This is a genomic window from Streptomyces sp. NPDC000229, assembly GCF_040300825.1.
Lineage (GTDB): Bacteria > Actinomycetota > Actinomycetes > Streptomycetales > Streptomycetaceae > Streptomyces.
In genome coordinates, this window is the sequence record NZ_JBEPEL010000041.1 from 1 (window position 1) to 57,671 (window position 57,671).

The window sequence follows — 57,671 nt, forward strand, 5'->3', positions numbered from 1 at the left end:
CTTTCGTTTGGATCAGGCTGGATCAGGGAGTGGCGTCTGGTGCCGTGCATCGCAAGGCGGAGGAGGGAGCCACTGCGGAGCATTGGCGACCGACGACAACGCCGCGAGGTGCGGTGTCCAGGCGTCACGAGCCCAGCAAGATCCGAACGAGAGGCCCTAGCGGCGGATACGGCTCATCTCCGGGTCGAACAGGGGCTCGTCGGCGACCGTCGCCGCCACCTTCCGGTCGAAGTACCCGACGTGCACGGCGGTGCCCGTGGCCAGCGGCGGCAGCCACGCGTACGCGACGCAGCGGCCCAGCGTGCAGCCGTACGCGGCGCTCGTCACGTAGCCGGCGGGCGCCCGGTCCACGTACACCGGCTCCTTGCCGAGCACGACGGCGGCGGGGTCGTCCAGCAGCAGGGCGGTGAGCCTGCGTTCCGGTTCGCCCGCCTCCCGCAGAGCCTCGCGGCCGACGAAGTCCCCCTTGTCCATCCGGACGGCGAAGCCGACACCCGCCTCGTACGGGGTGTGCTCGTCGGTCATGTCCTGGCCCCACGACCGGTAGCCCTTCTCCAGTCGCAGGCTGTTGAAGGCGGACCGCCCGGCGGCGATGACACCGTGTTCCCGGCCGGCCTCCCACAGCGTGTCCCAGAGCCGCAGCCCCAGGTCGGCGCTGGTGTACAGCTCCCAGCCGAGCTCACCGACGTAACTCAGCCGCATCGCCGTCACCGGGACGTGCCCGAGGTACGTCTGCCTGGCCCGGAAGTAGCCGAAGCCCTTGTGCGAGAAGTCGTCACCGGTCAGCGGCTGGACCAGGGCGCGGGCGAGCGGCCCCCACACGCCGATGCAGCACGTCCCGGAGGTGATGTCGCGGATCTGGACGCCGTCCGGGGCGTGCCGCAGCAGCCAGTCCTCGTCGGCGCGGCTGTTGGCGCCGATCTGGAACCGGTCCTCCGCGAGCCGCGCCACCGTGAGGTCGGAGCGGATGCCGCCGCGCTCGTCCAGGAGCAGGGTGTAGGTGACGGCCCCCGGCTTCCTGGCGAGGTTGTTGGTCGTCATGCGCTGGAGGAAGGCGAGGGCGCCGGGGCCGTTGACCTCCAGCCGGCGCAGTGGGGTCATGTCGTACAGCGCGACCTTCTCGCGGGTCGCCCGGGCCTCGGCGGCGGCGATCGGCGACCAGTGGCGGGCCGACCAGGCGTCCCGCTCCGGCAGGTCCAGGCCCTCGGTGAGCGGGGCGTTCGCCTCGTACCAGTGCGGCCGCTCCCACCCGCCACCCTCCAGGAAGTACGCGCCCAGTTCGCATTGCCGGGCGTAGAAGGGGCTGACCCGCAACGGGCGCGGTTGCTCCATGGGCTGGAGGGGGTGCATGACGTCGTACACCTCGACGAATTGCTGTGAGCCGCGTTCACGGACGTACGCGGGCGAGCGCTGGGCGTCCTCGAAGCGGGTGAGGTCGCACTCGTGCAGGTCGATCGACGCGCGGCCGTCGACCATCCACTCGGCGACCGCCTTCGCGACACCCGCCGAATGCGTCACCCAGACCGCCTCGGCGAGCCAGAAGCCGCGCAGCGTGCGGGACTCGCCGAGGACGGGCATCCCGTCGGGCGTGAACGAGAAGACCCCGTTGAAGCCCTCCTCCACCTCCGCCTTCCCCAGTGCGGGCAGCAGCCAGGCGCAGTCCTTCCAGCTCGGCGCGAAGTCCTCGGGCGTGAAGGGGCAGGACGAGGGCATGACGGGCGCCTCGTCGTACGACGGGACGGCGAACGGATCGACGGGCAGCGGCCGGTGTGCGTAGCTTCCGATGCCGATGCGGTCGGTGTGCTCGCGGAAGTACAGGTCACGGTCCTGGAAGCGGAGGATGGGCCGGGACGCCTCGGCGGTCGCGCCGGCCAGTTCCGGCAGCGGCCCGGTCCTGGCGTACTGGTGGGCGAGGGGCAGCAGCGGGACGTCCACCCCGGCCATGCGGCCGACGACCGGGCCCCAGAAACCGGCGGCCGAGACGACGTGGTCGGCGGGGAAGGTGCCCCGGTCGGTCACGACACCGGTCACGCGGCCGTTCTCCCGCTCGATGCCGGTGACGGTGTGCCGCTCCAGGAACCGGGCGCCGCGCGCTTCGGCACGGGCCATCTGGGCCCGGCAGGCGAGGACGGCGCGGGCGAGCCCGTCGTCGGGGGTGTGGAAACCGCCGAGGACCTTGGTCTCGTCGAGGAGCGGCCACAGCTCCTTGCAGCGGGACGGCGGGACCACCTCACCGCGTACGCCCCAGGAGGCGGCGTATCCGGCCCGGCGGTGCAGTTCGGCGAGGCGCTCCTCGGTGGTGGCCACCTCCAGCCCGCCGACGGGGTTGAAGCAGGACTGCCCGTCGGCCTCCAGGGCGCGGAACTTCTCGGCGGTGTAGGTGGCGAACTCGGTGAGCGTCTTCGACGGGTTGGTCCGGAAGACGAGCCCGGGCGCGTGGGAGGTGGAGCCGCCGGGGGCGGGGAGCGGGCCCTGTTCGAGAACGGTGACGTCGGTCCAGCCGCGGGCGGTCAGTTCGTCGGCGAGGGAGCAGCCGACGATGCCGGCGCCGATGACCACGACACGGCGGTTGGTGGGTTCGGACGTGCGGGACATGCCCCTCCTGGAGTCAGGGTTCAGAGGTCGGCCGGTACGTGGGGCCGCTCGGCGCCGATCGTCGTGTCCTGGCCGTGCCCGGTGTGCACCACGGTGGCGCCCGGCAGGGGGAGCAGCCGCTGCCGTATCGAGGTCACGAGGGCGGGCCGGTCCGAGTACGAGCGACCGGTCGCTCCCGGGCCGCCGTGGAAGAGGGTGTCGCCCGTGAACACCGCGTCCAGGAACGGCACGTGAACCACGCAGCTGCCCCAGGTGTGGCCGGGCGTGTGCAGCACCCGCGCCGCGACCCCGGCGACCAGCAGCCGCTGACCGTCGCGCAGGTCGCCGTCCGGTGCGCGGCCGGGGTGGGCGGTGTCCCACAGTCCACGGTCGGCGGGGTGCAGCAGGACGGGCGCCCCGGTGGCCTCGGCGAGAGCGGGCGCCGCGCCGATGTGGTCGTCGTGGCCGTGGGTGCACACGATGGCGGTGACCCGGCGGCCCGCGACGGCCGCCGCGATGGTTCGGGGGGCATGGGCGGCGTCGACGATCAGCACCTCCTCGTCGTCCCCGACGAGCCATACGTTGTTGTCGACGTCGAAGGTCTCGCCGTCGAGGCTGAACGTGCCCGACGTGACCACCCGTTGGGCCCGGAGCGTGCTCACAGCATGACCACGGAGCGAAGGACCTCGCCCCGGCGCATCTTCGCGAACGCGCTCTCGACCTCCTCCAGGGCGATCTTCTCCGTGACGAACGCGCCGAGGTCCAGCCGGCCGCTCAGGTACTGGTCGATGAGGATCGGGAAGTCCCGGCTCGGCAGACAGTCCCCGTACCAGGACGACTTCAGGGCGCCGCCCCGTGAGAACAGGTCGATCAGCGGCAGCTCCAGCCGCATGTCCGGGTCCGGCACGCCGACCTGCACCAGCAGCCCCGCGTGGTCGCGCATGAAGAAGGCCTGCTGGTACGTCTCGGGCCGCCCGACCGCGTCGATCGCCACGTCCACCCCGAACCCGCCGGTCAGCTCGCGCACCGCCTCGACCGGGTCCGTCCCACGGGAGTTGACGGTGTGCGTCGCGCCGAAGCGGGTGGCGGCGTCCAGCTTCCTGTCGTCGATGTCCACGGCGATCACGCGCCGGGCGCCGGCCAACGAGGCGCCCGCGACAGCGGCGTTGCCGACGCCGCCGCAGCCGATGACGGCGACGGTGTCGCCCCGGCCGACGCCGCCGGTGTTCACGGCGGCCCCGTACCCCGCCATCACCCCGCAGCCGATGAGTCCCGCCGCTTCGGGCCGGGCCGCGGGATCGATCTTCACCGCCTGCCCGGCCGCGACCAGCGTCTTCTCGGCGAACGCCCCGATGCCGAGGGCGGGGGAGAGGGGAGTGCCGTCCAACAGGGTCATGGGCTGGGCGGCGTTCAGGGAGTCGAAGCAGTACCAGGGGCGGCCGCGGCGGCAGGACCGGCAGTCCCCGCACGGAGCGCGCCACGCGATGACGACGTAGTCGCCGGGGGACAGACAAGCCACCCCGTCACCCACGGCCTCGACGGTCCCGGCCGCCTCGTGGCCGAGGAGGAAGGGGAAGCCGTCGTTGATGGCGCCCTCCCGATAGTGCAGATCCGTGTGGCAGACCCCGCAGGCCTGGACGGAGACGAGCACTTCGCCGGGGCCCGGATCGGGCACCACGATCGTCTGCACCTCGGTGGGGGCGCCCTTCTTCACGGCGACGACGGCACGGACCTCATGTGGCACGACAGACTCCTCTGCTGTTGCGCACTGCACTATGGGTTGCGCGTCGAGGAACATACTGGGAACGCCGAGAAGTTGCGTCAAGAGGTGGGGGCAACACCCCGTGAATCCATCGCGGGAACAGGAACCCCCCCCAGCACACGGCGAAGCGGGGCCAGGCGTCCGGCGACCCCGTCTCCGGGCCCTCCCGCCGTCGGCCCGTCAGATGCCTTGCCCTGCGCGCCCGAACAGCTCCGCAGCGGGCCGTGACCGAGCCGAGTCCCGCGTGCCGCGCGCCGGGTCGCCGGGCGTCCGTGCCGCGTGCCGATTCGCCGGGGGATCCGGGACCGTGCCGGTTCACCGGGGGATTCGGGACCGTGCCGCGTGCCGGTTCGTCCGCGGCGCCGGGACCGTACGCCGCGCGTCGGCTCGGGCGGCCGGTCCGTCAGATGCCGTACCCCATCCGCCGCGACAACTCGTTCGCCGCCGCGACCGTACGCCGCGCCAGCTCCGGCAGCCGGTCACGCTCCAGGCGGTAGGCCGGTCCCGACACGCTCAGCGCGCCGATCACCTTGCCGTCGTGGGCGCGCACCGGCGCGGCGACCGCGTTCAGCCCCAGCTCCAGCTCCTGAGCCGCCAGGGCGAACCCTTGCGCGACCACCGACTCCAGCTCGCCGCGCAGCATCCCGGCGCTGGTCACCGTGTGCTCGGTGAACCTCGGCAGCGCCCGCGCCAGCAGCCCTTCCCGCAGGGTGACCGGCACGTGTGCGAGCAGCACTTTGCCGCTGGAAGTGGCGTGCAGCGGGGTGCGTCTGCCCAGCCAGTTCTGCGCCGTCACGGACGCGGGGCCGCGCGCCTGCATGATGTTGACGGCCGCGTCGTCGTCCAGCACCGCGATGTTGACGGTCTCGCCCAACTCGTCGGCGAGTTCCCGGCAGACCGGCGCACCCTCCTGGGAGATGTCCAGCCGCACCGCCGCCGCCCCCGCCAGCCGCAGTACGCCGGCCCCCAGGAAGTACTTGCCGCGGTCCTGCGTCTGGCTGACCAGGCCCCGGTTCTCCAGCACGCCCAGCAACCGGAAGGCCGTCGACTTGTGGACGTCGAGCTCGTCGGCGATGTCGGTGACGCCCGCCTCACCGTGCCGGGCGAGGATCTCCAGCACACTCACCGCACGATCCACCGACTGGATGGCGCCCGCCGCGCCCTTGGGTGTCCGGTCCCGCGCCTCGTCGATCTGGTCAGCCGCTGTCTGGTTGCGGGTCATAGCTCAACTCTCACCACCTTGCGGCCGGTTCGGGCCGCATCTTCGGGAAGCCCTTGACGGGGCAGGGACCCCGACCGGATTCTGTTGCGAATAGCGCGCCCTCATGCGCCATGTGCAACGTCATCTTAGCCAAGAGTCCTAGAATCCTGGACCAAGAGGGGGGCCCGTGATTCCCGTCTGCCGCCTCGAAGACCTCCCCGCGGGTGAATCCATCCGTGCCGACACCACCCCGCCCATCGCGGTGTTCAACGCCGACGGCGAGCTGTACGCCATCGACGACACCTGCACCCACCAGGACGCCTCCCTCTCCGAGGGATGGCTGGAAGGCTGCCTGGTCGAATGCCCGCTCCACGCCGCCTCATTCGATCTGCGCACCGGACAGCCGACCTGCCTGCCCGCCCGCCGCCCCGTCCGCACCCACCAGGTGGTCGTCACCGACGGTGTCATCCACGTCCGACCGGCCGCCGAGGAGGGCACCGCGGCATGAAGACCGTGACCGTGGTCGGCGCGTCGCTCGCCGGCCTGTACGCGGCCCGCGAGCTGCGCGCCCAGGGGTTCGACGGACGCCTCGTGATCGTGGGCGAGGAACCGCACCGCCCCTACGACCGCCCGCCCCTCTCCAAGGAGTTCCTCACCGGTGCCTTCAGCGAGGACGCACTCGCCCTCACCGACCCCGAGGAGGACGACGACCTGGCCGCCGAGTGGCTGCTCGGCACCCGGGCCCGGGGCCTCGACCCGCGCGGCCGCTCCGTGCTCCTGGACGGCGGGTGCACCGTCCCCACCGACGGTGTCGTCATCGCGACCGGCGCCTGGGCCCGCCGTCTGCCCGGCTCCCCCGGAATCGGCGGCGTCCACACCCTCCGCACGCTCGACGACGCCCGCGCCCTGCGCACCGACCTGACCGGCGGACCGCGCCGGGTCGTCGTCGTCGGAGGAGGCTTCATCGGTGCCGAGACGGCTTCCTCGTGCGCCGCGCTCGGCCATGACGTCACCGTCGTCGAAGCCGCCGAGCTCCCGCTCGTCCCCCAACTCGGCCCCGAAATGGCCGCGGTGTGCGCCGCCCTGCACACCCGGGGCGGGACGCGGCTCATCACCGGCGCGTCGGTGGCGGCCCTGCGCGGCGACCGCGGCGGCCACCGGGTCTGCGCCGTCGAGTTGGCCGACGGCCGCGTGCTCCCCGCCGACGTGGTCGTCGTCGGCATCGGAGCCGTGCCCCGCACCGCCTGGCTCGCCGGCTCCACCCTCGCCCTCGGCGACGGCGTCCGCTGCGACGACGGGTGCGTCACCTTACTGCCGCAGGTCGTGGCCGTCGGCGATGTCGCACGCGTCGGCGGGCTGCGCGCAGAACACTGGACCAGCGCCACGGAACAGCCCGCCGTCGCCGTACGCAACCTGCTCGCCGGCCGGACCGTGGCCACCGCGCGGCCGCTTCCCTACTTCTGGTCCGACCAGTACGGGTCGCGCATCCAGTTCGCCGGCCGGCGGAGGGACGGCGACACCGTCCGTATCACCGAGGGGGCCACCGACGGCGGCGGCTTCCTGGCCCGGTACGAACGGGGCGACGGCGCCACCACGGCCGTCCTCGCCCTGGACCGTCCCCGCCCCTTCACGAAAGCGCGCCGCGAACTCGCCCGAGCGGCCCGGCCCGTCCCCGCCAACTGAGGCCCGTTCCGCAACTGCTGCTCACGCCCCGGCAGCAGGCGCCGGACGCCTCTGGGAGATGATCCCGGTGTGGGGGGTGAGGCGATGAACGGCTGGGAGAGCAGGCCGGGCCGGCCGTGGGCGCAAGAGGCCGAAGGGCCGGGGGGCCTGTGGGACGCACGGGCCATCATGGTCGCTTCGGTGACGGTGCTGGTGATGATGCCGTCGGCGATCGCGGCCTGGGGCTTCGTGGAGTTGGCACAGGAGTCCCCGAGGCAGCCCGACGGCCCCGGCCTCGCTCTGCTGATGCTGCCGTTCATCTGTTGCGTCGGCTTCCCCGTCGCCCTGATGGGCGCCCTGTTCGCCGTGCTGCCGACGCTTCAGGGGGCTGCGTGGGCCGGCCGCCGGGTCACGGGCAGGGAGGCCTGGTGGTGGGTGCCCGCGGCAGCCGCCTCATGGGCGGCCCTGGCGGCGCTCGTGGTGGCGCTGCTGACGGACATCGGTCCGGGAACCTGGCTGCGGATGTGGCTGTGCGGTGCGGTGGGTCTGACGATCGTGGCGCTGGTGGCCCGCCGCGCCGTGCCCCGTCCACGGCCGTACTGGGCGGTCGTCGGGCACGGGCTGCTGTGCGCGACCGTCGTGTGCGCCATCGGATCCGGAACCTACGCGAGCGGGCTCGGGGAGGAGTACACCCCGCCAAGGGTCCACGGTTCGGACCTCGTCGGCACCTGGCACGACGGCCGCGGCGGCACCTTGTCGCTGGACGAGCGGGGCCACGCGGTCGCCACCCGGACCTGGGGGGAACCGGATGGCGGGGGCTCCTCGGGCCGGCGGTGCGAGGACACGGGCACCTGGACGTACGAACCGGACGACAACCCCTGGAACCAGACCGTCGAGGTCGACGCCGGTGACTGCTGGCCGGGCGTGTGGACGGTCGGAGGAACGAGGGACCGGCTGAAGCTGAACTACGAGTACGGCGAACCGGACTCGCCGGACTGGTACGTGCTCAGCCGCCGAAGCGGCCGGAACCGGTGACCGATCGAGCAGCCGGCATCCCTGGATCTCTGCACCCCTGGATCTCGAAGAGAGTGTCCTGTTGCGGTGGGACCGGAGGGTCGAGGACATCGCGGAGGCGGCCGATCACCTCACGCCACCTCGGACCCTCCGGGGTGTCGTCCCAGAGCTCGGCGAGTTCGGACCCCTCGGCCACCACCCGGTCGAGGGCCTCCACGGCGAACGGCCGGAGGTCGGCCGCGAAGACCGGCAGGGCTTCGTCGGGACCGAAGACCGCACAGACCGGTTCACCGCCCGGGCACTGCGCCGCGACGAGAGCCGCGGCAGCGACGGCCTCATCCCCTTCCGGGCTCTCGAGGCAGTCCCCGGACCGGACGGCGCGGGCCAGCGTCGCACGCACAAGATTCTCGCGCTCGCCCTCGGCCGTCTCGTCCAGGGTGTGGGCGAAGTCCGCAGCCGTGTCGTTCTGGAAGGGGCCGATGTCCCAGGTGCCCATGGTGCTCCTCGCGTCGATGTGCCGGTGATCATCGCACCGGCCTCCGACAGTGGTGCGGCGCGCCGCCCCGCTCACCTGCCGTGCTCGATCCCCGGCCGTTTTTGGGACGGACCTAACCTGGAGGTATGACGCGAGCCGCCCGCCGTCCCACGGTCCGCCGCATCTACGATCCCGCCGACCCCGGCGACGGGGTGCGGGTCCTCGTCGACCGGCTCTGGCCGCGCGGCCTGGCCAAGGCGGACGCGCACGTCGACGAGTGGCCCAAGTCCCTCACTCCCTCGACCGAGCTGCGGCGCTGGTACCACGCGGCGGAGGGCGACGCGTACGAGGAGTTCCGGCGGCGTTACGAGGCCGAGCTCGCCGAGCCGGAGGCGGCCGAGGCGCTCGACCGGCTGCGCGAGCTCGCCCGGAAGGGGCCGCTCACGCTGCTCACCGCCTCCAAGGAGCCGGACCGCAGCCACGCCGCCGTGCTCGTGGAGTTGCTCAAGGGGTGACCGGACTGGGATCGGCCTCCGGTGCGCGGGGCGCGGGCAGGGGGACCGGGTGACCGGCCGTCAGCAGGAGCACCCCGCGCGCCGCCACCGCCCCCGAGGCCGCCGCGACCAGCCAGCCGACCGGGCCCGCACGGAAGGTCTCCCCGAGCAGCGCGACACCGATGACGGCCGCGGCCGCCGGGTTCGCCAGGTTCACCACCGCGAGCGGCGCCGCCAGCCCGCCCCGGAACGCCGCCTGCGACAGCAGGAGCCCGCCCGTGGCGAACACCGCCACCAGCACCGCCATCAGCACGGTCTGCCACCAGGTCATCGGCCCGCCGGGCAGTTCCCGCGCCAGTGACGCGGTGACCGTCTGCGTCAGCGCCGACGCCACGCCCGACGAGATCCCCGCCGCCGTCGCCAGCCCCAGGGCGCGGCCCCCGCGGCGCACCAGTGCGGCGATCCCCGCCGCCGTCACCGCGGCCACCGCCAGCGCCTCCGGCAGCGACAGCGCGTCGCCCGGCGTGGCCGGGCCCACCACCGCGACGAGACCGAGCAGCCCGCCCAGCGTCCACAGCGCACCGCGCCACTCCGCCCGGGTCACCCGCCGCCGCTCGTAGTACGCCCCGACCGGCAGCGCGGCGACCAGCGTCAGGGCACCGAGCGGCTGGACCAGGGTGAGCGGCCCGTAGTGGAGCGCCGCGACATGGGTGAGCGCGCCGGCCGCGTTCAGCCCCACCGCCCACCACCACAGCGGCCGGGTGAGCAGCGCCCTGGTGCCCCCGCCGCTCACGGCCAGCCGCGACTGGGCGACCGCGGCCAGGGCGTACCCGGCCGACGAGGCCAGCGACAGCAGCACGGCCAACAGCGTGGCCCTCACCGCAGCACCGCCCGCGCCCCGAGGACCGGCACCCGCCACGCGGTCCCCGGCACCCGTACCAGGGCGAGGGTGGCACCCAGCAGCACCGTGGCCACCAGCGCGTCCAGCCAGTAGTGGTTGGCCGTGCCCACGACCACCAGCAGGGTGACCAGCGGGTGGAGCAGCCACAGCGCCCGCCACCGGCCGCGGGTGGCGGCGATCAGCCCGATCGCGACCATCAGCGCCCAGCCGAAGTGCAGTGAGGGCATCGCCGCGAACTGGTTGGCCATGGAGTCCGTCGCGGGTGTCGCGCCGTAGACGGAGGGTCCGTAGACCTGTGCGGTGTCGACGAGTCCCGCCTCGGCCAGCATGCGTGGCGGGGCGAGCGGCACGAGCAGATGCAGGGCGAGCGCGGCGGCGGTCAGCAGCGCCAGGGCACGGCGCGCCCACACGTAGTGGGCCGGGCGGCGCCAGTACAGCCAGGCCAGAAAGGCGAGCGTGGCCGGGAAGTGGACCCACGCGTAGTAGGCGTTGGCGGCCTGGACGACCGTCCCGCCGTCCAGCAGCAGGTCCTGCACCCAGCCCTCGCCCGGCAGGTGAACGGCCCGCTCCAGGTCCCACACGCGGTCCGCGTTGGCGAAGGCACGGGCCTCGTGACCGTTCGCGACCAGCCGGCCGCATTTGTAGACGAGGAACAGCGCTGCCACCAGCACCAGTTCGCGTACCAGGGGCGGCCGCGGGGCGGCGGTCGTCTCCGGTGGTATCCCGGCAGCCATGCTCGGCCCCTTTGAAGGTTCACATGAGAAACAAAAACGGAGGAAGCGTAGATCCGATTTCATCGAGACGCAAACGTCTCGATACGTTTGCGTCTCGATACGTTTGCGTCTCGATACGTTTGCGTCTCGATTGAGCGCCGCCTACTCTCGTACGTGCAGCAAGGCACCCGTCAGCCGGGAGAAGACCGATGTCCACGCAGGCCGCCACCGCCGCCGCACGCCGTAGCAAGATCACCCCGGAGCGCGAGCTCGAGCTGTACGAGGCGGTGCTCGACCTGCTGCGGGAGGGCGGGTACGACGCGGTGACCATGGAAGGTGTCGCCGCCCGCACCAAGTGCGGCAAGGCCACCCTCTACCGCCAGTGGAGGACCAAGTCCCAGCTGGTCACGGCCGCGCTCGACAAGAGCCGCTGCAGCCTGTTCACCGGCATCGACACCGGCTCCCTGGCGGGCGACCTCCGCGCGGCCGCGGTCGCCGCCGCGGGCCGGCGCGGCCGCGACACCGAGCTGATGGAAGCCGTCGGCCAGGCCTACCTCCAGCACCCCGACCTCCGCCGGGCGCTGCGCGAAACGGTCATCAACCCCGAGGTGGCCGCGCTCGACGCGATGCTGCGGCGCGGGGTCGAACGGGGCGAGATCGCCGCCGACAACCCCGCGATCGCCTTCGTCGCCCCCGGCTTCCTCGGTGTCCTGCGGATCGAGCGGCTCTTCGAGGACCGGTTCGGCGAGGAGGACGCGCTGCCGGCGTACGTCGAAGCGGTGATCCTCCCGGCCCTCGGCATCGCCCCCTCCGGCGCCTGACGGCCACACGGCCGCCCTCCTGGACGGCTACGTACGCGACCGGCGCGCCCGCCCCGCGGCGACCTGTGTTCCCCACTCGCCGCCGCGCGCTCGCCCCCGGCACCGGCGACCCCACGCTCGACCGGCGCCATGGAGCCGCGTCCGCACCGAGCCGGAGCTGCCACCCGCCGCCGTCGAGGGAGCCGCCCGCCACGACGCCCCCGTCCAGGACCTCGGCCGCACCACCACCCGCCCCGTCGCCCGTCCCGTCACCCACGCCCGCACCCGACTGCCCGCCGGAGCCTCGCTGTTGGTCGCGTACGGCTCCGCCCACCGCGATGAGACCTTTTCGCGCGCGTGGTTCGACGCCCGTGGCCACAGGCGGCGGAGTCCGAGGAAGTGGCCGAGCCCGGCACCCTCAGCTGCCGGTGGTTCTCCGCCGGCGCCGGCAGCCACCTGGTGCCGGAGGAGCACACGGACCCGTCGGCGGCCGACCGCGCAGAACACGCGTGAGGAGTGACCCGGTCAGGACACCCGGCCGTCACCCCACTAGTGTCGGCGCCTCCGCCGCCGGGTCCACCACGTCCACCAGCCCGTCCAGCCGCCCGGCCAGTGCGCGGGCCCATGCCACGAGACCGTCCACATCGATCCCGTGCGGACCCTTCGCGTACGCCCCGATCCGGTCCGCGCCCCGCAGCAGAAGCCGGGCCCCGCCCGCCGTGTTCCCGCGGGCGGCATGGGTCAGACCGACCGCCAGCTGCGCCAGCCCCCGCCACAGCTCCCGCTCCTCCTCCGGACCGGACTTCCAGGCGTCCTCGAAGACCTCATGGGCGTGGAAGGGCATCCCGGCGTCCAGCAGCCGCTGCGCCTCCCGCACCGTCTCGCCGGGCGTGCGCACCACCCCCTCGGGCTGCCGCTCCACCCCCGCCTCGCCGTACGGCAGGGGGCGCCCCAGCCCGTCCCTGGGGCGTGCGCTGCGCGCCCGCCCCTCCTCGTCCCGGTCCCTCCGCGTCCTGTTCACGCCCCAATTGTCGCCCGTCCGGCGGGTACCGTCCCAACCATGTCCGCCGGCCGGGGTACGGGGCTACGCTCGGCTGGCCACGATGTGTGGGGACTCGTCGGGTACTCGTGGGGGAGGGAAGGCGATGCTGCCGTCCCGGCCGGAACACCGGCTTGCCGTACCGCTGTTGGAGCGCGAGCCCGAGCTCGCCGCCGCCGCTCGCGCCGTGGAGGCGCTGTGCGGCCCGGCCGCGTCGGGGGGCCTGCTGATCTATCGGGGGGAGGCGGGCATCGGCAAGACCGCCCTGCTCGCCGCGGTTCGCCGGCTCGCCGAGGACCGGTGCACCGTCCGCGGCGCGCGAGGCGGCGAAACCGTCACCTCCGTGCCCTTCCACGTCGTACGGCAGTTGCTGCGGCCCGCGCTCGCCGGCCTCGGCGACGACCGGATCGCGCGCCTGTTCGGTGACTGGTATGACGTGGCCGCCCCCGCCCTCGGCATTGCCGCCCCCAGCGGGCCGGCGGCAGACCCTCAAGGAGTACGGGACGGCCTGGACTGGTTCGCCGCGCGGCTCGCCGAGCGCCACCGGGCCCGGCCCCTCGTCCTGTTGGTCGACGACGCGCACTGGGCGGACAGCGAATCGCTGACCTGGCTCGCCTCCCTGGCCGTGAGACTGCCGAGCCTGCCCCTGCTCGTGGTCCTCGCCCACCGCGCCGACCCGCCGCCCGGGTCCGCCGCCCTGCTCGACCGGCTCGGTGACGCCGCCCGGCTGCGCGTGACCCTGCACCCCTTCAGCCCCGGCGCGACCGCCGAACTGACGCGGGCCACCCTCGGGGACCGGGCGGACGACCCCTTCTGCCGCGAGGTGTGGGCCGTGACCGGCGGCAATCCGTATGAAACGGTTGAACTCCTTGCCAAGGTCCAGGACCGGATGCTCGACCCCGTCGAACGGTCGGTCGGCCGGCTGCGCGACCTCGGCGCCTCGGCCCGCGGCAGCGGACTGGTCGCCCGGCTCGAACGGCTCGGCACCGGGCCCGCCCGGCTCGCCTGGGCCGCCGCCGTGCTCGGCACCGACATCCCGAGGGGGCTCGCCGCCTCGCTCGCCGGGATGACCTCCGCCGAGGCCGCCGGCTGCGCCGAACGGCTCCGGGAGGCCCGTATCGTCACCGGCTCCGACACCCTGGAGTTCGTCCACCCGGTCATCGCCACCGCCATATACCGCTCCATTCCCCCCGCCACCCGCACCGCCATGCACGGCCGGGCGGCCTGGGCCGTCGCCCGCGCGGGCCTCGGCGCCGCGGCCGCCTCCCGCCACCTGCTGGAGATCCACCCGGACGACGACGCGGAAGTCGTCGCCCAACTGCGCGAAGCCGCCCGCGAACACCTCGCCGTCGGCGCCCCCGAGGCCGCCCGCCGCTGCCTGGAACGCGCCCTCCAAGAACCCCCGCCGCCCCACGCGTACGCCCAGGTTCTCTACGAACTGGGCTGCGCCGCCCTCCTCACCTCACCCCCCGCCACCGTCCGCCACCTCCGCTCCGCCCTCGCCCTGCCCGGCCTCGACGGAGACCTCCGCGCCGACGCCACCTGCCGCCTCGCCCAGGCCCTCGCCCACAGCGACCAGCTCCGCGAGGCCGCCCACTCCGTCGCCACCGAAGCCGCCCGCACCCCGGCCGGCACCGCCCGCACGCGGCTCCAGGCGGCCCACTTCATGTACGAGGGGTTCCGGGCCACCGAGGACGACGGACCCGGCCGCTCCCGCCGCCTCGCCGACCTTGCCGACCACCTCCCCGGCACCGACAACGCCGAGCGCGCCCTGCTGTCCCTGCGGGCCTTCGACGCCATGCTGCGCGGCGAGGACGCCGAACACGTACTCGACCTGTGTGACCGCGCCCTCGTCGACGGCCGCCCGGCGCGCGGCCTGAGCTGGACCGACACCGAGTGGGGGTTCGAGACACCGGCCGTGGTCGGCGTCACCTACGCCTTCACCGACCGGCCCGACCGCGCGCTGGCGCTGTTCGAGGAGGCCGTACGCGCCTACGAGATCTCCGGCTGGAGCGGCGCCCACCTCGCCTTCGCACACACCCTCCTCGGTCTCGCCCACCGCCGCCGCGGTGCCCTCGCCCTGGCCGAGAGCTTCCTCCGCGAGGGACTCCGCCTCGGTGACCGGGTCGGCAGCGGACTGCCCGTCCAGTGGGACGCCGCCTGCCTGCTCATCGACACCCTGCTCGCCCGCGGCCGGGTCACCGAGGCGCGCGACGTCGCCACCCGCCACCACTTCGGTCCACCCTGGCCGAACGCCATGATCATGCCCGACGGCCCGTGCGTCCACGGCCGCCTGCTCCTCGCCGAAGGCCGTACGAAGGAAGCCGTCACCGAACTGGAAGCCGCCGGCCGCGCCTTCGAGGCCCGCGACCGCCACAACGGCCTCTGGGCCCCCTGGGCCTGCGACCTCGCCCGCGCCCTGGCCACCGAGGACCCCACCCGTGCGGCCCGGCTCGCCACCCGCGCCCGTGTCCAGGCCGAACGCTTCGGCACCGACACCGCCATCGGCGAAGCCCTCCGCTGCGCCGCCCTGTTCGCCCGCCCCGACGAAGCCGTCCAGATCCTCGCCCAGGCGGTCCACCACCTGGAGGCGTCCCCGTCCGCGTACGAACACGCACTGGCCCGCCACGAATACGCCCTGGCCCTCCGCTCCCCGGCCGAACTCACCCGCGCCGCAACCCTCGCCACCGCCTGCGGCGCCGACGCCCTGGCCGCCCGCGCCCGCACCGACCACGCCCACCTCACCCACGACGCCAACCCCGCCCCGGAGTGAGGTAACCTTCTCTTGCGCGTTCACCCCGGCGAAAGCCGAGGCACACGCGCACCGGGACGTGGCGCAGCTTGGTAGCGCACTTGACTGGGGGTCAAGGGGTCGCAGGTTCAAATCCTGTCGTCCCGACTCGAAGGAGTCGCAGGTCAGGGGCCGTTTCAGAGGGATCTGAAACGGCCCCTCGACCGTTTTCGGGCACCAGTTGGGGACCGGCTTGCCTTGACCGGTCAGCAGGCGACGACGATCGGGCCCGGCAGGGACCGTGGCGCGCGCACCCCGCTGAGGTGGGCCGGAAGGGCGGCACCGGCGGCTGTGATCTCGTGCGCGTCGGAGTGCAGTCTCGTCGGCGATCCGGTTCTGCACGGATACGGTCGACGGCACCGTCGGTGATCATCCGGACCGGCAGGTGCCCGAGGGCCGGCACCACGCGTACTCGCCACCCCGGGAGACAGGGGGTCGCGCGTCTTCCGTTCGAGACCCCGCAGGGCGAGCTCCAGGTTCGGGTCGCCGTGACCGGCGAGCTTCATGGTGGCCACCGAGGGGGCGAGTCCGGCCTCCGCCGCCTCGATGACCCGTGGGCACCGCGCCTGGGGCAGCTCGTGGCCGGGGCGCGAGGGCCAGTCCGCTCGCCCCGTCCTCCCCGTACTTCTCCAGAACCTTCGGCACGTCACGGTGCGCCCCGACCCGGGATGCGGGTCGGGGCGCACCTCAAATGTTGTGGGGTGTCGAGCAGTCCGGTCCACAGAGACAGTGCGGCACCTGGTCAGCCAGGCTGAGGCTGCGTCGGACTCTCCGCCAGGTGGTGTGCGGTCAGGGGCCGGGGACGGCCTTGGCCCGGGGGTTGCGCTCGAAGGCCGACCAGAACGAAGACGAGCAGTAGGTGCAGTTGGGGCCGAAGTACAGGCCACGAGCCTGCTCGTCATGCATGAGGTGGAAGCGGAACCACGCGGTGACGGGGCCGTGCAGGCCGGGGATGCCGTAGTGGTCGGCGCCGCGTTGTTCGGCGTAGATGGCAGGCACCTGGGTGGCCTGGCTGTAGGTCCGGCGGACCGTCGAGGGTGACACGATGGTGTCGTTCTGCCCGGCGTAGAACACCGCGGGGCCCCGCACCCGGCTACCGCTGCTGAAGGCGAGGGGGTAGATCGGCGCGATCGTGTCCACCCGGGGATCGGCCCCGGCGTCGACCGCCGCTCCGCCGCCGAAGGAATGGCCGGTGGCACCCACGTTGGCCAGGTCGACCTTGCCCTGGTAGACGCTGCCCGCCCGGCCGTTCTCGGTCGTCAGGTAGTCCAGTCCTCGCAGCATGGGCCCTCCGGTGCCCGCGTTGCCCTCCGCCGCGGCGACGATGAAGCCGTGCGACGCGAGGTGGTTCAGCAGGGGGCATACCGGTCGAGACCGGAGCGGGCTCCGTTGTTCCACAGGACGACCGGGTGTGTGGTGCAGCCCAACGTACCCAGGTCGGCCGGCCGGAAGACGGTTGTGCCTCGTCCGTTGGATGCGGAGCTGACGGCGAACGGGCCGGGGGCGGCCCACTGGCCGTCGACCGACGGACAGGTCGAGGTCGTCGCCCCGGCCGCGGTTGTGCCAGTGACGCCGCCCGCCACCAGCAGGGCCAGGGCTGCGAGCAAGGTGCCGACGGCGCGGCTCGCGCGATGACGTTTCAGGGCGCGGGGTGGGGAAGCCATGACTCTCCTCTGTATGAAGAAGTGCTGCCTGGGCGGAAATGGGGCGAATGCGCCTGATCGGGAGGTCGACCGGCCTGCCTGCTTCAGCAGGCAGCCGACATGTGGTCGAGACGTACGGTGGCGGCCGTGCTGTTGATGACGTCCTCGACGGTGGTGCCCGGGGCGGTTTCCACCAGGGCCAGGCCGTTGGGCGTCACGTCGAGGACGCCGAGGTCGGTGATGACGCGGTGGACGCACCGCTCGCCGGTGAGGGGCAGCCCGCACTCCTCCAGCAACTTCGGGCTGCCATCCCTTGCGGTGTGCTCCATGAGGACGATGACGCGGCGGGCCCCGTGGACGAGGTCCATCGCGCCTCCCATGCCCTTGACCACCTTGCCGGGGATCATCCAGTTGGCGAGGTCGCCATGTGCGGAGACCTGCATGGCGCCGAGGACCGCGGTGTCGATGTGGCCGCCGCGGATCATGCCGAAGGACAGGGCCGAGTCGAAGAAGGCGGCCCCGGGCAGGACGGTGACGGTCTCTTTGCCGGCGTTGATCAGGTCGGGGTCGACCTGATCTTCGTACGGACAGGGACCGGTGCCCAGGATGCCGTTCTCGGAGTGCAGGACCACGCGCACACCGGGTGGGACGTGGCCGGGGACGAGGGTGGGCAGGCCGATGCCGAGGTTGACATACGAGCCGTCGGTGAGTTCGGCGGCGGCTCGGGCCGCCATCTGCTCGCGGGTCCAGGTCATCGGGAACGTACCGTCCTTTTCTCGATCGGCTTGTCGGCCGCCTGAACGGGGGTGAGCTGGACGATGCGCTGGACGAAGATGCCCGGAAGGTGGATGTGGTCGGGGACCAGTTCGCCGGGTTCGACCAGTTCCTCGACCTCGGCGATGGTGGTCCGGCCGGCCATGGCCGCGAGCGGGTTGAAGTTGGCGGCGGCCCGGCGGAAGACGAGGTTGCCGTGCCGGTCGCCGCGCCAGGCCCGCACGAGCGCGTAGTCGGTGGTGATGGCGCGCTCCAAGACGTACGTGCGTCCGGCGAAGACCCGGGTCTCCTTGGGCGGGGAGGCGAGGGCGACCGTTCCGTCGGGGGCGTAGCGCCAGGGCAGTCCGCCGGCGGCGACCTGCGTGCCGACCCCCGCCGGGGTGTAGAAGGCGGGGACACCCGTGCCGCCGGCCCGCAGCCGTTCGGCGAGCGTGCCCTGGGGCACCAGTTCCACCTCCAGTTCCCCGCTCAGGTACTGGCGGGCGAACTCCTTGTTCTCACCGACATAGGAGCCGGTGACGCGGGATATGCGGCCCGAGCCCAGCAGGACTCCCAGGCCGCGCCCGTCCACGCCGCAGTTGTTGGACACCACTTCGAGGTCGTCGGCGCCCTGCTCGTGGAGCGCCCGGATGAGTGTGTCGGGTACGCCGCTGAGGCCGAACCCGCCGACGGCCAGAGTCGCTCCGGCGGGGATGTCGGCCACTGCTCGCGAGGCCGAAGGCATCGTCTTGTTCATGGTGGAGAAAAGGCCCTTCGTGTGCCGCGCGCCGCGGACCGGCCGCACCGACGCGTGCTGCGCTGGTCCGCCGAGGAGGGCGCGGAAGTCGAGGTCGGCGTGAGGCCGGGGCGAAGCCGGTGGTGCGCCGGAGGTCGAGGTCGGCGTGAGGACGGGCGAAGCCGGTGGTGCGCCGGGCGCCGCCGGGGTGCGGCGCCCGGCACGGCCGGTGCACGTCCCCCTTGACCGGGCGGTGGGTCAGTCGTTCTCGTGCGCGCTGATGAACGAGCGCATCTTCGCCAATGCCGTGGCGTTCGAGATGATCATGAGGTGGTTGGGCGCCATCGGTCCGCTCATCAGGTAGTTCTCGTCGGCGCCGGCCAGCTTCGCGGTGTCGGTCGGTGTGGCGTTGTAGTCCGCGGTCGACCTGATCGTGAGGTAGTCGATCCTGTCGTTGAAGGGGACTTCGGAGGGATTGTTCAGGGCCTTGAGGAACGGGGTGTTCGGGGAGGCGAACTGCTGGCAGGACACGTACCACTGACAGCCGTTGTTGGTGGTGCCGTGCTGCGGTCCGGCGAACCCGATGTACTGGGAGACCTTGTCCGCGCCGTCGAGGTTCTTGATGTAGTACCGGGCGGCCAGGGTGGAGGCGGACCACGTGGCGAGGACGACCTTGTCCGCCCCGGTCTGCATGCGGACCTGATCGACCTTGGCCGAGAGCTCCTGTGCGGCCCTGGCCAGGTCCTGCGTCATCGAGCTGCTGTCGGTCCAGGTGAACAGCCGGTTCGAGGGCCAACCGTTGGTCTGCAGGTTGGACTTCATGGTGTTCATGTTGGCCGGTGAGCCGGTCATGCCCGGGATCATGATCACGGGGTCGTGTCCGGCGGCAGCGGCGGCGGCAGGCTGGGGCTCTGCGCCGGACGCCTGGGAGGCCAGGCCCAGCAGGCTCGTGGTCAGCAGGGCCGCGAGCGAGGCGCTGAGCAGCCGCCGCGCAGGGGCTGTTCGCCGGTTGCCGGTGTGGGTCGATGCCGTCCCGCTGAGCCTGGTGGACGCAAACAGCATGGGGGGCTCCTTACCGTCGTGCGGTCACCGGGCGCTGATGTGCGGCTCGCACCCGGTGGGACGCCGACAGGGATGGTGGGGTGGTGTGACACAGAGCACGCTAGAACCACCTGTCGCGGTAGGCGGATGGGCGCAGTGCACGTCTTTCACCTCCCGTGGTGTCCGCTCCAGCCATTACGTCTCGGCCCCACCGGCCGGGAATGCGCGTCAGGCGCGTGTGCGGGCCCGCACACGCGGCACAACCGGCGCGACCCGACGGCACTCCGGACCCGTGGGCGCCGCGTGGGCACTGAGCACACGTCCAGCGCATCACCTATGTGCGCTGCTCCTCTCGTAGCGCCTTGTGGAGGCGTCATACCGTCGTAGCGGCGCGTCGGGGCCGCCGGCGCCGTGTGGTTGTCCTGGCCGCCGCCTGCCGTGCGAGCAGGCGTCCGAGCCATCGACGTGTGCACCACCCTCGGCCGCTCCGGCCTCTGCCGGCCGCGCACCTCGCCTTGCGCCTCTGGCGCTCGGGTGCGGCGAGGGCACACGTCACCGCATACATCCGCCCAGTCTTGGAGGACAGGCAATGACCCGGTTCGGAATCATCGGCGGCGGGCTCATGGGGCACGGAATCGCTGTTGCTCTCGCCCAGGCGGGGCACCGTGTCGTCGTGTATGACGCGGACCCCGCGACCCTTGCCTCCCTCGATGAGCGAATCGTGCGGGCACTCGAACGCTGCGACATGCTGCCGGGCGATGTCGGGTTGGTCACCGCACGCATCACAGCGGCGAAAACCCTGTCGGACATGGTGCTGCGCGTGGATGCCGTGATCGAAGCTGTCCCCGAGCGACTCGACGTCAAACATCAGGTCCTGGAGGCGCTGGAGGCGAGGATTCCGGCCGTGATGCCGGTGTGGTCGAACACCTCGGTGCTCTCGCTCACCGAAGTGGCCGAAGGCATGCGGCATCCGCAACGGCTGGTGGGAGTGCACTGGTGGAACCCGCCCTACCTCATTCCGCTGGTCGAGGTCGCCCCGGGCGCGGATACGGACCACCGGTTCGTGCAGGAAGCGTGCGAAGTGCTGAACGGGATGGGCAAGACGACGGTGCGCCTGCACCGTGACGTCCCGGGATTCATCGGCAACAGGCTCCAGTTCGCGCTGGTACGGGAGGCCCTGCATCTGCTGGAGCAGGAAGTCTGCGACCCGGTGACGATCGACACGGTCATGCGGGCGAGCCTGGGCCTGCGCTGGTCGGCCGTGGGCCCCATGGAGAACGCGGATTTCATCGGACTGGACCTGACCAGGAACATCCTCGACAGCCTGGCGCCCCACTTGTCGGCCGCGGTCACCTTTCCCGCGCTCGACGAGCCGCTCGACGCCGGGCAGCGAGGCCGCTCCTCAGGAGGCGGGCTGCTGACCTGGCCGCCCGGGCGGGGCGAGGAAGTGGCACAGCGCCTGGAGAACGGCATTCGCCGCAACCTCGTCGAACCGTAAGCGCCCGCGCCGGCCGCAGGGACGGCGATGGCGCCTTCGCGGAGGGCGGTTCGCTGCGGATCACTGCGGTGCCTCCCCGGCGATGCGGCGCCATACTTGCCGGACTGCGAAGGCACAGCTCGACGGAGGGCCGATGGCACGCACGTACGGCATGTCTTTCCTCGAACTACTGCTCAACGACGCCGACATGGAGTCCTTCGACGAGGTGCTCGCGGCGGCACGCGCCGCGGGGGAGCCCGCCGGCCGCCTCGACGAGCTGAAGGAGGAGCGGGCGATCGCACTGCGTCTGCGGGAGAGGCTTCTGCGGCACCGCCGCAACGAGGCGGAACTCCAGCTGCTCAACGACACCGCGAACGACCTGGCCTCCCTGAGGGCCCTCGACCCCATCCTCCAAGCGATCTCCGACCGGGCACGGCGGCTGCTGGACTGCGACCTGGCCTACATCAGCCTCAGTGACCGCGGCCGCGGCGACAGCTATATCAAGGCGGCCGCCGGCAACATCTCCGGTCTGTTGCGTGAACTGCGGTTGCCGGTCGGCACCGGCGTCGGAGGGATCGTGGCGCGGACGGGCGAGCCGTACTCCGTCGCCTCGTACCTCACCGACGATTCCTTCGCCCACACCTGTGAGATCGACAAAACCGTTGCCGCGGAGCGGATCGAGTCCTTGCTGGGTGTGCCGGTCAAACTCAATCAAGAGGTGATCGGGGTCCTGATGGCCGCGCACCGCAGTCAGCGCGAATTCAGCAGCCGGGACATCACCGTTCTGATGATGCTCGGCTCACATGCTGCCGTGGCCATCGAGAACAGCCGCCTGCTCAGTGCCGCCCAGGAGGCCGTATCGGAGCTGCGGGTCGCCAACGACACCATCAGTTCCCACATGGCGGACCTGGAACGCACCGCGGAGGTCCACGAACGCCTCACCCGCCTGGTCATCCAGGGCAACGGCGTCGACGAAGTCGTCCAGGCGACCGCGACCGCGGTCACTGGCACCGTGGTCGTCCTCGACGAGGAGGGCACCATAGTGGCCCGGTCCTGCGGTCAGGACGCGGTGCCGGCCGGCGAACTCGGCCGGCTCAGCGCGGACGCCTGGCAGGCGGGGCACACCGTGATCCGCGCGACGCGGTGCGCCGTTCCCCTGATCACCGAGTCCGAGCCCCTGGGCACGATCATCCTGAGCGCCACCGCGCAGGTCGACGCCACCGACCGGCGCATCCTGGAGAGGGCCGCACTGGTGGCCTCCCTCGTGCTCGTCACCCGCAGACGCATGGCGGAGGCCGAGGCGCGCGTGCGCGGAGAACTGCTGGGGGACCTGCTGACCGCGCAGAGCGAGGACCACGACCTCCTGCGGCACCGGGCCGCCCTGCTCGGCGTCGACCTCACCAGCTGCCGCACCGTGGTGGTGGCCCGGGTCGAGGACGAACCACGCGAGCGGGTCTACGCCGCCGCCGCGGCCATAGCCCGGCGCTCCCGCGGCCTGGCGACCTTCCAGCGCAACACCGTCATCCTGCTGCTGCCAGGAGACGACCCCCAGGCCCTGGCGCGCCGAGCCGTGGACGAGCTCGCGCGGACCTCACGCCACCCCGTCACCGCCGGGACAGCGCGGGCCGCGGACCTCGGCCACATCGCCGCTGCCTTCCGCGAGGCGGACAACTGTCTGCACGCTCTGATCGCCCTCGGCAGGACCGGCGAGATCGCCGACACACGCGGACTCGGATTCGTCGGAGCCCTCTTCAGCGGAGAGTCGGCGACCGCCTCCTTCATCGAATCCGTCATCGGCCCGGTCATCGCATACGACCGAACCCACCACTCCGACCTGGTACACACACTCGACACGTACTGCCGCACCGGCCGGCACGCCCGCAACACCGCACGCGAACTGCACCTGCACGTGAACACCGTCACCCAACGACTGGGCCGGGTGAGCCAGCTCCTCGGCACCACCTGGCGCGATCCGGAACGGCTCCTGGAGATCCAGGTCGCCCTGCGGCTGCTGAAAGTCAGCAAGCCTTAGCATGCCCGACTACGAACCGGCACACCTCGCGAGTATCCCCTGTGTGCGCCCAACCCATACCGCCGTTGGCGGCACGCTTCGTAACCTTTGCGCCTCGCGACACGAGGCACAAGTGACGGAGACGCCATGAAGAAGACCATCGCCGCAGCAGGGCTTGTCTGCATCCTTGTCAGCGGCACGCTCCTGCCCCCGGCACACGCCGCCCGGCAACCGGCCGACTGCGGCAGCCTGCGCGGCCTGCGGCTGCCCGCCTCAGTGATCGGACTGCCCACCACGGGCGGCGAAGTGAGCGCGGCGAACACCATCGCCCCTTCGGGGAGCGGGACTTCGGCGACAGGCGCGTACTGCCGTGTCGAGGCCGTCATCCACCCCGTGGACCCGGGGGCTCCCGACATCACCCTGCGCGTCGCCCTGCCCCAGCAGTGGAACACGAAGTCGATGATGTTCGGCGGGGGAGGCTACGACGGCACCATCCCCGACGTCACGGGCAACGTCCCCTTCGGCCCGATCAGCCAACCTCGCCCGCTCAGCCGCGGCTACGCCACCTACGCCAGTGACTCCGGCCACCAGGCGGCGCCGGACTTCACACCGACCACCTCCCTGGACGGGTCCTTCGGCCTCAACGACGAAGCCGTGCGCAACTTCGCCGGCGACGCACTGAAAAAGACCCACGACGCCGCGCGCCACATCATCCGCGCGCACTACGGCACCGCCCCCGCCCACACCTACTTCGCCGGCGGCTCCAGCGGCGGACGCGAAGCACTCGCCGTCGTCCAGCGATGGCCCACCGACTTCGACGGCGTCATCGCCGCCTACCCCGCCTGGAACGCCGCCGGCCTCAACCTCTTCTTCGGCTACGAAGCGCAGATCCTCTCCCGCCCAGGGGCCTTCCTCAATCCTGCGGAACAGGAACTTCTGTACCGCGGCGTGATCAGGTCCTGTGACGGCGACGACGGCCTGCGCGACGGCGTCATCTCCAACGAACCAGGCTGCCGCTTCCAGCCCCGCACCCTGCGCTGCCCGGGCGGCAAGGACACCGCGGACACCTGCCTGTCGGATCACCAGATCCACGCCGTCGAGGCGCTCTCCTCCCCACTGCGATGGAAATACCGTCTGGCCAGTGGCGAGACCGGCTACCCCGGCTTCCCGTTCCTCTCCGGCGCCGACATGACGACCCCCTTGCTGGGCATGGGCGTCCGCGCTCCTGGTCACCCGATGCCGAAGGACAGCGGCTACGGCGTCCAGTTCTGGGACCAGTGGGTGCGGTACTTCGTCACCCGTGACCCGGCACACGACCCGCTGGCCGTCGACCCCCGCCGCCCCGGCGCCTGGCAGCACCGCATCAGCCGTCTCTCCGCCTTGCAGGACGTCAACGACCCCGACCTTCGCCGCTTTGCCAAGGCAGGGGGAAAACTCCTCCTCCTGCACGGCACCGCCGACGAACTCGTCAGCCACCGCTCCACCGTCGAATACTTCCAACGCGTCCAGCAACGCGTGGGCCCGCGTGCCACCGGCGCCTTCGCCCGGCTCTATCTCATCCCGGGCGCCAACCACGCCAACGTCGACGCGTCCTTCGCGGCAAGCTACGACTCGCTCAGTTCCCTGGAAAGCTGGACAGAAGACGGCAGGGCCCCCTCACATCCTGTCGTCACCGACACCAGCCCCGCCGGGAACACCCGCACCCGGCCGCTGTGCGCCTTCCCCTCCTGGCCGAAATACCGCGGCCACGGCGATCCCGCCTCCGCACGCAGCTTCACCTGTCACAGCACGCCGCCACGAACCTGATCCGGCGCCCGCACGCCCCCTGCCCCCCCGGCCCCCTGTCTCCAGGGAACTGCTCAGCCACACAGTGCGGCAGAGGGCACGCCCGACCCGGTATGGCTGCGGCGAGGACATCCCCGCAGGATCAGTGTCCGCCCCGCACATAACGGAGGGCGGGCCAACCATCCCACTCTGGTGCACGACCACACACGACTCCAGCCACCGTCGCGAAAGTGGTGCTTCACATGCCGTCCCCACCCTCAGCACAGCCCCAGGCCCCCGGCAACCTGAAGAAGATCGTGGCCGCCAGCCTCATCGGCACCACCATCGAGTGGTACGACTTCTTCCTCTACGGCGCAGCCGCCGCACTCGTGTTCAACAAGCTCTTCTTCCCCGACTCCGATCCCATGGTCGGCACACTCCTGTCATTCCTGACCTACGCCGTCGGCTTCGCCGCCCGCCCCATCGGCGCCCTCGTCTTCGGCCACTTCGGCGACCGGTTGGGCCGCAAAAAACTCCTGGTGTACAGCCTGCTGATGATGGGTGGCGCAACCTTCCTGATCGGTCTGCTCCCCACCCACGCCACCATCGGCTCGGCCGCCCCCCTTCTGCTCACCGTGCTGCGCCTGGTCCAGGGATTCGCCCTGGGCGGCGAATGGGGCGGCGCGGTGCTGCTGGTGGCGGAGCACGGAGACGCCGAACGGCGCGGCTTCTGGGCCTCGTGGCCGCAAACCGGGGCGCCGGCCGGGCAGTTGCTGGCCACAGGCGTCCTCGCCACGCTGACGGCAACACTGTCGGACGCGGCGTTCAACTCCTGGGGGTGGCGGGTGCCGTTCCTGCTTTCCGGCGCGCTGGTACTCGTCGGACTGTGGATCCGGCTCTCCGTCGATGAATCGCCCGTGTTCAAAGCCGCCCTCGCAGCAGCCGAACGCCGCAAGGCCGCACGAGCCCCCCGCGAGAAGCCGCCCATACTCGCCGTCCTGCGCGACCACTGGCGCGACGTCCTCATCGCCATGGGCACCCGCATGGCGGAGAACATCTCCTACTACGTCGTCACCGCATTCATCCTCGTGTACGCGACCGAACACGCCGGCACGAGCAAACAGACCGCCCTCAACGCCGTCCTGATCGCATCCGCCGTCCACTTCGTGACCATCCCCCTGTGGGGTGCCCTCTCCGACAAGCTCGGGCGACGCCCCGTCTACCTCATCGGCGCCCTCGGCACGGGAATCTGGATCCACCCGTTCTTCACCCTGGTCGACCGGCAGTCCTTCCCGGCAATGATCACAGCCGTCACCGTGGCCCTCCTCTTCCACGGTGCGATGTACGCCCCACAGGCGGCCTTCTTCTCCGAATTGTTCGCCACCCGCATGCGCTACTCCGGAGCATCGATCGGCGCTCAGTTCTCGTCCGTGGCCGCCGGCGCCCCCGCCCCGCTCATCGCCACCGCCCTGCTCGCCGAGTACGACAGCGCCGCGCCCATCGCCCTCTACGTCATGGCCGCCGTCCTGCTCACCGTCATCGCCCTCGGCTGCGCCAACGAGACCCGTCACCGGGATCTCTCGGACACAGAAACCTACGAAACCGAGCCGGCATCGACCGGTGACCAGCCGGTTCGTACGGCTTGAAACCCTGCGGACAGCTTGTCGTCGTACAGGTGGAAGCCGTTGCAGGACGTTCCCTTCAGGAGCCGTTCCCCGGCCCGAGGTGTCAGTACGTCCAGCGCGGCGGGCCCGGCGCCCGGGCGACGGACCGCAGGAAGGTGCCGTGCGCGTTCCGCCGGCCGCCCCCGGCAAGGGCCTGACCGGTCGGTCGGGCCGGATCACGCGGCCCAGGGCCGCGCGGACGGGACCGCCCCGGCCGGGAGTCCCGGCCGGGGCGGTCGTGTCGTGCTGCCGTGCGTGCTGCCGTGGCGTCAGGCCAGGGTGGCGAGCGCCTGGTTGAGGGTCGCCGAGGGGCGCATGACGGCCGAGGCCTTGGCCGGGTCCGGGTGGTAGTAGCCGCCGATGTCGGCCGGCTTGCCCTGGACGGCGATCAGCTCGTCGACGATCTTCTGCTCATTGTCGGTGAGCGTCTGGGCGAGCGGGGCGAACGCCTTGGCGAGGTCCGCGTCGTCGGTCTGCTTCGCCAGCTCCTGGGCCCAGTACATGGCCAGGTAGAAGTGGCTGCCGCGGTTGTCGATGCCACCCAGGCGACGGCTCGGCGACTTGTCCTCGTTGAGGAACGTCGCGGTCGCGCGGTCCAGGGTGTCGGCGAGGACCTGGGCGCGGGCGTTGCCCGTGGTCTGGGCGAGGTGCTCGAAGCTGACCGCGAGCGCGAGGAACTCGCCCAGGCTGTCCCAGCGCAGGTAGTTCTCCTTGACCAGCTGCTGGACGTGCTTGGGCGCCGAGCCGCCGGCGCCCGTCTCGAACAGGCCGCCGCCGTTCATCAGCGGGACGACCGAGAGCATCTTCGCGCTGGTGCCCAGCTCGAGGATCGGGAACAGGTCGGTGAGGTAGTCGCGGAGCACGTTGCCGGTGACCGAGATGGTGTTCTCGCCGCGGCGGATGCGCTCGACGGACAGCTTGGTCGCCTCGACCGGGGACATGATCCGGATGTCCAGGCCCTCGGTGTCGTGCTCCGGCAGGTACCGCTTGACCTTCTCGATGAGCACGGCGTCGTGCGCACGGGTCTCGTCCAGCCAGAACACCGCCGGGTCGCCGGTCGCGCGGGCGCGGGTGACGGCGAGCTTCACCCAGTCCTTGATCGGCGCGTCCTTGGTCTGGCAGGCGCGGAAGATGTCACCGGCCGAAACGGCCTGCTCCAGGACGACGTTGCCGGCCTCGTCGACGAGACGGACGGTGCCCGTGGCGGGAATCTCGAAGGTCTTGTCGTGGCTGCCGTACTCCTCGGCCTTCTGCGCCATCAGACCGACGTTGGGCACCGAGCCCATCGTCGACGGGTCGTACGCGCCGTTGGCCCGGCAGTCGTCGATGACGACCTGGTAGACGCCGGAGTAGCTGCTGTCCGGCAGGACGGCGAGCGTGTCGGCCTCCTGGCCGTCCGGGCCCCACATGTGCCCGGAGGTGCGGATCATGGCCGGCATGGAGGCGTCGACGATGACGTCGGACGGGACGTGCAGGTTGGTGATGCCCTTGTCGGAGTCCACCATGGCGAGCTCCGGGCCCTCGGCGAGCTCGGCGTCGAAGGACGCCTTGATCTCGGCACCCTCGGGCAGGGCCTCCAGGCCCTTGTAGATGCCGCCGAGACCGTCGTTCGGGGTCAGGCCGGCCGCGGCGAGCGTCTCACCGTACTTGGCGAACGTCTTCGGGAAGAAGGCGCGCACGACGTGACCGAAGACGATCGGGTCGGAGACCTTCATCATGGTCGCCTTGAGGTGCACGGAGAACAGCACACCCTCCGCCTTGGCGCGGGCGACCTGCGCCGACAGGAACTCGCGCAGCGCGGCGACGCGCATCACGGAGGCGTCGACGACCTCGCCCGCGAGGACGGGTACGGACTCGCGCAGGACGGTGGTGGAGCCGTCGTCGCCCGCCAGCTCGATACGGAGCGCACCGGCCTCGGAGATCACCACGGACTTCTCGGTGGAGCGGAAGTCGTTCTCGCCCATCGTCGCGACGTTCGTCTTCGACTCGGGGTTCCACGCGCCCATGCGGTGCGGGTGGGTCTTGGCGTAGTTCTTGACCGACGCGGGGGCGCGACGGTCGGAGTTGCCCTCACGCAGGACCGGGTTCACGGCGCTGCCCTTGACCTTGTCGTAACGGGCGCGGATGTCCCGCTCCTCGTCGGTCTTCGGGTCGTCCGGGTAGTCCGGCAGTGCGTAGCCCTGCTCCTGCAGCTCGGCGACCGCGGCCTTCAGCTGCGGGATCGACGCCGAGATGTTCGGCAGCTTGATGATGTTGGCCTCGGGCGTCTTGGCCAGCTCACCCAGCTCGGCGAGCGCGTCGTCGATGCGCTGCCCCTCCTGGAGGTACTCCGGGAAGCCGGCGATGATCCGGCCCGCCAGCGAGATGTCCCGGGTCTCCACGCTGACCCCGGCCGTCGAGGCGTACGCCTGGACCACGGGCAGGAACGAGTGCGTGGCCAGGGCCGGGGCCTCGTCAGTGTGTGTGTAGATGATGGTCGAGTCAGTCACCGGGTGCTCCGCTCCACGTCTGCAACATTGCTCGACATCAAGATATCTCGTGATCGACGTCTTCTCGACAGGGGTCCGGTTCCTTTCCGGAGGGGGGCGGAGGCAGGAAGCCTTCCCGCACGAAGAAGTGGACATAGCGGGCGAATAGCGTGTTGTCGACCCCGGGCGACACCACACCCGAGCCGCGCAGCGCGCGCCGGGTGGCCGAGGAGTCGAACAGCGGCGGGTCCCCCCGTCGCGCGGCGTCCGTGCCGGCCGGCGGGAGCAGGCCGAGGAGCGGGTACGCCGCGTTGCCGGGGTGCCGCTCCACGTGGCGGTGCCAGTCCGCCAGGGGCACGTCGTCGAGCCGGTAGCCCAGCGACCTGAGGCCGTCCACGATCTCGGTGAACAGGCGGAGCCGCTCGCTGGAGACGTGGAACGTCCCCCGGGCGGCCGACGCGTCGGAGGCCAGCGCCACGATCGCCCCGCTCACGTGGTCCACGGGCACCAGGTCGAAGTCCGAGACGTAGTCGCCCGGGGCGAGGCCCGCCTGGACGCAGCCCTTCACCAGCAGCCAGAGGAAGTCGGACGTCTGGCACACCCCGGTCCCGGTGGAGCCGGCGATCCTCGTGGGGCGGTACACCGTGACCGGCAGGCCGCGCTCCCGGGCCTGGGCGACGAGTGTCTCGGCCACCCACTTCGACTCGGCGTACCCGTTGCGCAGGCGCGTGACGTCCCCCAGCGGGTGATCCGGCAGGACACGGCCGGACGGTGGACCGGCCGGGGGGAAGACCCCGACGGTGGAGACGTGGTGCACGGGGACCGTGCGGTGGGCGGCCGCCAGACGAAGGATCTCCGCGGTCCCGTCGACGTTGGCAGCCTTCAGCCGTTCGTAGCCGTACGCGAGGTTCACCTCGGCGCCGGAGTGGAACACCACGTCGACGGTGCCGGCCAGCTCGTCGAACCGGTCCCGCCCCAGGCCCAGCCGGGGCAGCGCCAGATCGCCGGGCACCGCCACGACGCGGTGCGCGCGGGACTCGTCCCACAGGCCGTACCGCTCCAGCGTGGCGCGGATCCGCTTCTCGGCGGCGGCCGGCTCCTGGGCCCGCACCAGGCAGTGCACCACGGCGCCGGACCGCTCCAGCAGGTCGCGCAGCAGGAACGCGCCGAGGAATCCGGTGGCGCCCGTCAGCAGGACGTGGCGCGGGTCGTCGGCGACGTGCACCACCTCCCGCGCGGGCGTGATGTCCGCGGCGAGCGTTTCCGGGCCGATGGCGGGGACCGCCCGTCCGCGCGTGGTGGCGAGTGCGGTCAGGGCACTGAGGGTGGGCGCCGCGACGATGTCGGCGGGCCGGATGTCCAGCCCCAGCTCCGTGCGGAGGCGGACGGACAGGCGGACGGCCAGCAGAGAGTCGCCCCCGAGCGAGAAGAACGACCGGTCCGGGTGGATGTCCGGGGTACGCAGTACGTCGGCCCAGACGGCGGCCAGTCCGTGCGGCAGGCGGGCGGCGGCCGGTTCGGCGGAGACGGCCGGCGCGGTGGGCGCTTCAGTGGCTGTGGGTGCTGTGGGTGCTGTGCGCGTGGTGGTTGCTGTGGGGCCTGTGGGTGCGGTGAGTGCCGTGGGGGGTTGCGGCGCGTACAGGCGGTGCACCGCCGCCCGGTCCGTCTTGCCGCTCGCGGTGAGCGGGAGGCGGCCCGGGATGCGGACCACGGACGCCGGGACCAGGTACTGGGGAAGCCGCTCCAGGAGCGCCTGGCGCACCCGCTCCGGCTCGGGAACCTGCGGGCCGGTACCCGTGTAGTACGCCAGGAGCCGCTTCTCGTCCGCGCCCGTCCCGTCCACGTGCACCACGGCGTCGGCCACGCCCGGAACCGTCTTCAGAGCGGCTTCGACCTCACCCGGCTCGACCCGGTACCCGCGGATCTTGACCTGGTCGTCATTGCGGCCGAGGAACTGGATCGTGCCGTCCGGCAGAAAGCGCCCCAGGTCGCCCGTGCGGTACAGGAGGCCGCTGGGCCGCGCCGGACCGAAGGGATCCGGCACGAAACGGCGACCCTGTGCGGCCTCCGCGGAGAGGTAGCCGAGCGCGACGGCATCCCCGGCGACGCAGATCTCCCCGATCGTTCCGACCGGACACGGCCGGAGCCGGCCGTCCAGGACGTACACCCTGCTGCCCGGCACCGGCCGCCCGATGGACGGGCGGTCCGGCCACGCCGCGGGCGCGCCCGTGAGGGGGTGTGCGGTGACCACATGGGTCTCCGAAGGGCCGTACTGGTTCTCCAGGCGCGCCCCGGGACAGGCGGCGGTGAAGAACCTCCGGATCGCCGGCGTCACATACAGCTGTTCGCCGGCCGTGATCACCTCGCGGAGGCTCTCGGCGGAGCGGCCGGTGGCCACGGCGTACTCGGCCAGCTGTTGCAGGGCGACGTAGGGGAGGAAGAGGCGGCCGACCGCGTGCCGCTCGATGAGGTCGAGCAGGCGGTGCGGATCGCCACGCGTCCCGTCGTCCGCGAGGACGAGCGTCCCGCCGCACGCCCATGTTCCGAACATCTCCTGGAACGCCACGTCGAAGCCGAGCGGCGCGAACTGGAGCGTGCGGGAGCCGGAGCCGGCTGCCGAGCCGCGGCACTGCCAGTCCAGCAGTGCCGCCAGCGACCGGTGCGGCAGGGCCACGCCCTTGGGCCTGCCGGTCGATCCGGAGGTGTACACGACGTACGCCACGTCCCCCGGGGACGTCCTCGGAAGGGACTCGTCCGACGCGCCGGGGGGAGCGTCGTCCAGGAAGAGCACGGGTACGCCGGTGTCCGGCGCGGCCGGCGTCGTGCGGGTGGTCAGCAGAGCCGCCATACGGCTGTCGCGGATCATGAAGGCCGTCCGCTCGGCGGGGAGGGACGGGTCCAGCGGCACACAGGCGGCGCCCGCGCGAAGGACGGCCAGGACGGCGACGAGGGCGTTGGCCGACCGCTCGATCCGGATACCAATCCGCTTCCGGGCCAGCCCCTGGGACACCAGCCACTGGGCGAGGGCCTGGGAGGCGGCCGAGAGCCCGGCATACGTGAGGGTCCGCCCGGCGTGCACCACGGCAGCCGCGTCCGGTGCCGACCGCGCCGTCCGGGCGACGAGCTCGTGGGCGTGCGGGAGCGGCGCGGGCCCCTCCGGCTCGGGGCCCCGCGGCAGTGTTTCGGTCACCAGCCGCCGTTCCGCCTCCGGCATGACGGCCAGGTCGTCCACGGCCGCGTCCGGGTTCCGGGTGGCGTCGGCGAGGAGGGCCAGGAAGCGCTCGGTGAGGCGCCGCGCGGTCGACGGGTCGAGGACGCCTGTCGCGTACTCCATCAGGGCCCGGTAACCGCCCTCATGAGGGACGAGTTCCAGGAACACGTCGAACTTGGCGGTGCCGTTGTGGCCGTAGAGGCGCTCGGCGGACACACCGGGCAGCCTCAGCCCGGGCGCGTCGGCGTCGTCGAGCGTGAACACCACCTGGAACAGCGGGAACCGGCCCGGTACCCGCTCGCCCGCCAGCTCCGCGACCAGCAGGCTGTGCGGGACGTGGCGGTGTGCCACGGCCCCGCGTACGACTGCGGTGCTCTGCCGGACCAGCTCCCGGAACGTCTGCCCGGGGCGTACGCGCTGACGCAGCGGCATCACGTCGCTGAGGCAGGCGATCAGCGGTTCCAGCTCCAGCCGGTCCCGCCGGGTGACCGGGGTGCCCAGCACGATGTCGTCCTGCCCGCCGAGTCGTGTCACGAGGGCGGTCAGGGCGGCGGTGAACAGCACGAACGGCGTCGTACGGAGGTGGCGGCAGGCGGCGCGTACGGCGTCGGCGAGATCGGGGCCGATGGAGAACTCGATCAGCTCGCCCCGGTGGTCCGGCACCGCCGGGCGAGGCCTGTCCAGCGGAAACGTGGACTCGGCGGGTGCGCCGTCCAGCATCCGGCGCCAGTACTCCATGGCCTTGTCCATGGCCCCGTCCAAGGTCTCCGTCGCCTGCTCGCGCTGGGCCCGGGCGTACGCGCCGTACGTGGTGGCCAGGACCGGCAGTGCGGGGCGGCCGTCCTCGACGGCGGCCCGGTACAGCTCGCTGAACTCCTGGTCGAGCAGGCGGAACGACCACCCGTCGATGACCGCGTGGTGCAGGGCGACCACCAGGACGGCGTCCCGCTCGCCGGTACGCAGCAGCGTCGCCCGCAGCAGCGGCGGCCGGTCCGCGGGCAGGGGCCCGGAGACGGCCTCCCGGACCGCCTCGGCCATGGCCCCGGGACCGACCTCCCGGACGGCGAGCGGAACGGGCGCAGGAGGGAACACCCGCTGCGTGGTCCGGCCGTCCTCCAGGACCAGGGCGGTGCGCAGCGGTTCGTGCCGTGCGACGACGCCCGTCAGGGCCGCCCGGACGGCCGGGACGTCGAGGGCGCCGCGCAAGCGGTGGATCCAGGACTCGACATAACGTCCGGCCCCCGCCTGGAACTGGTCGTTGAGCCAGATCGACTCCTGCTCGAACGACATCGGGTGGGTGGTGCGGGCGCCCTCGGCTTCGTACGTGCTCACGCGTCGGCCTCCGTGCCGTTTCCGCCCGGCCGGAGCGTGCGCAGCAGCGCGGGCCGGTCCAGTTTCCCGTGGGCGGTGAGTGGCGGTTCCGTCAGCCCGCGCACCAGGTCCGGCACCAGGTGGCGGGGCAACCGGGCGGCCAGTTCCCGGCGGACGGCCCCCGGGCGCAGAGGAACTTCGGCGGGTGCCTGCGTGTAGAAGAGCGCCAGGCGCTCGTACCCTCCGCTCGCGCCGGGGACCGGGACGACCGCACAGTCGGCCACGCCCGGCACGGTGCGTACGACGGCTTCCACCTCCTCCGGCTCGACGCGGTGGCCGCGCACCTTGACCTGCCGGTCGGCGCGTCCGGCGAAGTGCACGACACCGTCGGCGTCCTGGAACCCGAGGTCTCCGGTCCGGTACATCCGGGTGGGTACGCCGTCGACGGCGACGGTCGGGAACATCCGGGCGGTCAGCTCCGTGTCGCCCAGATATCCCAGGGCGATCCCGTCACCCGAGACGCAGATCTCACCCGTGGTGCCCGGTTCGGCCGTCCGCCCGTCCGTCCGGATGTGCACCCGACGGCCCGGTACCGGTTCACCGACCGGGATCCCGGACGGGACGTCGCAGTCGGAGCGGCGTACGCGGCGGGCGGTGGTGAAGACGCACGCCTCGACGGGCCCGTAACCATTGGTCAGTTGGATGGACGGGTGGCGGTCGAGGAAGGCGCGCACCCGGGGCACGGAGAGCCGTTCCCCGCCGGTCAGCACATGGCGCAGCCCCTCGAAGCAGCCGGGGTCCTCGTCGATGAAGAGATGGAACAGCGACGCGGTGAGCCAGACCGTGTCCACCCCTTCGCGCGTGACGAGGCCGCGCAGCGTGCCGGGCAGCAGGTAACCGGCGTCGAGGAGCACACTGGTCCCGCCGTTGATCAGCGGGCCCCAGGTCTCCAGCGTGAAGCCGTCCCACGAGACCGGTGCCGCCTGGGGCATCACCGGCCGCCTCGGGCCGCGGGAGGTGAACGGTTCGAAGCCGCCGTCGAACAGGCTGAGGGTGGCGCGGTGTCCGGACACCACCGCCTTGGGCCGGCCGGTGGTCCCGGAGGTGAAGAACACCGTGGCGGGGCAGGCCCCGTCGACCCGTCCCTTTGCCCGGTGTCCGCGCGGCGCCCTTCCCGCGTCCCGGGGAAGCGGGCCGTGCTCGGAGGGGGGACACAGCGAGCCCTCCTGCCAGGCGTCCCACCCCTCCGGCGCGACCGTCACACGGGGTGACAGCAGGCCGGCCACGGATCGCAGCCGCTCGACGGGCCAGGAGGGGTCCAGGGCCGCGTACGCGGCACCGGTCTTCAGTACGCCCAGGAGGGCCGCCACCAGCGTCGCCGAACGTGCCAGTACGACCGGGACGAACGTGCCCGGTCCGGCGCCCCGGTCCAGCAGTTCGGCGGCCCAGGCATCAGCCGCGGCGTCCAGCTCCGCGTAGCTGACGCGCCGGGTGCCGTGGACCAGGGCGACGGCGTCGGGCCTGTGGGCGGCGTGCCGCTCGACGGCCTCGTGGATCAGGGACGGCCCGGGCCCGGGTATCGGGAACGGGCCGCTCGTTCTTGTCGCGGCGACATCGGCGACCCCGGGAGCCGCGGCGGCGCCGGTCACCGGGCGTCCCGGGCGGTGGCTACGGCCGAGGCGAAATCGGCGAGGTCCTCGCTGTCGAGCAGGGTCTCCGGGGGGACGTCCACGTCCAGTTCGCGGCCGACGCGCAGGCATATGCGTATCGCGTCCAGGGACGTGCCGCCGAAGTCGTAGAAATTGTCCGTCAGCCGGTGCGGCCCGGCGCCCGTCACCTCGGCCACGACGGACAGCACGACCTCCACGACATGTTCGGTGGGCGAGGCGCTCTCAGTGCTCACGTGCGGGGCTGACACCCTGGAAGTCCTTTCTGCTCTGGTGTGCTCTCTCGGCCTGAATCGACCACCGCCAGACGGGTTTTATCGAACAAGTCCGGCGAGCCTTCGCACATCCTGCCGCATCGCCGGCTCGGCCGGAGTGGACGGTCGGCCGGTGGCGATCGCCCCATGCGGTCGTTTCCGCGGACGGTCGGTTTCCGGCCGAGGCGCGTACGGAAGCCTTCTCTTCACACCGCCCGGCGCCTCGCCTGTTCTCCCCTGTGCGCCGGACCGGCCGGCAGCAACCGGAAAAGAGCGGAGTCCCCGTGCAGCACCAGCCCCACCAGGACGATCCCGGCGCGGGCGGCGACCGTGCGGGCCCAAAGCGCCCCGTCCGTCCGGCGGAGCGAGGACACGCGCCATGGCGCACCCGGGCCCACCGGGGCGCCGGAACCGTGATCGCCGGTACGGTGGCGGCCGCCGCCGTGGCCACCGCGATCCTCATAACGGGGAACACGGGCCGCCACCCCGGCGCCACCACCCGAACCGGAACGACCCTGCCTACGAGCGTGCCCGCGTCGGCGCCCGACCGCGCCGAGCGGGCGGCGCCGACCGAACCCGAGCCGGGCGGCGGCGAGAACACGCCACGCGCCGGGGGTGCCCAGGCCCCGGGGATCGCCACCGGGTACGCCGAGCGCGTGGTCGCCCTGGTCAACGCAGAGCGTGCCAGGGCCGGTTGCTCGCCCCTGCGCCGCAACGGCCGTCTCCGGAGCAGCGCACAGGGCCACGCCGACGACATGGCCGCCCGCGACTACTACGCGCACAACAGCCCTGAGGGACGCGACGCGGGCGACCGGATGGAGGCGGCGGGCTACAACTGGCGTACGTGGGGCGAGAACATCCACCGCGGCCCCAAGGACCCCGCCCGCGCCGTGCGGGACTGGATGGGCAGCGCGGGGCACCGCAAGAACATCGTGAACTGCGAGTTCAAGGACATCGGCGTGGGCGTGAACCTCCGGTCCAACGGGCCCTGGTGGGTCCAGAACTTCGGCGTCGTCGGCTGACCCGGCCGGACGGCGCCGAGTGGTGCCGGAAGGCGCCCGGCGCGTGACCGGCCCCGTTCCTACCGCCGCTGGATACGCGCGGCCCGCGCGCCGATGTCGGGCAGCTTCGCGTACAGGGCGGCGCCCGGACAGCGGGTGGGATAGCCGTCCGTATGGCCGCCGACCACCGGCAGGACCGCCTTCGTCCCCTTCGGGTAGCGGGCCTCGTCGTGCGTGGACACCAGGGTGACGCTGCCCCGCGGATCGGGGCCCCGCGGTCCGAGCTTCCAGGCGACCAGCCGTGCGATCGCGTCGAGCATCGGCTCCGGGACGCTCTCCCCGGGCGTGAACGTGCCGATCGCGGCGATGCCGACCGTCCCCTCGTTGAAACCCTTGGTGTGCGCCCCGATCACGGGACGGTCGACCCCGCCGGCCCGGCCCTCGTAGATGGTGCCGCACGCGTCGACGAGGAAGTTGTAGCCGAGGTCGTCCCAGTGCCTGCCGTAGGCGTGCCCCGCGTACAGATCGCGAAGCGTGCGCGGCACGGTCGCGCAGTCGTAGCCGTTCGGGGTGCTGGTGTGGTGGATGACGGCCGCCTTCACGGAGGGCGCGTAGCGGGCGCCGGGAGCGGTGTCCACGCTCTCGGCGTGCCAGGCCCGGCGCGGCACGATGGCGGGCCGTGGACCCTGGTGCAGAGCCCGGTGCGCCCGCTTGCGCTCCGAAGACGAGGAGGCGGTGCCCGGCGGCGCCCCCGAGGGGTTGAGCCACAGCGCCGTCGCGCCGAGGAGCACGAGCACCGCCAGCGCGGCGGCGCTACGGTACCCGCGCCTCCGCAACAGCTGCATGCTCCACCTCCGCTCGTCGGCTCGCGGCCGTGGTGGTGCCGCACCCCACCGGTGACCGGGGTCGTCACCGCCATCGTCCCCGGGACCCGCCCCTCGCGCCCGCCGGGCTGCTCCGAGTGGCTACGTGCGCCCGTACGTCCGTGGCTACGTCCGCCCGTACGGTCCGGGTGGCTACGTCCGCGTGACTTTGCGGGCCAGCAGAAAGGCCTGGGGGGTCCTCTCCGTCGCGTACGCCTCGCGCACCAGCCGCGCGTCCACGGCGAAGCCGGCTTCCGCCAGCAGCCCGGCCAGCCGGTCCGGGGACCAGCGGTGGAAGTCGAGCGCCACGGTGCGGCCGAAAGCCTCGGTCAGACGCAGAGGCTCGTCACCGACCTGGAAGGCCAGCAGCAGGTGACCGCCGGGGGCCAGCACCCGGTGGAACCCGGTCAGCACGCCCGGCACCTGCTCCGGCTCGACATGGATGAGCGAGTACCAGGCGACGACACCGCCGAGTACGCCGTCCCCGAGATCCAGGTCCGTCATCGAACCCTCGTCGAACCGCAGGTCCGGATACGCCCTCCTGGCGACCTCCAGCATCCCGGGCGAGAGGTCGACGCCGAAGACGTCCAGTCCGAGGGAGCTCAGGTGGGTCGCCACCCGGCCGGTGCCGCACCCGATGTCGGCGACCCGCCCGCCCCCGGTGCCCCGCACGGTTTCGGCGAAGGCGGCGAGCATCGCGCGGTCCAGCGGTTTGGCGTCGAGGTCCCCACGGGCGTATTCCTCGTAATCGGGGGCGATGGCGTCGTACGACTCACGGGTGTCGCGCAGTGTGCGTGTCTCGGTCATGGACCGCGACCCTAGCGGCCTGCCAACCGGCCGCTGTCGCGGGTCGATTGTCAGTGGTGCCTCCTACCGTTCAGGCAGTGGGACTCGCGGAACAGGCCGCGGGCTCCGTCCTGGGGAGGGGTCTGCCATGTCGACGACGTCGACGACGTATCTGGAGCTGTCACAGGACGGCGGCGGTGCGCACAAGTTCTACGAGGTGACGGTCCAGGGACAGGTGGTGTCGGTGCGGTACGGGCGGATCGGCGCCGCCGGGCAGACCCAGACGTCGACGTTCCCCACGCTGCAGAAGGCACAGGCCGCCGCGGCGAAGAAGGTGGGTGAGAAGGTGCGCAAGGGGTACGCGCCGGCCGTGCCGGGGCAGCGCGCGCCCCGGGCCGTCACCCGGCGTCAGGTCTCCTCGGCGCCGTCCACCGCGCGGGCCGTCGCACCGGTGCTGTGGCGGTTCCGCACGGGCTCGTCGGCGTTCGGCATCCACGTCGACGACGAGCGCTGCTGGGTCGGCAACCAGGCGGGGGACGTCTACACGCTGGACCACGGCGGCGAGGTCCTCGCCCGGTACAGCCTGCCCGACGGCGTCAAGTGCCTGGTGGCCGACGACTTCTGGATCTATGCCGGCTGCGACGACGGCCGGGTGTACGACCTGTCGTCGAAGCTGCCGTTCGCGGCGTACGACATCGCCGCGGACGTGGACATCTTCTGGCTGGACATCCACGAGGGCGTGCTGAACGTCGCGGACCGGGGCGGGCGGCTCACCGTGATCGACCACGAGGACGAGCACCAGTGGGCGCGGGGCGGGCGGGGCGAGCACGCCTGGATGGTGCGCGCCGACGACCGGGCCGTCTACCACGGCCATCACCGCGGGGTGACGGCGTACGCACCGGACGGCGGCGGGGAGTTGTGGCACACGCCCACCAAGGGCGCGGTGCTGTTCGGCTGGCAGGAGGCCGACGCGGTGTACGCGGGCACGGGCCACCGGGTGGTGCAGCGGCTGTCCAAGGCGGACGGCGCTCTGGAGGCGACGTACGGCTGTGACAGCGCGGTGTACTCGTGCGCCACCTCGCCCGGCGGCCGGTTCGTGTTCGCCGGGGACGCCGCGTCGTCCGTGTACTGCTTCGACCGGGACGGCACGCGCCTGTGGAAGCTCGGTACGGGCGGCGGTTCGGCGCTGTCGATGCAGTACCACGAGGAGCGGCTCTACCTGGTCACCACGGACGGCTCCCTGGTGTGCGTGGACGCGAGCGAGGCGGCGATCACGGCCGCCCAGCAGGGCACGGTTCCGGTCGCCCGGGACGTGAAGCTGGCCGCCGCGCTGCCCACGTACGCGCCGGCGACCGCCGCCGGTTCCGTGACGACGGTGACGGCCGCGCCCGCCGGTGCGGTGGTCGTGGAGTGCGTCCAGGAGGGCGGCCGGACGCGTGTGCATGTGGTGTCGGACGGTTACGAGCGGTCGTGGAACGTCCAGTTCCCGCGTGCGATACGGGAGCCGGGCGCGCGGTATGTGGTGGACGCGCTGCACCCCGCCTCGGGAGGCTTCTACCGGGTGCGGGGTGACATCAGGAGGCTGCTGTGACGGATGAGGGGTTCGAGGCGGCGACGGGGGAGGGCCCCGCTCTGCCGGTGACGGACGGGGCGGCGGGGCGCAGAGCCGCGGAGGTGCGCGTGGCCTTCGAGGGGCTGTTGCAGATCCGGCGCCTCACCAACACGGTGGGCGGCGACCCCGAGGCGGTGCCCGCCGTCTGGGAGCGCAACCAGCCGGTCAGGGCGGTCGCCCTGGCGCTGGAGGCGGCCGGGATCGCGCCCTCGGCCGTCGACGCGGAAGGGCGACGGGTGGCGACGGGGTACCGCGTGGCACCGGGGGAGGTGCCGGGGACGGTACGGGTGGACTGGCTGGGGCCACCGGGCGGCGGAGCCGCCCAGGAGGAGGACGCCGCCCTCGGCGAGTGTGCCCGGGCGCTGGGCCGTCTTGGCTGGGAGGCCCTGCTCTACCGCGGCCCGCGCAAGCGCCGCTTCCTGGAGGTGGAGCCGGTGCCCGGGGGCGCACCGGCCGGGTGACGGTCGCCGCCGAAGGGCCGGCCACCGGGCCCCGCGGGCTGCTCACCCGTACGGCGTACCTGCCCCGCCCCGCGGCGCGCTCCGGGGCCACAGTGGAACGGTACGTACCTGAAGCCGTCACGTCCGGGAGACCCCATGAGCGCCATCAACCGACGCGACCTCGGCCTGCTCGTCCTCCGTGTCGGCACCGGAGCGGTGCTCGCCGCGCACGGCACGCAGAAGCTGTTGGGCTGGTTCGGCGGCGGTGGCTTGGAGGGCACGTCCAAGGCGATGGAGGCGATGGGCTTCCGGCCCGGCCGCCAGAGCGCCGTAGCGGCCGGTCTGGGGGAGGCGGGCGGCGGAACGCTGCTGATGCTCGGGCTCGCCACCCCCGCCGCCGGGGCGGCCGCGGCGGGCGCGATGGCCGGCGCGGTCGCGGTGCACGCCCCGGCAGGGTTCTTCAACCAGTCCGGCGGCTACGAGTACCCCGCCTTCCTCGGCTTCACGGCCGCGGCCATCGGTGTCACCGGCGCCGGCCGGTACTCGCTCGACCACGCCACCGGCCACCGCTTCGACCAGCCCTGGACCCTGGTGGCGGCCTTCGTGGGCAGCGCCCTGGCCGCTGCGGCCGTGGTCGGCAAGCGCGCCAAGGACCAACTCGCCGAAGCCGCCGAGACCGGCAACGGCGACATCTAGGGTCTTTCGTTTGGGGCGACCGACGACAACGCCGCGAGGTGCGGTGTCCAGGCGCCACGAGCCCAGCAAGATCCGAACGAGAGGCCCTGGCCCCCAGGCGACCCCGGCAGCGCCGGAGCGGCGGGTGTGGTCCCCCCGCGGCACCGAATCGGCGCGGTCCGGGACGGCACCTGCCCCTGGCGGCGATCAGTACGGCGATCCGGCGCCCTCCCGGCCGGCGCGAGCCCGGCCCGGTCCGTCCCCGCCCGGTCACCCGGCGGGAGGGACGGAGCGGGCCGGCCCGTCGTGAAGGTGGCGACGACTCACCAGTTCACGGTTCACCAGTAATGACGCCGTCCGCCGACCGCGTGCCCTACGGCGCCCAGCACCCAGAGGACCAATCCGATCACCAGCAGGATGAGTCCGATGGTCCACAGAATGCTGATGCCCGCGACGAAACCGATGATGAGCAGGACAAGGCCCAAGATGATCATGATGCCTCCGATCAGGAGAGTCCCACTACACATGACGTCCCCAGTCAGAGCGTGAGCAAACCGCATAAATCCCCCCAGCATCCCGGGCGGGCTGCTACGTTTCGTGGTCAATTGACCATGCTGCGTCATTCAGGGGAGTGTGCGTGAAGGTCGCCTGTGTCGGCGGCGGGCCCGCCGGTCTGTACTTCTCGATTCTGATGAAGCTGCGGGATCCGTCCCACGACATCACCGTCTACGAGCGCGACCCGGCGGGCTCCACGTACGGCTGGGGTGTCACCTACTGGGCGGGCCTGCTCGACCGGCTGCATCGCCACGACCCGGTCTCCGCCCGTGCCGTCGCCGAGAACTCGGTGCGATGGAGCGACGGCGTGGCGTACGTCCGCGACCGCTCGACGGCGCACCACGGGGACCAGGGGTTCGGCATCGGCCGTCACACCCTGCTCGACATCCTCGCGCAGCGGGCCCACTCCCTGGGCGTGCGCATCGAGTTCCAGCAGCCGGTCACCGAGCCGGCCGAGCGGTTCCGGGCCGACCTGGTCGTCGCCGGCGACGGAGCGAGCAGCGGGTTGCGCGGCCGCCACGCGACCCACTTCGGCACCGACATCACGACCGGACACAACAAATTCATCTGGCTCGGCACCACCAAGGTCTTCGACGCCTTCACCTTCGCCTTCGTCGAGACGGCGCACGGGTGGATCTGGTGCTACGGCTACCGCTACAGCGCGACCCACAGCACCTGCGTCGTCGAGTGTTCGCCCGCCACATGGACCGGCCTCGGCCTCGACCGCGGGAGCCACGCCGAAAACCTCACCGTGCTCCAGCGCCTCTTCGCCGAGCCACTGGACGGCCACCCCCTGATCGGCCGGGCACAGGCCGACGGCAGCGCGCGGTGGCTGAACTTCCGCACCGTGACCAACCGCACCTGGTACCGGGACAACCTCGTCCTGCTCGGCGACGCCGCGCACACCACCCACTACTCGATCGGCGCGGGCACCACGCTCGCCCTGGAGGACGCCATCGCCCTGGCCGCCGCCCTGCACGAGCGCCCGGGCCTCCAGCCCGCCCTCGCCCGCTATGAGCGGCAGCGCCGAACCGCTCTCGTCCCCACCCAGAGCGCGGCCCGCTACAGCGCCCGGTGGTACGAAAACCTGCCCCGCTACATGGACCTCGCACCGCCCGAGATGTTCGCTCTGCTCGGCCAGCGGCACTCCCCCCTGCTGCCCCACATCCCGCCCCGGCTGTACTACCGGATCGACCGGGCGGCCGGCCGGCTCGAAACGCTGCGCAGACTCAAGCGCTGGCTGGGACCCCGGCTCGCCCGCACGGTCTCGGGCGTCAATCGGGGTACGGACCGAAGAAGAAGTCCGCGCCCGGATCCTCCACATACACCCGGTGGGCCGAGCGGTAGGTGAAGCGGCAGCCCTCCGCCCGGCCGGCGGCGCTCGACACCGGCTCGGTGCGCACCAGATGGACGATGGGACTGCGTTCCCCGGGCGCGATGCGCACCGGAGCCCCGGAGTGGTCCTTCTCCATGCCGGGCGTCTTGCCGAAGTCATCGTCCGACGCCCCCAGCGGGAGCGCCCCGATGGCGAGCGTGTCGACCGCTCTGACCTCCCCGGTCTTCCAGTGTGCCGGGGCGCGCACCAACTCCACGTCGAGCACCTCGATGGGCTGGGAGGAGGTATTGGTCGGCGTCGGACAGGTGAACCAGTAGCCCTTGCCGGTCACGAACGTCTCGAAGCCCAGCGAGTGGAGCGCCCCTTCGCCGCCGTTCTCCAGAGCCGTTCCCCCGGTCGTGGCACCGGACGCGCCGCTGCCCAGCGCCAGCAGCACCAAGGCGGCCCCCGCCGCGATCAGCCGTGACTTCATCGAACCCCCCGTTGTCAAAGTCCCCGCATGTCACCACACCGGCCGATCCGTGGCGACACCACGTGAGCGAGTTCAGAGCTTGGACCGGGGTTTTGGTGAAGAACGAGCACACCGCACACTGGGTCCTTGTGAACGAGGGAAGCAGCGATCATCACCACGACCACGACCACGACCACGACTACGAACGCGTACATGACGACGACTCACCCCGCAGGGGCCGCGTCGTGCTCATGGCGGTTCTGGTCCCCGTCGTGGGTGCGGCCGGGGGTGCGGCGGGACCACTGTTCCGGGGCACCACGTCCGCCGGCGGCCCGCTCCTCGTCCTCACGGGGGTCGTGGCGTTCCTCGCCGCCTTCGCCCTCTTCTCCCTCAGCGCCATCTGGCTCCTCAACAAGGCCTCGCTCGCGGTCGCCCATGTCAGGGCCCATCGCGGACACCGTGACCGGAGGGCGCGTTGACGGAGCCGGGCAGGAGGGGAACCGCAGCCGGCCGTACGCCGTGATAGCAGCGGAAGAGTTCCGTACACGAGGGGGGAATGCGCCATGGCTGCTGCCGGTACCGTGCGTGTCGACGGTGACAGCGTGCTGCTGGGAGGCGGCGTGCGCGTCCGCTTCATCCGGACGTTGCGCCTTCCGGAGTCGGGGACGCACGCGCTGCCACCGGGACTTGGCGCGTTCCCGGTGCGCCGGGTGGAGGACTTCGCCGACGTCGTGCCGCACCAAATGCGCGAGCGGGGCGGGGTGATGCTTCCCGTGTACCTGCGGGAGGCGATGTGGCTCAGCTTCGCCGGTACGCAGGAACCGGCCGCCCTTCAGGTGGGCGTCGGCAAGGTGTGCGCCGTCTCCGGAGAAAGGTGGAGCGGCCGGTTGTCGCACGGGCCGCAGAACTACCTGGTCCTGCCCAGGCAGCCCTGGCTGGACGGGATCAATTCCGGGCGGGGCACGGTCCGGCAGTTCGTCGCGGTGCCACTCGGCCTGGGCGCCACCGTGGAGGGGCAGCTCACCGGCGAGGAGAGCTGGGGAGGCGTCCAGCTCCAGGCCTTCCCGCTGTCCGGTACGGCGCTGAACGCCTGGCGCGAGCAGCAGCGGATCCAAGCCGAACGCGCCGCGCGGGCCCGCCCGGTGGCTCCCCAGCAGCCGGGAAGCGGCTACGGCGCCGCGCCACCGCCCGCCCCCATGGCCGCCGCCGCTCCCATGGCCGCCCCCGCCGCCCCCGGCGGTCCGCCCGCACGCGCGGCGGCCGCGATGGGCCTGGGCGTGGGCGGCTCCATGCGCCAGGAGGTGTACCGGGACGACCGGCCGCTCTCCGACTGGGCGGAGGAGCCGGCCGGCCGCGTCTTCGTCCACCTGGTGACGCCACCGGAATGGCGCCGTATCACCGGTGAGGCGCCTCCGCCGTCACCCGTGGACCGCGCCGCCTACACCCGTGCCGGACTGCCCTGGTTCGACTACTACGACGAGGACGCCACCGTCCTCGCACCGACGGACGCCCTCGGCGGTGTCAAGCCGGTCGGCGACTGGATCGGCGACGACCACGAGCCGTGGCACCCGCCCGCCCCCCACCAGGTCCAGCCCCTCGGCGACGCCCCCGGCAAGCCGGTGACCGACGGCCAGTGGTGACACGGGGGACGGCCAGTCCTCCCGGAAGACGATACGGAGCGGGGCCGTGCCCCCGGGCCGCCGCGGCAATCGTGGCGCGGTCGCCGGGAACGGCCCGTTCGCAGCCCCGCGCCCGGATCTCCTCGATCCCACTCGTCGTGGATGCGGTCCACGACGAGCCACCGTCGAGTCGAGGTCCGCTCCGGCACGCCGCGGCGTGCCGGACACGGACGCCGTGCGGGCGGCCGGGCAGCACGGAGTACGTATGGGTCGGCGACACGATGATGCAGACGTCGCGGAGCAGGCCCACCGAGTGGACGTGGGTCCGTCCGGTCGCCGGGCCCCGGGTGCGTACCGTGCGATGCATGCGGTCACGGCGGCGACCGCGGGGCGTGCCGTCCGTGGTCACCCCTCGCCGGTGAGGCCCACGACCTGACAGGCGGCCTGCCCGGGCACCATCAGCTCGTGGTGCCTGCGGAACCGCTCAACGACGCCGCCGGGCTCGCGGCCATGGCGGCACCGCGAGGAACTCCCTGGCGCGGCCGCGTTCGGGGACACCGAGCTCGCGCAGCCTCACCACACCGGCTCGTCTCGCCCTCCCCACCTCCACGAGGACCGCCCTGTCGCACCCGTCCGGTTTCGGGGCGGATCCCGGTCGGGTGGCGGAATGCGGGTGGAGCGGGTCTGTGTGACGCTGACGGCGAGACGAGTCACCCGACGGGACGGAGAGGGTCATGAACCAGCTCGGAGACAAGCCCGAAGAGGTCCGCAAGCGGCTCGAGGAGGAGAAGCGGCAGGCCCGGCGGGAACGCGAGGGTGGCGCCGCCGAACGGGCGGAGGAGCCGCCGGAGCCGGCCCCGCCGAAGGGCCCCGTGCCCGGCGACGCGCTGCGTGAGACACATCCCGATGCCCAGGACCGGCAGTGAGCACCCTCGGGAGGTTGGTAACGTAGCGCCACACGGCGGTTACACGGGGGTGGGGGAGGTGGGCGTGCTCGCGAGCGATGAGCACCATCCCGGGACGCTTCCCGTGCAGCACATGGGCCCCGGGCACCACGCGTTCCTGTGCTACGACGACGATGCACCCGGCTGGGACGTCCTGGCCGCGTTCGTCTGGTCCGGGCTGGCCCGAGGCGAGAAGGTCATCGTCTTCGGACCGCCGCGTCTGACGGAGGCACAGGTCCGGTCGCGGTTGCAGGAGGCCCCAGGGCTGCTGGTCGCGTCCGGATACGAGAGGGCGCAACTGGAGCTGAGCAGCATGCGGGAACTGATCCTGCCCGCGCGGCGATTCACCGCAGACCGGCAGTGGCAGCGCATCGTCGAGGAGTCCGAGGCCGCCCGTGACGAGGGGTACACCGGACTGCGTACGTACATCGACATGGGCTGGGTCGCCGACCTGGGCGCCGATCTCGACATGATGATGGACCGCGAGCGCCGGGCCGGCCACCTCTTCACCGACGGCTTCTACAGCGAGATCTGCGCGTACGACCGGCGGCGTTTCCCCGAACCGGTCCTGGAGGCCATGTGCCGGGCCCATCCCCAGAACCTGCTGCCCCGGCTGGGACATCTGAGGTGCCTGCACCGCGAGGGAACGCTCCACGTCATCGGCGAGGCGGACCTGGCCACGCACGGGCAGTTCACCCAGGCCCTCGACGACCTGCTCCGGACCCCCGCGCCGCCACCCGGCCCCCTCACGGTGGACCTGCTGCGCACGGGCTTCCTCGGCGCCGAGTCCGCGGCCGAACTCGTCCGCCTGCTCGACCGGGTGCCGGCCCACCGGCCCGTACGGATCCGCTGCTCCGAGCGGCACGCACGCCTGCTGTGCCGTCTCGGCACGGATCCGGCCGCCCTCGATGTGGCGGGGTAGGGCCATGACCGTGGAATCGGCCGGGGGCCCGCCCGGTATCGGTGAGGAACTCCTGCTGCGTCGCCGCTTCGGCGGCGCGGACATCCCGCGACTGCGCGTCCTGGTGGAGGGCTGCGCGGCCCTGTCCGGGCTCCCGGAACCCCGGCGCGGCGACTTCGTCGTGGCTGTGGACGCCGTGGCCGGCAATGTCGTCCAGCACGCGGGCGGGTACGGCGTACTGGTGCTGGCCAGGACCCCGGAGGAACTGGAGTGCCGCGTCACCGACCGCGGCCCGGGTTTCACCGAGGACGTCATCCCCGACCTCGCCCCCGGCCTCAACGGCGCCTGCCGCGGCCGGGGCCTCTGGCTCACCCGTCTGATCACCGACCGGCTCACCATCGCCCGGGGCCCCGTCGGCAGCACCGTGGCGTTCGCGATGAAACTGCGCTGAGGAACGCCGCCGTCCGGAGCCCCGGCACATGTCCTGCCGGGTTCTCCGCGACCGACAACCCAGGCAGGCCAGTGGCGTACGACCGGGTCGCCGGTGTCGTGGTGACCGGCAACGAGCACGGGCACGCACCACGTGATCAGCGAGACCCCGGCGACATCGGCTGCACCGTCCCCGGCCAGGCGTGGACGTACTGGCACCTCGGCCGCGGGCGCCGGTCCCGCCGCGCTGGCGTACTGGCACCTCGGCCCGGGGGCACCTCGACGATTCCTCGCGGCTCCCGTCACCGAGCGAACCGGCCCCGGCGTGTCGACCGCCCGCCCCTCCCGGCGCCGTCTCGGCGTGCGACAGGCCGGAGGCGGATGGAGGATGAAGCCGATGAGCGGAGCAGCAGTGGCCAAGACACATGACACGCCAGGCACGCACGACGCCCTGGTGGTGCTGAGCAACGTCAACAAGCACTTCGGCGCGTTGCATGTGCTGAAGGACATCAACCTGAGCATCGACCGCGGCGAGGTGGTCGTCGTCATTGGGCCGTCCGGGGGCGGCAAGTCCACCCTGTGCCGGGCCATCAACCGGCTGGAGACGATCGACTCGGGCGAGATCTTCATCGACGGCAAGCCGCTGCCCGCCGAGGGCCGTGAGCTGGCCGCACTTCGAGCCGATGTGGGGATGGTCTTCCAGTCGTTCAACCTCTTCGCGCACAAGACCGTGCTGCAGAACGTGACGCTCGGGCAGATCAAGGTCCGCAAGAAGGACAAGCAGGCAGCCGAGGAGCGGGCCCGCGCCCTCCTCGACCGGGTCGGCGTGGCCTCCCAGGCGGACAAGTACCCCGCACAGCTCTCCGGCGGCCAGCAACAGCGCGTGGCCATCGCCAGAGCGCTGGCCATGGAACCCAAGATCATGCTCTTCGACGAGCCGACCTCGGCACTCGACCCCGAGATGATCAACGAGGTACTGGAGGTCATGCAGCAGCTCGCCCGTGAGGGCATGACGATGGCCGTCGTCACCCACGAGATGGGCTTCGCCCGTTCGGCCGCCAACCGCGTGGTGTTCATGGCGGACGGCAGGATCGTGGAGGAGACGACGCCCGATCAGTTCTTCAACAACCCGCGAACCGACCGCGCCAAAGACTTCCTGTCGAAGATCCTCCACCACTGAGCCGACCCGGTGACGAACCGGTCAGGCCCCGCAGTTCCACGCCCCCCACACAGTAATCCGCAGGGATGATCACCATGAAACCTCTCAAGGCCACCGTCGCGGCCGCCACCGCCGTCGTGCTCGCCCTCACCGCCGCCGCCTGCGGCTCCGACGACGGCGGCGGTGCCGGTGACGGTGGCGACAAGATCACCGTCGGCATCAAGTTCGACCAGCCGGGCCTCGGCCTGAAGACGCCGGACGGCAAGTACACGGGATTCGACATCGACGTGGCGACCTACGTGGCCAAGGAGCTCGGATTCGAGCCCGGCGACATCGAATGGAAGGAAGCCAAGAGCGCCGACCGCGAGACGCTGCTGCAGCGCGGTGACGTCGACTTCATCGCGGCCACCTACTCGATCAACGACGAGCGTGCGAAGAAGGTCGACTTCGCAGGCCCCTACCTCCTGGCGCACCAGGACGTCCTCGTCCGTGCGGACGACAACTCCATCAAGCGGCCCGAGGACCTGAACAACAAGAAGCTCTGCTCGGTCACCGGGTCCACGTCCGCACAGAACGTCAAGGACAGGATCGCCCCCAAGGCCCAGCTCCAGGAGTACGGCGGTTACTCCGAGTGCCTGACCGGCCTGGAGAACAGGGCTGTCGACGCCCTGACCACCGATGACTCCATTCTTGCCGGTTACGCCGCGCAACCGGAGCACCAGGGCAAGTTCAAGCTCGGCGGCTTCAAGCTGAGCAACGAGAACTACGGCATCGGTGTCCAGAAGGGCAGCGACCTGAAGAACCGGATCAACACAGCACTCGAAAAGATGGTCTCGGACGGTTCCTGGGACGAGGCAGTGAAGAAGAACTTCGGCCCGGCGAACTACAAGAACGAGCCCGCACCGAAGATCGGCAACATCGTCAAGTGAAGCAGGACCGGCACGGCGCGCCGCCTCCGACGGTGGCGCGCCGAGCCGTCCCCGCACGCGAAAGGGCGGGAGATCGTGTTCGACTTTCTCGAGGGCTACAACCTGCTGGGCGCCTTCTGGGTGACGGTGCAGCTCACCGTCTATTCGGCCATCGGCTCCCTGATCTGCGGCACCCTCCTGGCCGCGATGCGGGTCAGCCCCGTGCCCCTGATGCGAGGCTTCGGTACCGCGTACGTCAACATCGTGCGGAACATTCCCCTGACAGTGATCATTGTCTTCACATCGCTGGGCCTCTTCCAGACGCTCAACGTCACGCTCGGCGCGGACGACTTCAAGACCATCAATTTCCGGCTCGCCGTGCTCGGCCTGATCGCGTACACCTCCGCGTTCGTCTGCGAGGCACTGAGGTCCGGCATCAACACCGTCGCCATCGGCCAGGTGGAGGCCGCACGCGCCATCGGCCTGCCCTTCACCCAGACCCTGAGGCTGATCGTGCTCCCGCAGGCCTTCCGCTCGGTGGTGGGTCCGCTGACGAACGTGCTGATCGCCCTGACCAAGAACACCACGGTGGCCGCGGCGATCGGTGTCGCCGAAGCGGCGCTCCTGATGCGGGAAATGATCGAGAACGAGGCACAGCTGATCCTGATCTCCGCCCTCTTCGCCTTCGGGTTCATCTGCCTGACCCTTCCCACCGGGCTCGTTCTCGGCTGGGTGAGCAAGAAGGTGGCGGTGAAGCGATGACCTCCGTCCTCTACGACGCCCCGGGCCCCCGCGCCAAGCGGCGCAACCTCCTGTACACCGTGGTGTTCCTGGTCGCCCTCGCCGCGCTGATCTGGTGGGTCGGGCGGGCCCTGGCCGACAAGGGCCAGCTCGAATGGATCAAGTGGGAGCCGTTCGTCACCGACTCCCGCGCCTGGAGCACCTTCCTCCTCCCGGGGCTCGAGAACACGCTCATCGCCGCCTCGCTCGCCATGGTCATCGCGTTGCCCCTCGGAGCGCTCTTCGGGATCGCCCGGCTCTCCGACCACTGGTGGGTACGCGGGCTCGGCGGGACCGTCGTGGAGTTCTTCCGCGCCATCCCGGTGCTGATCCTGATGCTTTTCGCCAATGCGGCGTACGCCGAGTTCACCGACATCAGCCCGGAGAACCGGCCGCTGTACGCCGTGGTCACCGGTCTCGTCCTGTACAACGCCTCGGTCCTGGCCGAGGTGGTACGCGCCGGAATCCTGTCCCTGCCGCGCGGCCAGACCGACGCGGCCAAGGCGATCGGCATGCGCAAGGGCCAGACCATGACGTACGTCCTGCTGCCACAGTCGGTCACCGCGATGCTGCCGGCGCTCGTCAGCCAGCTCGTGGTCATCGTGAAGGACACCGCGCTCGGCGGTGCGCTGCTGGGCTTCTCCGAACTGCTGGCGTCGGTCCGCCCGATGAGCGCCAACTACGGCGCGAACACCATCGCGAGCTTCACCGTCGTCGCCCTGATCTTCGTCGTACTGAACTTCCTGCTCACCACCTTCGCGAGCTGGCTGGAAGGCAGGCTGCGGCGCGGCAAGAAGTCCACCGGCGCGGTGGTCGGGGTCGACGCGGTCGCGGAGCTCGCGACGCCGGGCGAGCACGTCCACCCGGACGAGCATGGCGACCCGCGGGGACGCGCGGCGGACGGCAAGGCCGCGAAGAACGACAAGGACACATGACGCAACGCGATGACGGCGGGCCGGCCTTCAGCACGGGACCGAAGGCAGGACCGGACCAGAAAGCGGCCGGCGCGGGCCCGCGAATCGGTGCGGTCCGGGATGCGGCACGATGAGCGCATGGACGGACAACGGGGAAGCGCTGAAGAACGATCGATCGCGGATCTCGCCCGGCGACTCGTCGCGGCGGACACCGGCGGCTGGACGCCGGACGGAGTGAGGGCCTTGGCGACCGAGCTCGGCTGGGCGTGGGACGGCACGCCGGACGAACCCGTCCTGGTCACCGGCCGGCCCTCGGGCGACGCCCGCCTGCGCCCGGTCGGCAGATACGAGGAACGCTTCGTCGGCCGCGAGTCGTACGTGGAGCTCGCGGTCCCGGTGGCTGTCGCCGCACCGGACGCCGCCGCGCAGGCTGCCGCCTTCCGTGCCGCCAGGGAGGAGTTGACCACGGCGCTCGGTAAGCCGTCCATCATGGGTTCGCACGGCGACCTGGGCCCCTTCTACGACAGCGGGCCGGTCTGGGGCGCGCCCTTCGTGCGCTGGCGCGGCAGGCCCGACACCCTGGAACTGCGCGCGGGGACGTCGGGGCCGGAGCTGGTCCTGCAGCCCACCGGCCCGGCGGAGAACTGGTTTTGGCGTCAAGGCGTCGGCGAGGAGCACTCGATCAGCGGCTTCTTCGGCAGCAATCGTGACCAGGCCAACACCGGCCTCGGCTTCCCCGGCGGCTGGACCGCCCGTAGCTGGGAGACCGTCGTCCGGTCGCTGGACGAATTCCTGGGGGCACTGCCCGCCGAGACCACGGCCCTTGGCATCAGGATCGGAATGCCGTTCTACGGGCGCACCGGCCGCGGCGCACCCATCCTTTTCGACGTCACGTGCGGCGATCGGCTGTCGATCGGCTGCTTCGCCCCGGACGGCGCCGATCCGGCCGCACACGGCTGGGGCACGGTCACCGACCACCCGGGCACGGCGTCGATCTGGGACGACGACGATCCGGTGTGGCGCGTGGACGCGGGCGGCCCCGGCGAACCGAAAGGCCGTGCGCTCGCGGAGATGCTCGTGGCGACGGCCAGGGCGGCCGGGGTGAGCGGTCCGAGCGACCTGATCGTCGGCGGCGAGGCCGAGCACGTCGACGGTTACCACGTCACGTACTACGGGCTCGGCCTTCCGACCGGCTGACCGTTCCCCACGCACGCACCGCCCGCGGCGTGTGCTCCCGGCTGCCGTCCGGCCACCTCGTCGTGCGGGTGAGGGCGAGGTGATGTGGTCCCGGCCGGGGCTCTGCTGCCGCATTTCCGCGCCGTGCAGCTCGCCGGGCGGCACTGGCGCCCGGTGCGGGCGGGGTCATCGAGTTTTCATCGGTCCTCCTTAGCGTGGCCGCATTCGGACGGAAGTCCGCACACCAGGGGAGGGACGGCTCGATGGCGCCAAGGAGACGCAGAGCGAGGCTGCCGATGGCAGTCATGGTCGCGGTGGCGGTGATGAGCACGCCGGCGGCCACCGGGTCAGCGGCCACCGGACCACCTGAGGGCGAACAGGGGCTTGCCCAGCCGACGATCCGTTACACCGAGTACGGGATCCCGCACATCACCGCCTCGGACTGGGAGGGGCTGGGAACGGGCTACGGATACGCCGCGGCCAAGGACAACATCTGCACCTTGGCCGACACCTATCTGATGGTCAACGCCCAGAGGTCCCGTTATCTGGGCCCCGATGGCAGGGCGAGCCCCGGTCAGAACCAGAACAGCACCACCAATCTCAACAGCGACCTGTACTTCCAGCGGATCAAGGACGACCGGGTGGTGGAGCGGCTGCTCGGCCGGCCCGCCCCCAACGGGCCGGAGCCAGAGGTCAAAGAGGCCATTCGCGGCTATGTCCAGGGATACAACAGGTACCTGGCCGAGACGGGCGTGGACACCATCTCCGACCCGGCCTGCCGTGGTGCGGCCTGGGTGCGGCCGATCACGGAGCTGGACGTCTACCGGCACGCGCACGCCCAGATCATCATGGGCAGCGCCGATGCGCTGCTGGACGGTCAGGTGAACGCCGCACCCCCGGGGGCGCCGGCAGCCGCGCCGCCGGCGTCCTCACCCGCGAAGACGGCGAAGAAGATCCGCGACGCGATGGCGGTGAGCCGTCAGCAGAGCATGGGCAGCAACGCGTTGGCGGTCGGTTCACAGGGCGTCTCCGGCGGCACCAGCATGCTGCTGGCCAACCCGCACTTTCCGTGGCAGGGCAAGAACCGGATGTGGCAGAGCCAGCTGACGATCCCGGGAAAGGTCAATGCGTCCGGTGCCGGCCTGCTCGGGTTCCCCGCCGTGAACATCGGGCACAACAACGATGTCGCCTGGAGTCACACGATCGCCACCGTAGCTCCGTTCGGACTGTTCGACGTGCAGGTGGACCCGCTGAACCCGACCAGATACCTGGTGGACGGCACGTGGCAGCAGATGACCTCGCAGCAGGTCGGTGTCGACGTGCGGAAGGCGGACGGCTCCATCGGCAAGGTCACCAGGACGTTGTGGTCCACCCGTTACGGCCCGATCACCACAGCGATGCAGGGCGTCCCCTTGCCCTGGGTGGTCAGCGCGCACGCGGTACGCGACGTGAACATGCACAACCTGCGGGCGTTGAACACCTGGTTCCGCCTCGAGCAGGCCAAGGACGTCCACGATGTGGTGAACACGCTGGAGACCACGCAGGGGGTCCCCTTCTTCAACACCGTCGCCTCCGATCGCAAGGGCAACGCGCTGTACGCGGACATCCAGGCCACCCCCAACATCACCGACGAGCACGCGCAGTCGTGCCTCACCCACACCGGTCAGCTGCTCTTCAACCAGGGGCTACGGCTGCCGAACGTGCCGCCGATCTCCATCCTCGACGGCAAGCGCAGCGAGTGCGACTGGCCCGATGACCCGAATGCGGTCGCGCCAGGACTGCTGGACCCGCACAAGCAGCCACGCCTGATCCGGTCCGACTTCGTGGGCAACGCCAACGACAGCGCCTGGCTGGCCAACCCCGAGCAACCACTGGCCTTCCCCAGGGTGATGGGCGACACCGCGGCGCCCCGATCGCTGCGTACCCAGGAGCTGATCCTGACGGCGCAGAAGCGGATCAACGGCACCGACGGCCTGCCGGGCAGGGGCTTCACACCGGAGACCATGGGGAAATTGCTGTTCGCCGACAACAGCAGGGCGGCCGATTTGGCCCTCAACGCCACGGTGACGATGTGCCAGAGCCTCCCCTTCGGGGTCATCCTGGTGGACGGCAACCTGGTCAACGTGAGTGAGGCGTGTCCGATCCTGGCCGCCTGGAAGGACCACGATTACACGACGGACAGCCGGGGGTCCTGGCTGTTCGCGAACTACTGGTCCCTCCTGCTCGATGGACGGGGAATCGAGAAACTACCGTGGCGGGTTCCCTTCGACCCCAAGGACCCGGTGCACACGCCCAACTCACTGGATTCCGGGAGCTCCAGTGTCCGCGACGCGCTCGGCCGGGCCGTTCTCGCCCTACGCAAGGCGGGCATTCCGCTGAACGCCCCCCTGTCGGACGTCCAGAAGGTCACCCGCGGTGGTGAACAGATCCCCATCCACGGCTCGATCAGCCAACTGGGCGTGCTGAACGTGATCACCCCTGGCCAGGTCGACGGAAAACCGGACATCGTCTTCGGGTCCAGTTTCATCCAGCAGGTACGGTTCACCGCCGACGGCCCGCCACAGGCGTTCTCCGTCATGGCCTACTCCCAGTCGGCCGACCCGAACTCGCCGCACTACGCCGATCAGACCAAGCTGTTCTCGGCAGGCCGGTGGGTGACCGAGCGGTTCACCGAGGATCAGATCGCGGCCTCACCGGCATTGCGGGTCAAGGTCCTGGACTGACATCGGCGTATGGGCACGCCGGAGCCCCGACGACGGCCTCCGGCGTACCCCTTCACCGGATTTCCTCGCTTCCCGACAGGTTTCGCGCCGCGCAACGACAAAGCTCACGAGGGGGAACACTGTGACAAGAACATCGAATTGGTGGCGGGCAGTGGTGGCATGGATGATCGCCGCTGCGGCCGTCGTCGTGCCGACAGGGTCTGCACAGGCCGCTGACAGGACCGTGCCGCCCCCGATGGCGAACGGATTCGGCCTGACCCAGGTCGGCACGGCGACCGGAAGTGCCACCAACTTCCACATCACTGTGACCACGCCCGAGGTCGCGGGCGAGCAGCACATCAAAATCATTCTGCCGAGCGGCTACTACGACGACCCGGGCAGACGTTACCCGGTGCTGTACTTCCTGCACGGTTCACCCGACGACCCGGTCCAGCAGACCTATCCCGCGCTGACCATGTCGGACTCCGTGATCACCGTCATCCCGGACGGCGGTGCTCGCGGCTGGTACGCCAACTGGCTCAACCAGAAGACTCAGCTCGGTGCCCAGAACTGGGAGAACTTCCATCTCAAGCAGGTGATTCCGTTCATCGACGCGAACCTGCGGACCATTGCCGCCAAGAAGGCCAGGGCCGTCGCCGGCGTCTCCATGGGTGGGTTCGGGGCCTTCCACTACGCCCAGGTCCGTCCCGACCTGTTCAGCCAGACCGCCTCCCTGTCGGGAGACATCGATCTGTCGGCCAACTCCATGGACCTACGGCTGGCCGTCGTCGCCTCCCTCATCGACGCGACGGGAGTGATCTGCGGCTCGGCATCCGGGGCCTGCGATCCCAACGACTCCCCGTACAAGCCCGCTGTGGACAGTGACGCCCTGTTCGGCTCGCCCTACCCGGTGTTCAACGTCGACTGGCGGTGGAACCAGGTCGACCCGTCACAGCACATGGATAGACTCGCGGGAGTCGGGGTCTCCATCTATGTGGGCAACGGAGGCGGCTCACCCCTCGAAGCGGAGTTCTGGCTCGAAGGCGCGGCCAAGAACGTCAAGGCCCGCATGGACGCTCTGGGCATGCCCTACCACTACGTCAACTACGGCGACGGTTCCGGCTGGGGCACCCAGTGCAACGGCGGCCACAACGCCGGCTGCTGGGAAGAGGATCTCCGGGACCTGATTCCCCGGCTGGAACGGGCCTTCGCCTCCTGACCTCGAGCGACCGCAGCGTGGGGTACCGGTCTGGCTGAGGGCGGAGCAGCCCGGGCCGGCCGGGCCCTACGGGTTTCATCCGGATGTCATCGACCGCTGCCACTGTTGTCCGGTGACCTCGGCCGACCGCGTACCTCGACGGAGAGCGGACGCACAGGCCACCACCTACATGGGGAGGACAGATGCGAGCAACAAGGACCACGGCTGCGTTAGCCGGACTTCTGCTGACAGCGGGGCTTTCAGTGGCACAGGGGTCGCCGGCGCAAGCAGCAGCTCCGTGCGAGGGCACCTACACGATCGTCGTCGGTGGCACGGGCAGCTCGTGGAACAACGACGGCTTCTACGGCAACATCCAGCAGCACGTCGGGTACCCGACGCAAATCCCCAACGGCGCGAGCGCCCGGGCGGGCGTCAACGAGCTGAACCGGCTGGTCCGCGACCAGCGTGCCGCGTGCCCGGGCCAGCACGTCAAAATGGGCGGGTACTCCTTGGGTGCCGCGGTGGTCCACATCTGGGTGACCGAGAACTGGCAGACGTTCGACAACGTCAACGCCATTCTCATCGCGGACCCCAAGCGCCAGGGCCCTCCCGGCGCCAACGGCGGATCCGTGCCGTTCGGCGGCATCGTCGGTGCTCCGCTCGCCGGCGCCGACAGGTTCTTCGGCAACGTGCCCGTCAAGTCCATCTGCCACTGGGACTACGTCTGCGACGAGTCCGCCGGCATCTGGACCTACCCGAACAATCACGTCAGGAACTACCCGGCGGACTTCAACATGGATCACCACAACGACAGCGCCAACGAGCAGTGGTACAACGGCGCCTGGTATCCCTGGTAATCAAGGAGGGCTCGTCGGCCGGGACCGTGGCCGGGTACCTTCGCCGTCTGTCAGCGGCCGAGAACAATCGGCCGCCTGACAGGTGGCGAACCGTCTGCGCCGCTTGAGCGGTCAGTGTGCGGCTGCGGTGAGGCCGGCTTCATCCCCGCGCAGAATCATCTGATAGGTCCGCCGCAGCATCCGGCTCGGAAGAACCCCCAGGTCGTCCGCCAGACGGCGCCGCGCGCGGTCGAACACGGCCAATGCGTCGGCCTGTCGGCCGCTGCGGTACAGCGCGCGCATCAGCATCGCGGCCACCGGCTCGTTCAGGGGGTGTGCCGCGGACAAGGCGAACAGCTCGGCAATCGCTTCGGAGCACTGGCCCAGCCGCAGCTGCCACTCCACCTTCCGCTGCAGGATGGTGATCCTGCGCTCAGTGAGCCGCAGCCGTTCCAGTTCGGCGAGTGGCCCGGGCAGGCCGGCCAGGAGCTCCCCGCGAAACAGGTCCAGCGCCTGCGAGCACAGGCGGATCACCTGTGTCGGTTCGTCTGCTCGGTCCGCCGCGCCGATGGCGGTGACCAGTTCCTCCATACGCGCCACGTCCACGTCGACCGCGCCGGAGAGCAGCCGGTAACCACGCCGGTTGTGCTCAATGACCGAGTCCTGGCCGTCCACGGCGCGCAGGGTCTTGCGTAATCGGTAGACATATACGGGCACCACGTTCGCGACCGGCGACTCCATCCCCCATACGCCGTCGAGCAGCTCCTGCCGGCTGAGCGTACGGCCCGCGCGCAGCGCAAGCGCCGCCAGTACGGTTTGCTGACGGAGATGCCCCAGGTCCAGGGGCCGCCCGTCCTGCCATGCCTGCAGCGGTCCGAGCACGGAGATCCGCACGTTCGGTGCGGCCGCTCGGCCGGCGGCGGTCCGCAGCACCGGGCCCACCGACTTCGTGCGGGGTCC

50 protein-coding genes and 1 tRNA gene (1 of these 51 running past the window's edge) are annotated in these 57,671 nt (G+C 71.6%); 29 read left to right on the plus strand and 22 right to left on the minus strand.

Annotation, left to right across the window (positions count from 1 at the left end):
* Positions 1–156: 156 nt before the first annotated feature.
* From ABT360_RS20415 to ABT360_RS20430, 4 genes are all read right to left on the minus strand, one after another.
* Positions 157–2,595 (minus strand): GcvT family protein, encoded by a 2,439-nt coding sequence (locus tag ABT360_RS20415; RefSeq protein WP_351818121.1) that lies wholly within the window; start codon positions 2,593–2,595, stop codon positions 157–159.
* A 20-nt stretch (positions 2,596–2,615) separates the two neighbouring features.
* Positions 2,616–3,236 (minus strand): MBL fold metallo-hydrolase, encoded by a 621-nt coding sequence (locus tag ABT360_RS20420; protein ID WP_351818124.1) that lies wholly within the window; start codon positions 3,234–3,236, stop codon positions 2,616–2,618.
* A complete protein-coding gene (locus ABT360_RS20425; RefSeq protein ID WP_351818127.1) occupies positions 3,233–4,318 on the minus strand; it encodes an S-(hydroxymethyl)mycothiol dehydrogenase in 1,086 nt (361 codons plus the stop codon). The genes ABT360_RS20420 and ABT360_RS20425 overlap by 4 nt, the downstream gene beginning before the upstream one ends.
* 421 nt (positions 4,319–4,739) lie before the next feature.
* Entirely contained in the window at positions 4,740–5,483 is a 744-nt protein-coding gene (locus ABT360_RS20430; protein WP_351818266.1) for an IclR family transcriptional regulator, read from the minus strand.
* Positions 5,484–5,724: 241 nt separating this feature from the next.
* Between ABT360_RS20430 and ABT360_RS20435 the strand changes: the two genes are divergently transcribed.
* From ABT360_RS20435 to ABT360_RS20445, 3 genes are all read left to right on the plus strand, one after another.
* Entirely contained in the window at positions 5,725–6,045 is a 321-nt protein-coding gene (locus tag ABT360_RS20435) for a bifunctional 3-phenylpropionate/cinnamic acid dioxygenase ferredoxin subunit (protein WP_351818130.1), read from the plus strand.
* Positions 6,042–7,220 carry an NAD(P)/FAD-dependent oxidoreductase gene (locus ABT360_RS20440; protein ID WP_351818133.1) on the plus strand — a complete coding sequence of 393 codons (1,179 nt, stop codon included), beginning with the start codon at positions 6,042–6,044 and terminating at the stop codon, positions 7,218–7,220. The genes ABT360_RS20435 and ABT360_RS20440 overlap by 4 nt, the downstream gene beginning before the upstream one ends.
* Before the next feature lie 69 nt (positions 7,221–7,289).
* On the plus strand, positions 7,290–8,234 hold the full coding sequence (locus tag ABT360_RS20445) for a hypothetical protein (protein WP_351818135.1): 945 nt from the start codon (positions 7,290–7,292) through the stop codon (positions 8,232–8,234).
* On the opposite strand, the gene ABT360_RS20450 is transcribed toward ABT360_RS20445, so the two are convergent.
* Positions 8,206–8,709, minus strand: coding sequence for a DUF4259 domain-containing protein (locus ABT360_RS20450; protein ID WP_351818138.1), 504 nt, complete (start codon positions 8,707–8,709; stop codon positions 8,206–8,208). The two genes, ABT360_RS20445 and ABT360_RS20450, sit on opposite strands and share 29 nt — an antisense overlap.
* A gap of 125 nt (positions 8,710–8,834) precedes the next feature.
* Between ABT360_RS20450 and ABT360_RS20455 the strand changes: the two genes are divergently transcribed.
* Positions 8,835–9,203 carry a DUF488 domain-containing protein gene (locus tag ABT360_RS20455; RefSeq protein WP_351818141.1) on the plus strand — a complete coding sequence of 123 codons (369 nt, stop codon included), beginning with the start codon at positions 8,835–8,837 and terminating at the stop codon, positions 9,201–9,203.
* On the opposite strand, the gene ABT360_RS20460 is transcribed toward ABT360_RS20455, so the two are convergent.
* Both ABT360_RS20460 and ABT360_RS20465 read right to left on the minus strand, forming a co-directional pair.
* Positions 9,193–10,062 (minus strand): DMT family transporter, encoded by an 870-nt coding sequence (locus ABT360_RS20460; RefSeq protein ID WP_351818144.1) that lies wholly within the window; start codon positions 10,060–10,062, stop codon positions 9,193–9,195. The two genes, ABT360_RS20455 and ABT360_RS20460, sit on opposite strands and share 11 nt — an antisense overlap.
* The gene (locus tag ABT360_RS20465) at positions 10,059–10,817 is read right to left on the minus strand and encodes a phosphatase PAP2 family protein (RefSeq protein WP_351818147.1); all 759 of its coding nucleotides are present in this window, start codon (positions 10,815–10,817) and stop codon (positions 10,059–10,061) included. The genes ABT360_RS20460 and ABT360_RS20465 overlap by 4 nt, the downstream gene beginning before the upstream one ends.
* A gap of 188 nt (positions 10,818–11,005) precedes the next feature.
* On the opposite strand from ABT360_RS20465, the gene ABT360_RS20470 reads away from it, so the two are divergent.
* A complete protein-coding gene (locus tag ABT360_RS20470) occupies positions 11,006–11,617 on the plus strand; it encodes a TetR/AcrR family transcriptional regulator (protein ID WP_351818150.1) in 612 nt (203 codons plus the stop codon).
* A gap of 520 nt (positions 11,618–12,137) precedes the next feature.
* On the opposite strand, the gene ABT360_RS20475 is transcribed toward ABT360_RS20470, so the two are convergent.
* The gene (locus ABT360_RS20475; protein ID WP_351818153.1) at positions 12,138–12,617 is read right to left on the minus strand and encodes a DUF309 domain-containing protein; all 480 of its coding nucleotides are present in this window, start codon (positions 12,615–12,617) and stop codon (positions 12,138–12,140) included.
* A 124-nt stretch (positions 12,618–12,741) separates the two neighbouring features.
* On the opposite strand from ABT360_RS20475, the gene ABT360_RS20480 reads away from it, so the two are divergent.
* Both ABT360_RS20480 and ABT360_RS20485 read left to right on the plus strand, forming a co-directional pair.
* Positions 12,742–15,408, plus strand: coding sequence for an ATP-binding protein (locus ABT360_RS20480; protein ID WP_351818156.1), 2,667 nt, complete (start codon positions 12,742–12,744; stop codon positions 15,406–15,408).
* Positions 15,409–15,460: 52 nt separating this feature from the next.
* Positions 15,461–15,534 (plus strand) — tRNA-Pro (locus ABT360_RS20485).
* A gap of 681 nt (positions 15,535–16,215) precedes the next feature.
* On the opposite strand, the gene ABT360_RS20495 is transcribed toward ABT360_RS20485, so the two are convergent.
* The 5 genes from ABT360_RS20495 to ABT360_RS20515 form a co-directional block, all read right to left on the minus strand.
* Complete coding sequence (locus ABT360_RS20495) at positions 16,216–16,824, minus strand: poly(ethylene terephthalate) hydrolase family protein (RefSeq protein ID WP_444852286.1); 609 nt, start codon at positions 16,822–16,824, stop codon at positions 16,216–16,218.
* Entirely contained in the window at positions 16,776–17,090 is a 315-nt protein-coding gene (locus tag ABT360_RS20500) for a hypothetical protein (protein WP_351818162.1), read from the minus strand. Before ABT360_RS20500 ends, ABT360_RS20495 begins: the two co-directional genes overlap by 49 nt.
* Positions 17,091–17,173: 83 nt before the next feature.
* The gene (locus ABT360_RS20505) at positions 17,174–17,824 is read right to left on the minus strand and encodes a CoA transferase subunit B (protein ID WP_351818165.1); all 651 of its coding nucleotides are present in this window, start codon (positions 17,822–17,824) and stop codon (positions 17,174–17,176) included.
* Entirely contained in the window at positions 17,821–18,579 is a 759-nt protein-coding gene (locus ABT360_RS20510) for a CoA transferase subunit A (protein ID WP_351818168.1), read from the minus strand. The genes ABT360_RS20505 and ABT360_RS20510 overlap by 4 nt, the downstream gene beginning before the upstream one ends.
* A 237-nt stretch (positions 18,580–18,816) precedes the next feature.
* Positions 18,817–19,620, minus strand: a complete 804-nt coding sequence (locus ABT360_RS20515; RefSeq protein WP_351818171.1) for an esterase/lipase family protein — start codon at positions 19,618–19,620, stop codon at positions 18,817–18,819.
* A 568-nt stretch (positions 19,621–20,188) separates the two neighbouring features.
* On the opposite strand from ABT360_RS20515, the gene ABT360_RS20520 reads away from it, so the two are divergent.
* The 4 genes from ABT360_RS20520 (at position 20,189) to ABT360_RS20535 (ending at position 26,497) form a co-directional block, all read left to right on the plus strand.
* Positions 20,189–21,097: a 3-hydroxyacyl-CoA dehydrogenase family protein gene (locus ABT360_RS20520; protein ID WP_351818174.1), complete on the plus strand. Its 909-nt coding sequence runs from the start codon at positions 20,189–20,191 to the stop codon at positions 21,095–21,097.
* 133 nt (positions 21,098–21,230) lie between these two features.
* Positions 21,231–23,108, plus strand: coding sequence for a helix-turn-helix domain-containing protein (locus ABT360_RS20525; protein WP_351818177.1), 1,878 nt, complete (start codon positions 21,231–21,233; stop codon positions 23,106–23,108).
* A 126-nt stretch (positions 23,109–23,234) separates the two neighbouring features.
* Complete coding sequence (locus ABT360_RS20530) at positions 23,235–24,893, plus strand: tannase/feruloyl esterase family alpha/beta hydrolase (protein WP_351818180.1); 1,659 nt, start codon at positions 23,235–23,237, stop codon at positions 24,891–24,893.
* Between the two features lie 221 nt (positions 24,894–25,114).
* Positions 25,115–26,497, plus strand: coding sequence for an MFS transporter (locus ABT360_RS20535; protein ID WP_351818183.1), 1,383 nt, complete (start codon positions 25,115–25,117; stop codon positions 26,495–26,497).
* Between the two features lie 287 nt (positions 26,498–26,784).
* Here the strand turns inward: ABT360_RS20535 and ABT360_RS20540 are convergent, their stop codons facing one another.
* Genes ABT360_RS20540 through ABT360_RS20555 form a run of 4 tightly spaced genes read right to left on the minus strand, consistent with a single transcriptional unit; the run spans position 26,785 to position 35,408 of the window.
* Positions 26,785–29,004 carry an NADP-dependent isocitrate dehydrogenase gene (locus tag ABT360_RS20540; protein WP_351818186.1) on the minus strand — a complete coding sequence of 740 codons (2,220 nt, stop codon included), beginning with the start codon at positions 29,002–29,004 and terminating at the stop codon, positions 26,785–26,787.
* A 37-nt stretch (positions 29,005–29,041) separates the two neighbouring features.
* Positions 29,042–33,526: a non-ribosomal peptide synthetase gene (locus ABT360_RS20545; RefSeq protein WP_351818188.1), complete on the minus strand. Its 4,485-nt coding sequence runs from the start codon at positions 33,524–33,526 to the stop codon at positions 29,042–29,044.
* Positions 33,523–35,154: an amino acid adenylation domain-containing protein gene (locus ABT360_RS20550; RefSeq protein ID WP_351818191.1), complete on the minus strand. Its 1,632-nt coding sequence runs from the start codon at positions 35,152–35,154 to the stop codon at positions 33,523–33,525. Before ABT360_RS20550 ends, ABT360_RS20545 begins: the two co-directional genes overlap by 4 nt.
* Positions 35,151–35,408 carry a phosphopantetheine-binding protein gene (locus ABT360_RS20555; protein ID WP_351818194.1) on the minus strand — a complete coding sequence of 86 codons (258 nt, stop codon included), beginning with the start codon at positions 35,406–35,408 and terminating at the stop codon, positions 35,151–35,153. Before ABT360_RS20555 ends, ABT360_RS20550 begins: the two co-directional genes overlap by 4 nt.
* 302 nt (positions 35,409–35,710) lie before the next feature.
* On the opposite strand from ABT360_RS20555, the gene ABT360_RS20560 reads away from it, so the two are divergent.
* Positions 35,711–36,448 (plus strand): CAP domain-containing protein, encoded by a 738-nt coding sequence (locus ABT360_RS20560; protein WP_351818197.1) that lies wholly within the window; start codon positions 35,711–35,713, stop codon positions 36,446–36,448.
* Positions 36,449–36,507: 59 nt separating this feature from the next.
* On the opposite strand, the gene ABT360_RS20565 is transcribed toward ABT360_RS20560, so the two are convergent.
* Both ABT360_RS20565 and ABT360_RS20570 read right to left on the minus strand, forming a co-directional pair.
* Positions 36,508–37,272, minus strand: coding sequence for a peptidoglycan recognition protein family protein (locus tag ABT360_RS20565; protein ID WP_351818200.1), 765 nt, complete (start codon positions 37,270–37,272; stop codon positions 36,508–36,510).
* Positions 37,273–37,443: 171 nt separating this feature from the next.
* Positions 37,444–38,097: a class I SAM-dependent DNA methyltransferase gene (locus tag ABT360_RS20570; protein ID WP_351818203.1), complete on the minus strand. Its 654-nt coding sequence runs from the start codon at positions 38,095–38,097 to the stop codon at positions 37,444–37,446.
* A 127-nt stretch (positions 38,098–38,224) separates the two neighbouring features.
* Here ABT360_RS20570 and ABT360_RS20575 point away from each other — a divergent pair, with 127 nt between their 5' ends.
* The 3 genes from ABT360_RS20575 to ABT360_RS20585 all read left to right on the plus strand — a co-directional run bounded on the left by ABT360_RS20575 (position 38,225) and on the right by ABT360_RS20585 (position 40,824).
* On the plus strand, positions 38,225–39,667 hold the full coding sequence (locus ABT360_RS20575; protein ID WP_351818206.1) for a WGR domain-containing protein: 1,443 nt from the start codon (positions 38,225–38,227) through the stop codon (positions 39,665–39,667).
* On the plus strand, positions 39,664–40,149 hold the full coding sequence (locus ABT360_RS20580) for a hypothetical protein (RefSeq protein WP_351818209.1): 486 nt from the start codon (positions 39,664–39,666) through the stop codon (positions 40,147–40,149). Before ABT360_RS20575 ends, ABT360_RS20580 begins: the two co-directional genes overlap by 4 nt.
* Before the next feature lie 135 nt (positions 40,150–40,284).
* Positions 40,285–40,824 carry a DoxX family protein gene (locus ABT360_RS20585; RefSeq protein ID WP_351818212.1) on the plus strand — a complete coding sequence of 180 codons (540 nt, stop codon included), beginning with the start codon at positions 40,285–40,287 and terminating at the stop codon, positions 40,822–40,824.
* 317 nt (positions 40,825–41,141) lie between these two features.
* On the opposite strand, the gene ABT360_RS20590 is transcribed toward ABT360_RS20585, so the two are convergent.
* Complete coding sequence (locus tag ABT360_RS20590; RefSeq protein ID WP_351818269.1) at positions 41,142–41,330, minus strand: DUF6131 family protein; 189 nt, start codon at positions 41,328–41,330, stop codon at positions 41,142–41,144.
* Between the two features lie 110 nt (positions 41,331–41,440).
* On the opposite strand from ABT360_RS20590, the gene ABT360_RS20595 reads away from it, so the two are divergent.
* Positions 41,441–42,709: an FAD-dependent monooxygenase gene (locus tag ABT360_RS20595; protein ID WP_351818215.1), complete on the plus strand. Its 1,269-nt coding sequence runs from the start codon at positions 41,441–41,443 to the stop codon at positions 42,707–42,709.
* Here ABT360_RS20595 and ABT360_RS20600 read toward each other — a convergent pair.
* On the minus strand, positions 42,633–43,166 hold the full coding sequence (locus ABT360_RS20600) for a hypothetical protein (protein WP_351818218.1): 534 nt from the start codon (positions 43,164–43,166) through the stop codon (positions 42,633–42,635). The genes ABT360_RS20595 and ABT360_RS20600 overlap by 77 nt on opposite strands.
* Before the next feature lie 128 nt (positions 43,167–43,294).
* On the opposite strand from ABT360_RS20600, the gene ABT360_RS20605 reads away from it, so the two are divergent.
* The 13 genes from ABT360_RS20605 to ABT360_RS20670 all read left to right on the plus strand — a co-directional run bounded on the left by ABT360_RS20605 (position 43,295) and on the right by ABT360_RS20670 (position 56,732).
* Positions 43,295–43,624, plus strand: coding sequence for a hypothetical protein (locus ABT360_RS20605; RefSeq protein ID WP_351818221.1), 330 nt, complete (start codon positions 43,295–43,297; stop codon positions 43,622–43,624).
* Between the two features lie 84 nt (positions 43,625–43,708).
* Positions 43,709–44,785: a hypothetical protein gene (locus ABT360_RS20610; protein WP_351818224.1), complete on the plus strand. Its 1,077-nt coding sequence runs from the start codon at positions 43,709–43,711 to the stop codon at positions 44,783–44,785.
* A 713-nt stretch (positions 44,786–45,498) separates the two neighbouring features.
* Positions 45,499–45,690: a hypothetical protein gene (locus ABT360_RS20615; RefSeq protein ID WP_351818227.1), complete on the plus strand. Its 192-nt coding sequence runs from the start codon at positions 45,499–45,501 to the stop codon at positions 45,688–45,690.
* A gap of 64 nt (positions 45,691–45,754) precedes the next feature.
* The gene (locus ABT360_RS20620) at positions 45,755–46,630 is read left to right on the plus strand and encodes an MEDS domain-containing protein (protein ID WP_351818230.1); all 876 of its coding nucleotides are present in this window, start codon (positions 45,755–45,757) and stop codon (positions 46,628–46,630) included.
* A gap of 4 nt (positions 46,631–46,634) precedes the next feature.
* The gene (locus tag ABT360_RS20625; RefSeq protein ID WP_351818233.1) at positions 46,635–47,060 is read left to right on the plus strand and encodes an ATP-binding protein; all 426 of its coding nucleotides are present in this window, start codon (positions 46,635–46,637) and stop codon (positions 47,058–47,060) included.
* Positions 47,061–47,435: 375 nt separating this feature from the next.
* The gene (locus ABT360_RS20635; RefSeq protein ID WP_351818236.1) at positions 47,436–48,218 is read left to right on the plus strand and encodes an amino acid ABC transporter ATP-binding protein; all 783 of its coding nucleotides are present in this window, start codon (positions 47,436–47,438) and stop codon (positions 48,216–48,218) included.
* Positions 48,219–48,292: 74 nt separating this feature from the next.
* Complete coding sequence (locus ABT360_RS20640) at positions 48,293–49,126, plus strand: glutamate ABC transporter substrate-binding protein (RefSeq protein ID WP_351818239.1); 834 nt, start codon at positions 48,293–48,295, stop codon at positions 49,124–49,126.
* A 75-nt stretch (positions 49,127–49,201) separates the two neighbouring features.
* A complete protein-coding gene (locus tag ABT360_RS20645) occupies positions 49,202–49,867 on the plus strand; it encodes an amino acid ABC transporter permease (protein ID WP_351818242.1) in 666 nt (221 codons plus the stop codon).
* The gene (locus ABT360_RS20650) at positions 49,864–50,820 is read left to right on the plus strand and encodes an amino acid ABC transporter permease (protein ID WP_351818245.1); all 957 of its coding nucleotides are present in this window, start codon (positions 49,864–49,866) and stop codon (positions 50,818–50,820) included. Before ABT360_RS20645 ends, ABT360_RS20650 begins: the two co-directional genes overlap by 4 nt.
* Before the next feature lie 117 nt (positions 50,821–50,937).
* Entirely contained in the window at positions 50,938–51,996 is a 1,059-nt protein-coding gene (locus ABT360_RS20655) for a hypothetical protein (protein WP_351818248.1), read from the plus strand.
* 275 nt (positions 51,997–52,271) lie between these two features.
* The gene (locus ABT360_RS20660; protein WP_444852287.1) at positions 52,272–54,698 is read left to right on the plus strand and encodes a penicillin acylase family protein; all 2,427 of its coding nucleotides are present in this window, start codon (positions 52,272–52,274) and stop codon (positions 54,696–54,698) included.
* 121 nt (positions 54,699–54,819) lie between these two features.
* Positions 54,820–55,896 (plus strand): alpha/beta hydrolase, encoded by a 1,077-nt coding sequence (locus ABT360_RS20665; RefSeq protein WP_444852288.1) that lies wholly within the window; start codon positions 54,820–54,822, stop codon positions 55,894–55,896.
* Positions 55,897–56,078: 182 nt separating this feature from the next.
* Positions 56,079–56,732, plus strand: coding sequence for a cutinase family protein (locus tag ABT360_RS20670; protein ID WP_351818257.1), 654 nt, complete (start codon positions 56,079–56,081; stop codon positions 56,730–56,732).
* A 111-nt stretch (positions 56,733–56,843) separates the two neighbouring features.
* Here the strand turns inward: ABT360_RS20670 and ABT360_RS20675 are convergent, their stop codons facing one another.
* Positions 56,844–57,671 carry the 3' portion of a BTAD domain-containing putative transcriptional regulator gene (locus ABT360_RS20675; protein WP_351818260.1) on the minus strand. Its footprint extends 237 nt past the window's final position, so only the last 828 of its 1,065 coding nucleotides appear in the window; the start codon falls outside the window, past its right edge; its stop codon occupies positions 56,844–56,846.

Excerpts from the sequence above, each read along its gene's own strand:
- ABT360_RS20465 (WP_351818147.1), bottom strand. The coding sequence starts at position 10,817 with ATGGCTGCCGGGATACCACCGGAGACGACCGCCGCCCCGCGGCCGCCC.
- ABT360_RS20565 (WP_351818200.1), bottom strand. The coding sequence starts at position 37,272 with ATGCAGCTGTTGCGGAGGCGCGGGTACCGTAGCGCCGCCGCGCTGGCG.
- ABT360_RS20615 (WP_351818227.1), top strand. The coding sequence starts at position 45,499 with ATGAACCAGCTCGGAGACAAGCCCGAAGAGGTCCGCAAGCGGCTCGAG.
- ABT360_RS20585 (WP_351818212.1), top strand. The coding sequence starts at position 40,285 with ATGAGCGCCATCAACCGACGCGACCTCGGCCTGCTCGTCCTCCGTGTC.
- ABT360_RS20575 (WP_351818206.1), top strand. The coding sequence starts at position 38,225 with ATGTCGACGACGTCGACGACGTATCTGGAGCTGTCACAGGACGGCGGC.
- ABT360_RS20535 (WP_351818183.1), top strand. The coding sequence starts at position 25,115 with ATGCCGTCCCCACCCTCAGCACAGCCCCAGGCCCCCGGCAACCTGAAG.
- ABT360_RS20570 (WP_351818203.1), bottom strand. The coding sequence starts at position 38,097 with ATGACCGAGACACGCACACTGCGCGACACCCGTGAGTCGTACGACGCC.
- ABT360_RS20500 (WP_351818162.1), bottom strand. The coding sequence starts at position 17,090 with ATGGCTTCCCCACCCCGCGCCCTGAAACGTCATCGCGCGAGCCGCGCC.
- ABT360_RS20415 (WP_351818121.1), bottom strand. The coding sequence starts at position 2,595 with ATGTCCCGCACGTCCGAACCCACCAACCGCCGTGTCGTGGTCATCGGC.
- ABT360_RS20655 (WP_351818248.1), top strand. The coding sequence starts at position 50,938 with ATGGACGGACAACGGGGAAGCGCTGAAGAACGATCGATCGCGGATCTC.
- ABT360_RS20515 (WP_351818171.1), bottom strand. The coding sequence starts at position 19,620 with ATGCTGTTTGCGTCCACCAGGCTCAGCGGGACGGCATCGACCCACACC.
- ABT360_RS20600 (WP_351818218.1), bottom strand. The coding sequence starts at position 43,166 with ATGAAGTCACGGCTGATCGCGGCGGGGGCCGCCTTGGTGCTGCTGGCG.
- ABT360_RS20450 (WP_351818138.1), bottom strand. The coding sequence starts at position 8,709 with ATGGGCACCTGGGACATCGGCCCCTTCCAGAACGACACGGCTGCGGAC.
- ABT360_RS20640 (WP_351818239.1), top strand. The coding sequence starts at position 48,293 with ATGAAACCTCTCAAGGCCACCGTCGCGGCCGCCACCGCCGTCGTGCTC.
- ABT360_RS20590 (WP_351818269.1), bottom strand. The coding sequence starts at position 41,330 with ATGTGTAGTGGGACTCTCCTGATCGGAGGCATCATGATCATCTTGGGC.
- ABT360_RS20530 (WP_351818180.1), top strand. The coding sequence starts at position 23,235 with ATGAAGAAGACCATCGCCGCAGCAGGGCTTGTCTGCATCCTTGTCAGC.
- ABT360_RS20505 (WP_351818165.1), bottom strand. The coding sequence starts at position 17,824 with ATGACCTGGACCCGCGAGCAGATGGCGGCCCGAGCCGCCGCCGAACTC.
- ABT360_RS20650 (WP_351818245.1), top strand. The coding sequence starts at position 49,864 with ATGACCTCCGTCCTCTACGACGCCCCGGGCCCCCGCGCCAAGCGGCGC.
- ABT360_RS20455 (WP_351818141.1), top strand. The coding sequence starts at position 8,835 with ATGACGCGAGCCGCCCGCCGTCCCACGGTCCGCCGCATCTACGATCCC.
- ABT360_RS20520 (WP_351818174.1), top strand. The coding sequence starts at position 20,189 with ATGACCCGGTTCGGAATCATCGGCGGCGGGCTCATGGGGCACGGAATC.
- ABT360_RS20635 (WP_351818236.1), top strand. The coding sequence starts at position 47,436 with ATGAGCGGAGCAGCAGTGGCCAAGACACATGACACGCCAGGCACGCAC.
- ABT360_RS20480 (WP_351818156.1), top strand. The coding sequence starts at position 12,742 with ATGCTGCCGTCCCGGCCGGAACACCGGCTTGCCGTACCGCTGTTGGAG.
- ABT360_RS20625 (WP_351818233.1), top strand. The coding sequence starts at position 46,635 with ATGACCGTGGAATCGGCCGGGGGCCCGCCCGGTATCGGTGAGGAACTC.
- ABT360_RS20670 (WP_351818257.1), top strand. The coding sequence starts at position 56,079 with ATGCGAGCAACAAGGACCACGGCTGCGTTAGCCGGACTTCTGCTGACA.
- ABT360_RS20510 (WP_351818168.1), bottom strand. The coding sequence starts at position 18,579 with ATGAACAAGACGATGCCTTCGGCCTCGCGAGCAGTGGCCGACATCCCC.
- ABT360_RS20525 (WP_351818177.1), top strand. The coding sequence starts at position 21,231 with ATGGCACGCACGTACGGCATGTCTTTCCTCGAACTACTGCTCAACGAC.
- ABT360_RS20470 (WP_351818150.1), top strand. The coding sequence starts at position 11,006 with ATGTCCACGCAGGCCGCCACCGCCGCCGCACGCCGTAGCAAGATCACC.
- ABT360_RS20660 (WP_444852287.1), top strand. The coding sequence starts at position 52,272 with ATGGCAGTCATGGTCGCGGTGGCGGTGATGAGCACGCCGGCGGCCACC.
- ABT360_RS20610 (WP_351818224.1), top strand. The coding sequence starts at position 43,709 with ATGGCTGCTGCCGGTACCGTGCGTGTCGACGGTGACAGCGTGCTGCTG.
- ABT360_RS20440 (WP_351818133.1), top strand. The coding sequence starts at position 6,042 with ATGAAGACCGTGACCGTGGTCGGCGCGTCGCTCGCCGGCCTGTACGCG.